The 57,671-nt window shown below is 66.5% G+C and carries 46 protein-coding genes (1 of these 46 running past the window's edge); 21 read left to right on the top strand and 25 right to left on the bottom strand.

Annotation, left to right across the window (positions count from 1 at the left end; genetic code table 11):
* From AC6EUL_RS15095 to coxB, 12 genes are all read right to left on the bottom strand, one after another.
* Positions 1–1,506 carry the 5' portion of an EAL domain-containing protein gene (locus AC6EUL_RS15095; RefSeq protein ID WP_499871018.1) on the bottom strand. It extends 1,380 nt beyond the left edge of the window, so 1,506 of the gene's 2,886 nt are visible here — the first part of the coding sequence; it begins with the start codon at positions 1,504–1,506; its stop codon lies beyond the left edge, outside the window.
* Between the two features lie 208 nt (positions 1,507–1,714).
* Positions 1,715–3,010: a M16 family metallopeptidase gene (locus AC6EUL_RS15090; protein WP_499871017.1), complete on the bottom strand. Its 1,296-nt coding sequence runs from the start codon at positions 3,008–3,010 to the stop codon at positions 1,715–1,717.
* A 6-nt stretch (positions 3,011–3,016) separates the two neighbouring features.
* Complete coding sequence (gene thrC / locus AC6EUL_RS15085) at positions 3,017–4,429, bottom strand: threonine synthase (RefSeq protein WP_499871015.1); 1,413 nt, start codon at positions 4,427–4,429, stop codon at positions 3,017–3,019.
* A 66-nt stretch (positions 4,430–4,495) separates the two neighbouring features.
* A complete protein-coding gene (locus AC6EUL_RS15080; protein WP_056380094.1) occupies positions 4,496–4,912 on the bottom strand; it encodes a DUF4864 domain-containing protein in 417 nt (138 codons plus the stop codon).
* A gap of 86 nt (positions 4,913–4,998) precedes the next feature.
* Positions 4,999–5,760 carry an SURF1 family protein gene (locus tag AC6EUL_RS15075; protein WP_499871012.1) on the bottom strand — a complete coding sequence of 254 codons (762 nt, stop codon included), beginning with the start codon at positions 5,758–5,760 and terminating at the stop codon, positions 4,999–5,001.
* A gap of 2 nt (positions 5,761–5,762) precedes the next feature.
* Positions 5,763–6,131, bottom strand: coding sequence for a DUF983 domain-containing protein (locus tag AC6EUL_RS15070; protein ID WP_056217306.1), 369 nt, complete (start codon positions 6,129–6,131; stop codon positions 5,763–5,765).
* Between the two features lie 134 nt (positions 6,132–6,265).
* Positions 6,266–7,123 carry a cytochrome c oxidase subunit 3 gene (locus AC6EUL_RS15065; protein WP_056217308.1) on the bottom strand — a complete coding sequence of 286 codons (858 nt, stop codon included), beginning with the start codon at positions 7,121–7,123 and terminating at the stop codon, positions 6,266–6,268.
* Positions 7,124–7,260: 137 nt separating this feature from the next.
* Positions 7,261–7,875: a cytochrome c oxidase assembly protein gene (locus tag AC6EUL_RS15060; RefSeq protein WP_499871009.1), complete on the bottom strand. Its 615-nt coding sequence runs from the start codon at positions 7,873–7,875 to the stop codon at positions 7,261–7,263.
* Between the two features lie 28 nt (positions 7,876–7,903).
* The gene (locus tag AC6EUL_RS15055) at positions 7,904–8,077 is read right to left on the bottom strand and encodes a cytochrome c oxidase system small membrane protein (RefSeq protein ID WP_499871007.1); all 174 of its coding nucleotides are present in this window, start codon (positions 8,075–8,077) and stop codon (positions 7,904–7,906) included.
* Positions 8,074–9,024: a heme o synthase gene (locus AC6EUL_RS15050; protein WP_056217316.1), complete on the bottom strand. Its 951-nt coding sequence runs from the start codon at positions 9,022–9,024 to the stop codon at positions 8,074–8,076. Before AC6EUL_RS15050 ends, AC6EUL_RS15055 begins: the two co-directional genes overlap by 4 nt.
* A gap of 177 nt (positions 9,025–9,201) precedes the next feature.
* Complete coding sequence (gene ctaD / locus AC6EUL_RS15045; RefSeq protein ID WP_056269564.1) at positions 9,202–10,833, bottom strand: cytochrome c oxidase subunit I; 1,632 nt, start codon at positions 10,831–10,833, stop codon at positions 9,202–9,204.
* Between the two features lie 89 nt (positions 10,834–10,922).
* Positions 10,923–11,762 (bottom strand): cytochrome c oxidase subunit II, encoded by an 840-nt coding sequence (coxB, locus tag AC6EUL_RS15040; protein ID WP_499871004.1) that lies wholly within the window; start codon positions 11,760–11,762, stop codon positions 10,923–10,925.
* A 314-nt stretch (positions 11,763–12,076) separates the two neighbouring features.
* On the opposite strand from coxB, the gene AC6EUL_RS15035 reads away from it, so the two are divergent.
* The 6 genes from AC6EUL_RS15035 (at position 12,077) to AC6EUL_RS15010 (ending at position 19,245) form a co-directional block, all read left to right on the top strand.
* Positions 12,077–12,985, top strand: a complete 909-nt coding sequence (locus AC6EUL_RS15035) for a LysR family transcriptional regulator (RefSeq protein WP_499871002.1) — start codon at positions 12,077–12,079, stop codon at positions 12,983–12,985.
* A gap of 167 nt (positions 12,986–13,152) precedes the next feature.
* Positions 13,153–13,626, top strand: a complete 474-nt coding sequence (locus AC6EUL_RS15030) for a formate dehydrogenase subunit gamma (protein WP_056217326.1) — start codon at positions 13,153–13,155, stop codon at positions 13,624–13,626.
* Positions 13,623–15,182 (top strand): formate dehydrogenase beta subunit, encoded by a 1,560-nt coding sequence (locus tag AC6EUL_RS15025; RefSeq protein WP_056269561.1) that lies wholly within the window; start codon positions 13,623–13,625, stop codon positions 15,180–15,182. The genes AC6EUL_RS15030 and AC6EUL_RS15025 overlap by 4 nt, the downstream gene beginning before the upstream one ends.
* Before the next feature lie 13 nt (positions 15,183–15,195).
* Positions 15,196–18,057: a formate dehydrogenase subunit alpha gene (gene fdhF, locus AC6EUL_RS15020; RefSeq protein ID WP_056269558.1), complete on the top strand. Its 2,862-nt coding sequence runs from the start codon at positions 15,196–15,198 to the stop codon at positions 18,055–18,057.
* Positions 18,044–18,913, top strand: a complete 870-nt coding sequence (fdhD, locus tag AC6EUL_RS15015; RefSeq protein ID WP_499870999.1) for a formate dehydrogenase accessory sulfurtransferase FdhD — start codon at positions 18,044–18,046, stop codon at positions 18,911–18,913. Before fdhF ends, fdhD begins: the two co-directional genes overlap by 14 nt.
* A gap of 41 nt (positions 18,914–18,954) precedes the next feature.
* Positions 18,955–19,245 carry a formate dehydrogenase subunit delta gene (locus AC6EUL_RS15010; RefSeq protein WP_499870997.1) on the top strand — a complete coding sequence of 97 codons (291 nt, stop codon included), beginning with the start codon at positions 18,955–18,957 and terminating at the stop codon, positions 19,243–19,245.
* Positions 19,246–19,315: 70 nt separating this feature from the next.
* On the opposite strand, the gene AC6EUL_RS15005 is transcribed toward AC6EUL_RS15010, so the two are convergent.
* On the bottom strand, positions 19,316–20,230 hold the full coding sequence (locus AC6EUL_RS15005; RefSeq protein ID WP_499870995.1) for a hypothetical protein: 915 nt from the start codon (positions 20,228–20,230) through the stop codon (positions 19,316–19,318).
* 622 nt (positions 20,231–20,852) lie between these two features.
* On the opposite strand from AC6EUL_RS15005, the gene gltB reads away from it, so the two are divergent.
* From gltB to AC6EUL_RS14980, 5 genes are all read left to right on the top strand, one after another.
* Positions 20,853–25,568 (top strand): glutamate synthase large subunit, encoded by a 4,716-nt coding sequence (gene gltB, locus AC6EUL_RS15000; protein WP_499870994.1) that lies wholly within the window; start codon positions 20,853–20,855, stop codon positions 25,566–25,568.
* 196 nt (positions 25,569–25,764) lie between these two features.
* Positions 25,765–27,195 (top strand): glutamate synthase subunit beta, encoded by a 1,431-nt coding sequence (locus AC6EUL_RS14995; protein ID WP_499870992.1) that lies wholly within the window; start codon positions 25,765–25,767, stop codon positions 27,193–27,195.
* Positions 27,196–27,310: 115 nt separating this feature from the next.
* Positions 27,311–29,614 (top strand): FdhF/YdeP family oxidoreductase, encoded by a 2,304-nt coding sequence (locus AC6EUL_RS14990; protein WP_499871071.1) that lies wholly within the window; start codon positions 27,311–27,313, stop codon positions 29,612–29,614.
* Positions 29,615–29,679: 65 nt separating this feature from the next.
* Positions 29,680–29,985: an RNA polymerase sigma factor region1.1 domain-containing protein gene (locus tag AC6EUL_RS14985; RefSeq protein WP_056269539.1), complete on the top strand. Its 306-nt coding sequence runs from the start codon at positions 29,680–29,682 to the stop codon at positions 29,983–29,985.
* Positions 29,986–30,167: 182 nt separating this feature from the next.
* Positions 30,168–31,550, top strand: a complete 1,383-nt coding sequence (locus tag AC6EUL_RS14980; protein WP_499870990.1) for a class II 3-deoxy-7-phosphoheptulonate synthase — start codon at positions 30,168–30,170, stop codon at positions 31,548–31,550.
* A gap of 58 nt (positions 31,551–31,608) precedes the next feature.
* On the opposite strand, the gene AC6EUL_RS14975 is transcribed toward AC6EUL_RS14980, so the two are convergent.
* Positions 31,609–32,676, bottom strand: a complete 1,068-nt coding sequence (locus AC6EUL_RS14975; protein ID WP_499870988.1) for an HD-GYP domain-containing protein — start codon at positions 32,674–32,676, stop codon at positions 31,609–31,611.
* 1,012 nt (positions 32,677–33,688) lie between these two features.
* Between AC6EUL_RS14975 and AC6EUL_RS14970 the strand changes: the two genes are divergently transcribed.
* From AC6EUL_RS14970 to AC6EUL_RS14960, 3 genes are read left to right on the top strand one after another with little or no spacing between them, the layout of a single operon-like run.
* A complete protein-coding gene (locus tag AC6EUL_RS14970) occupies positions 33,689–34,771 on the top strand; it encodes a glycosyltransferase family 4 protein (RefSeq protein ID WP_499871069.1) in 1,083 nt (360 codons plus the stop codon).
* Complete coding sequence (locus AC6EUL_RS14965) at positions 34,764–35,876, top strand: glycosyltransferase family 2 protein (RefSeq protein WP_499870986.1); 1,113 nt, start codon at positions 34,764–34,766, stop codon at positions 35,874–35,876. Before AC6EUL_RS14970 ends, AC6EUL_RS14965 begins: the two co-directional genes overlap by 8 nt.
* Positions 35,873–36,934 carry a glycosyltransferase gene (locus tag AC6EUL_RS14960; protein ID WP_499870984.1) on the top strand — a complete coding sequence of 354 codons (1,062 nt, stop codon included), beginning with the start codon at positions 35,873–35,875 and terminating at the stop codon, positions 36,932–36,934. The genes AC6EUL_RS14965 and AC6EUL_RS14960 overlap by 4 nt, the downstream gene beginning before the upstream one ends.
* A gap of 12 nt (positions 36,935–36,946) precedes the next feature.
* Here AC6EUL_RS14960 and AC6EUL_RS14955 read toward each other — a convergent pair whose 3' ends face one another.
* The 9 genes from AC6EUL_RS14955 to AC6EUL_RS14915 form a co-directional block, all read right to left on the bottom strand.
* Complete coding sequence (locus AC6EUL_RS14955; protein WP_499871067.1) at positions 36,947–37,798, bottom strand: glycosyltransferase family 2 protein; 852 nt, start codon at positions 37,796–37,798, stop codon at positions 36,947–36,949.
* The gene (locus tag AC6EUL_RS14950) at positions 37,798–38,544 is read right to left on the bottom strand and encodes a PIG-L deacetylase family protein (protein WP_499870982.1); all 747 of its coding nucleotides are present in this window, start codon (positions 38,542–38,544) and stop codon (positions 37,798–37,800) included. Before AC6EUL_RS14950 ends, AC6EUL_RS14955 begins: the two co-directional genes overlap by 1 nt.
* 92 nt (positions 38,545–38,636) lie before the next feature.
* Complete coding sequence (locus tag AC6EUL_RS14945) at positions 38,637–39,530, bottom strand: polysaccharide deacetylase family protein (protein ID WP_056269517.1); 894 nt, start codon at positions 39,528–39,530, stop codon at positions 38,637–38,639.
* A 31-nt stretch (positions 39,531–39,561) separates the two neighbouring features.
* Positions 39,562–41,055 (bottom strand): amidase, encoded by a 1,494-nt coding sequence (locus AC6EUL_RS14940; protein ID WP_056491148.1) that lies wholly within the window; start codon positions 41,053–41,055, stop codon positions 39,562–39,564.
* A gap of 39 nt (positions 41,056–41,094) precedes the next feature.
* Positions 41,095–42,114, bottom strand: coding sequence for an ABC transporter ATP-binding protein (locus AC6EUL_RS14935; protein ID WP_056269968.1), 1,020 nt, complete (start codon positions 42,112–42,114; stop codon positions 41,095–41,097).
* A gap of 11 nt (positions 42,115–42,125) precedes the next feature.
* Entirely contained in the window at positions 42,126–43,109 is a 984-nt protein-coding gene (locus tag AC6EUL_RS14930) for an ABC transporter ATP-binding protein (protein WP_056217362.1), read from the bottom strand.
* Positions 43,110–43,133: 24 nt separating this feature from the next.
* Entirely contained in the window at positions 43,134–44,096 is a 963-nt protein-coding gene (locus tag AC6EUL_RS14925; protein WP_499870979.1) for an ABC transporter permease, read from the bottom strand.
* A complete protein-coding gene (locus AC6EUL_RS14920) occupies positions 44,093–45,073 on the bottom strand; it encodes an ABC transporter permease (protein ID WP_056217371.1) in 981 nt (326 codons plus the stop codon). The genes AC6EUL_RS14925 and AC6EUL_RS14920 overlap by 4 nt, the downstream gene beginning before the upstream one ends.
* 292 nt (positions 45,074–45,365) lie before the next feature.
* Positions 45,366–46,973, bottom strand: a complete 1,608-nt coding sequence (locus AC6EUL_RS14915) for an ABC transporter substrate-binding protein (RefSeq protein ID WP_499870976.1) — start codon at positions 46,971–46,973, stop codon at positions 45,366–45,368.
* A 403-nt stretch (positions 46,974–47,376) separates the two neighbouring features.
* Between AC6EUL_RS14915 and AC6EUL_RS14910 the strand changes: the two genes are divergently transcribed.
* Together AC6EUL_RS14910 and AC6EUL_RS14905 are read left to right on the top strand one after the other, a co-directional pair.
* Positions 47,377–47,628 (top strand): hypothetical protein, encoded by a 252-nt coding sequence (locus tag AC6EUL_RS14910; RefSeq protein WP_056269502.1) that lies wholly within the window; start codon positions 47,377–47,379, stop codon positions 47,626–47,628.
* A 17-nt stretch (positions 47,629–47,645) separates the two neighbouring features.
* Positions 47,646–48,431, top strand: a complete 786-nt coding sequence (locus AC6EUL_RS14905) for an endonuclease/exonuclease/phosphatase family protein (RefSeq protein WP_499870974.1) — start codon at positions 47,646–47,648, stop codon at positions 48,429–48,431.
* Here the strand turns inward: AC6EUL_RS14905 and AC6EUL_RS14900 are convergent.
* On the bottom strand, positions 48,398–50,629 hold the full coding sequence (locus AC6EUL_RS14900; RefSeq protein WP_499870972.1) for a VTT domain-containing protein: 2,232 nt from the start codon (positions 50,627–50,629) through the stop codon (positions 48,398–48,400). The genes AC6EUL_RS14905 and AC6EUL_RS14900 overlap by 34 nt on opposite strands.
* 838 nt (positions 50,630–51,467) lie before the next feature.
* On the opposite strand from AC6EUL_RS14900, the gene AC6EUL_RS14895 reads away from it, so the two are divergent.
* The 3 genes from AC6EUL_RS14895 (at position 51,468) to AC6EUL_RS14885 (ending at position 54,805) form a co-directional block, all read left to right on the top strand.
* On the top strand, positions 51,468–51,722 hold the full coding sequence (locus AC6EUL_RS14895) for a hypothetical protein (RefSeq protein WP_499870970.1): 255 nt from the start codon (positions 51,468–51,470) through the stop codon (positions 51,720–51,722).
* A gap of 466 nt (positions 51,723–52,188) precedes the next feature.
* Complete coding sequence (locus tag AC6EUL_RS14890) at positions 52,189–53,913, top strand: putative bifunctional diguanylate cyclase/phosphodiesterase (protein WP_499871064.1); 1,725 nt, start codon at positions 52,189–52,191, stop codon at positions 53,911–53,913.
* 43 nt (positions 53,914–53,956) lie between these two features.
* Positions 53,957–54,805 carry a BLUF domain-containing protein gene (locus AC6EUL_RS14885; RefSeq protein WP_499870968.1) on the top strand — a complete coding sequence of 283 codons (849 nt, stop codon included), beginning with the start codon at positions 53,957–53,959 and terminating at the stop codon, positions 54,803–54,805.
* Positions 54,806–55,203: 398 nt separating this feature from the next.
* Here AC6EUL_RS14885 and AC6EUL_RS14880 read toward each other — a convergent pair whose 3' ends face one another.
* On the bottom strand, positions 55,204–55,494 hold the full coding sequence (locus AC6EUL_RS14880; RefSeq protein ID WP_499870966.1) for a hypothetical protein: 291 nt from the start codon (positions 55,492–55,494) through the stop codon (positions 55,204–55,206).
* A 136-nt stretch (positions 55,495–55,630) separates the two neighbouring features.
* Between AC6EUL_RS14880 and AC6EUL_RS14875 the strand changes: the two genes are divergently transcribed.
* Together AC6EUL_RS14875 and AC6EUL_RS14870 are read left to right on the top strand one after the other, a co-directional pair.
* Positions 55,631–56,464: a DUF6502 family protein gene (locus AC6EUL_RS14875; RefSeq protein ID WP_499870964.1), complete on the top strand. Its 834-nt coding sequence runs from the start codon at positions 55,631–55,633 to the stop codon at positions 56,462–56,464.
* Between the two features lie 11 nt (positions 56,465–56,475).
* Positions 56,476–57,671, top strand: a 1,196-nt coding sequence (locus tag AC6EUL_RS14870; RefSeq protein ID WP_499870962.1) for a DUF5666 domain-containing protein, incomplete at its 3' end; no start/stop codon positions are given.

Raw genomic sequence — 57,671 nt, 5'->3', positions numbered from 1 at the left:
GGAACCGATCACAGGTCGCGCCTTCAGGCGATACCAATAGTACGGGCCGGCAGTGGAGCGCAGGCGAAAATCGTGCACGATGCGGCCACGGCGCTCCTCGATGACCGTGTCGAGGGCCGCCGAGTAGCGCTCGACGTCGAAGGGGTGGACCAGGCTGAGCCAGTTGGCCGCCGGGCCTTCGAGGGCACCGCGTTTCAGACCGAGCTGTCCCTCGATCTCCTGACCAGCGAAGACCCGGTCACCCGGTACGTCCCAGTCGAACACCACGTCCCCTGCGCCCGTGAGGGCCAATGCGCGCCGCTCTGTGTCGGAGACGAGAGCATGGGTCAGGCCACCGCCCGCGAAGGCGTGCTGCATCACGGTAAAACCGATCAGCATGACGATCAGCACGAGCCCGCCGATGAGGGCGGGCTGCACCAGATCGCTGCTGATCTGCCCCGTGATCGCGAACCCGGCAGCCACCACCCAGACGAGAAGCAGGCACCAGGTGGGCACCAGCAGGATGGCGCGGTCATAACCGTTATGCGCCGCGAGATAGACGATCAGCAGCAGGCCGACGCCGGCCACCGCCGCGATGGAGATGCGGGCGACGCCGGCCGCCACGGGCGGATCGAACACCGCGAGGCCCACTAGGCACGCCAGGAACAGGAGCCAGATGATCGCCACGTGGCTATAGCGCACGTGCCACCGGCTGAGGTTGAGATAGGCAAACAGGAAGACCAGGAGCGTCGCGCCGAGAACCGCCTCCGTCGAGGCGCGATAGACACGCTCGGCAACTTCGGTGATGGGAAACACACGCTGCAGGAAGCCGAAATCAATCGAGGCATAGGCCAGCACGGCCCATGCCAGGGACGCGGCGGCGGGAAAGATGATCGCGCCCTTCACGACGAAGATGATCGTCAAGAACAGGGCGAGGAGACCCGCAATGCCGATGATGATACCCTTGTACAGGGTCAGGCCGTTGGCCTTCTTGCGGTAAGCTTCCTGATCCCAGAGGTACACTTGCGGGATGTTCGGCCCTCGCAACTCGGCCACATAGGTTACGGTCGCCCCGGGATCGAGGGTGATGACGAACTGATCGGCTTCCGGGTTTTCGTCGCGCTCCGGTCGAATACCCTGGCTCGCGGTGATGGCGGCGATGCGCGAGCCTCCGAGATCCGGCCAGACAACACCCGAGCCCACGAGGCGGAAATGCGGGGCGACGAGGACCCGGTCCACCTGCTCGTCGGTGTCGTTGGTGAGGGCGAACACCATCCAGTCTGGACGGGCGCCGGTCTCACGGGCCTTAACCACGATGCGGCGGACGATCCCGTCCTTCCCCGGGGCGGTGGAGATCTGGATCAGGTCGCCATCGGAGCGATAGCGTTCGATCATCGGCGTCAGATCGATGACGGGCGCGTCGAGAGTGACGCGGACCGCCTCGACGGCCTGCGCCGGTCCTCCGACGATCAGGGCACTGAGCAGTGCCGCAGCGAGGGCGGCCAGGACGGGGGCGAATCTACGCAACGGGCGAGTGTTCCGGCCGGGCGAGGCATGATCGATGGAAACAGGCGACGGGAGACGGCTCAGCTGTGCATCCAGTCGTATCGGTGGGGGCCTCGACGAGCAAGGCGAACGGTCGCCTTGCGCGACGGCGTTCACCGTTTGTGAACCGTGGCGCCGATGAATTTCGATCGCCTGCCTTTGCGGCCAAAACAAGCCGCGTCGGCCAAGCTCATGCCGCCTGCAGCGCCGCCGCGATGCGATCGAGGGTCGGAAGCTTCTTGATCGGACCGATGGCGGCCAGGGTCGGAGCGCCCTTCAGCAGGCGGCGACCAGCCTGGCGGACGTCCTCGACCGTCACCGCATCCACCTTGGCGATCACCTCGCTGGCCGGGATGACGCGGCCCCAGGCCAGGATCTGTCGGGCATTGCGCTCGATCCGGCCGCCGGGCGTCTCCAGGGCGGAGAGCAGCGCGACCTTGAGCTGCGCCTTTGCCCGAGCGACTTCGATCGTGTCGGCATCCGCCGCGGCGCGGATCGTTGCGTCCAGCGTCACGTCCATCAGCTCGGCGAGGTCACCCCCCGATGTGCCGGCACCGATGCCGAACAGGCCGCAATCGTAGAATGCCCAATGGAAGGACTGGATTTCGTAGGCAAGGCCACGCGTCTCGCGCACCTCGTGCCACAGCCGCGAGGTCAGGCCGCCGCCCAGCACCTGCGCGAAGATGTGGAGCGCGTAGTAATCGTCGTCGCGAAACGACAGGCCCGGCAGGCCGAGGACGACGTTGGCCTGCTCGAGTTTCTTCGGCAGCCGCTTCTCGCCGCCGCCATAGATCCCCGGCACCGTCTCGGGCGCCTGCATCGGCTTCAAGTCGCCGAAATAGCGCGATGCCGATTCGACGATCTGGTCATGTCCGATGGCGCCCGCCGCAGCCAGGACGATGCGATCGGGCGTGTATTCCCGGGCGATGTAGGCTTCGATCGCGTCTCGGTCGAAGCTGTTGATCGTCTCGGGCGTGCCGATGATCGGACGGCCCATTGGCTGGTTCGGAAATGCCGCCTCGGTGAAGGCCTCGTAGACGACGTCGTCTGGTGTATCCTCGATCGCCGCATATTCCTGCAAGATCACGCTCTTCTCGCGGGCAAGCTCGCCGGCATCGAAGACCGAACCCGTGAGGATGTCTCCGATCACGTCGAGGGCGACGCTCGCATCCTCGCCAAGCACGCGTGCGGTGTAACTCGTTCCCTCGGCACTCGTCGCGGCGTTGATGTCGCCGCCCACATTCTCGATATCCTCGGCGATGCGGCGAGCGGACCGGGTCTTGGTGCCCTTGAAAGCCATATGTTCGATGAGGTGGCTTAGACCGCCCTCGTCGGTGCGCTCATGACGCGAGCCGGCACCGACCCAGACGCCGAGCGTCGCCGTCGCGACGCCCGGCATCGCCTCGGTGACGACGGTGACCCCATTGTCGAGCTTGGTGATCTTGAGATCGGGCGATGCACCGTGCGTGGCGAAATGCTGGTTCATGAGCCGTTACGCTCCCTTGGTGATGCGGGCGCGCTCGCGGATGAAGGTCTCGACCGCCGCCTGATCGTTGGCAACGCGCGAGAAGGTCTCCTTACGGTCCATCAAGTCGGCGAGGTGCGGCGGAAGCTCAGGACGCCGCCCGCCGATCGCCTTCGCGACGGCGTCGGGGAACTTGGCGGCGTGCGCGGTGGCGAGCGCGACGACCGGCGTGCGCGGATCCTGGCGCAAGAGCTTGCGTGCCGCATGCACACCGATGGCGCTGTGGGGATCGATGACGTGTCCGGTCTCCGCATGGGTGCGGGCGATCTCAGCCATGACTTCCGGCTCGGCGACGGCGGTGGCGTCGAACTCGCTGCGCACGGTCTTCAGAACCGACGGATCGAGGTGAAAGCCGCCCGACTGCTTCAGCCCGGCCATCAGCCGGCCGAGGCTCGTGGAATCGCGCCCCAGAGCTTCGAACAGCAGGCGCTCGAAGTTCGACGAGATCTGGATGTCCATCGAGGGCGAGGTGGTCGGCTGCACGCCGCGGACCTCGTAAGCACCATGCTCGAGTGTCCGGGCCAGGATGTCGTTGGCATTGGTTCCGATCATCAGGCGCTCGATCGGCAGTCCCATGCGCTTGGCGACCCAGCCGGCGAGAATGTCTCCGAAATTTCCGGTTGGAACTGCGAAGGAGATCGGCCGATGGGGGGCGCCCAGGGCCACGGCCGAGGTGAAGTAGTAGACCGCCTGCGCGGCGACCCGGGCCCAATTGATTGAATTGACGCCCGAGAGCCGAACGTCGTCGGCGAAATCAGCGTGCTGAAACAGGGCTTTGACGATGTTCTGACAATCGTCGAAGTTGCCGTCGATGGCGATGGCGTGAACGTTGTGTGCCCCCACCGACGTCATCTGCCGGCGCTGGACTTCGGACACGCGCCCTTCTGGGAACAGGATGAAGATGTCGACCTGATCGAGACCGCGAAAGGCCTCCACCGCGGCGCTGCCGGTATCGCCCGACGTCGCGCCCACGATGGTAGCCCTTGCATCGCGGGCGCGCAGGACATGGTCCATCAGGCGCCCAAGGAGTTGCATCGCCACGTCCTTGAACGCGAGCGTCGGGCCGTGGAAGAGTTCCAGCAGGAACAGGTTGTCGTCGAGCTGGGTAAGGGGGCAGACCGCCGGGTGACGGAAGGTGGCGTAGGCCTCCTCGATCATGCGATCGAGGTCCACGTCCGCGATCTCCCCGTCGATGAGCGGGCGTAGAACGGTCTTGGCGGCATCGGCATAGCGCAGGCCTGCTAGACCGGCGATCGCCGGTCTGGTGATCTGCGGCCAGCTTTCGGGCACGTAGAGCCCGCCGTCGCGCGCAAGGCCGGCGAGAAGGGCGTCGGAAAAGCTGAGGGGCGCCGCGGCGCCGCGGGTCGAGACGTGAAGCAAGGGGGCCTCCAGGAAGGCGCTCCGTCTACACGATGTCGGCGGGCGTGTCGAAAGTCTTGGACGTCGTCAGGCGTTGCTGCCCGGGGCCCTCGTCAGGCGGCATCCCGTGATCCGCCAAGCGCCGTCCGGCTGCTTCTCCAGGCTGTAGAGAGCAGCCCAATCGGCCCCGTCCTCATCCTGCAAGGTGACGCCGAGGGCCACGCCGTCGTCCCCGGCATCCTCGATGCGATCCACGCTGTAGCGCCGATTTCGGTAGACGGCGCCGTAGCCCTGTCGGACCATTGCGATGAAGGTCTCGGGAGAGGGAAAGAGTCCCTGGATCGCGGGCGCGGCCTGGGCGTAGGCCGTAGCCGCATCGTCTCGACGGAATGCTTCGATCTGGCGTTCCACCGTGGCCTTCGCGGCATCCCGGGCGGCTGCGTCCACCGCGAAGGCTGTCGAAGGAATCCACATCGTTATCAGGATCAGGAGGATGGTGCGCATGGGGCCCACTCCGTAACGTAACCGCTCGTTCGAAGATAAGCTGGAACACATGCGCGGACGAAGCAAGTTTTCGGCCGCACGCGTCACTATTGCGCGGGGGGCTGATCCTCGTGGAGCCGGCGCCAAGCGAAGACCCCGAACACGCCGACGAGGCACGCCGCGATCCCGAACCACGTGAAGGCGTATTGCAAGTGGTTGTTCGGCAGATCGACCCGGAGCTGACCACCCTTCGGCCAGCCGCCCGGGTTCGGCGTCGCATCCGCCTCGACGAGGTAGGGCCGGGGATCGGGGAGGCCGCGTGAAGCGCTGATGCCGGCGATGTCGCGGTTAAACCATTCGTTCCGTGCCGGGTCCGGCGCTGGCACGAACATCGTTCGTGGTTCGGACCCCCGGAGTATGCCGGTAACGGTGGTGACGCCCTCGACCTGCCCGGCCGCGCGGTTTGCGGGCGCCTTCAACTCGGTGGGCACGAAGCCGCGGTTGATAAGGATGGTGCCACCATCCTTGAGCAGGAAGGGCGTTAGGAGGTAATAGCCCTGAAGGGCTCGCCCCGGAACCTCGCCCGCGGCGAGACCGTGGACCAGCGTCTCGGCTTCGTGCCGAAACCGGCCGGTGATGCGGACACGCCGGAACTCGTCCCGGGCTGGATCCCAACCCTGCGGCAATGGAAGCGCGGCTGGCGGCTCGACCTTCGATCGCGCCAGGATGCGCGTGATTAGGGCTTCCTTCTCGCCCTTGCGCGCGAGCTGCCAGACTCCGAGGCCGAGAAGAATCGCGAGGCAGATCAGTGAAACGAGGCTGGGCATCAAAATGCTGCGCCAAGCGCCGGGACGGAGGGGCGAAGCCATGGTTAACGGAAGCGTCCTTGCTCGGCCTTGTTGGTGAATTGCAGGGCCGCGAGGACGCCCTTCAGCGGCCGCACCAGGAGAAGGCTGAGGCCGATCGACAGGGTGCCGGCCACCAGGGCATGAACCCAGATCGGCGGCTCGTAGGTGATCTCCATCCAGAGAGCCAGCCCGACGACGATGATGCCGACGATCGACATGACGAAGAAAGCAGGGCCGTCTCCGGAATTGAAACTGCCATAGTCGAGGTCGCAGACCTCGCAGGAGGGGCGGAATGTGAGGAATCCGTCGAACATATGCCCCTCGCCACAACGGGGACAACGGCCGCGCAAGCCGGCGGAGACGGGGGAAGGCTTCGGCCGCGATGCGTCCAAGATGGAGAACTCCTCGTACGGCGCTGCGCCGTATCAATTCATATGGGCATGGAAGGTGCGCGCTTCAGGCACGAGCATGAAAAAGGGCGGCTCGCGCCGCCCTCTTCAACACTGGCATGCGGTGCAAGCCGGGCTCAATGAGCCGCGTGACCGACGCCGGCGCCCCAGACGTAGATCGAGGCGAACAGGAACAGCCAGACCACATCGACGAAGTGCCAGTACCAGGCAGCGAATTCGAAGCCGAGATGCTGTCGGGTGGTGAACTGACCGAGATAGGCGCGGTAGAGGCAGATCGCGAGGAAGATCGTGCCGATGATGACGTGGAAGCCGTGGAAGCCCGTCGCCATGAAGAAGGTTGACGAGTAAATGCTGCCGGAGAAGCCGAAATGGGCGTGTGCGTACTCGTAGGCTTGGCAAGCGGAGAACAGAACGCCCAGGATGATCGTCAGCCAGAGGCCGTACTTCAGGCCCTTCCGATCATCGTGCAGCAATGCGTGGTGCGCCCAGGTGATCGTCGTACCGGAGGTGAGCAGGATCAGGGTATTGAGAAGGGGCAGATGCCACGGGTCGAACGCCTCGATGCCCTTCGGCGGCCAGGTGCCGCCCGTGAAGTCGACGCGCGAGGCCTGGATCGGATCGGCGGTGTAGAGCGCCGCTTCGAAATAGGCCCAGAACCACGCGACGAAGAACATCACCTCGGAGGCGATGAACATGATCATACCGTAGCGGTGGTGCAGCTGCACGACACGGGTGTGATCGCCCGTGTTGGCCTCGTGCACGACGTCCTTCCACCAGGCAAACATGGTGTAGAGAACGCCGAGCGTTCCTGCGCCGAAGATGTAGGGGCCCGGGGTCAGGGTGCCAATCTGAAGGCTCTTCATCCAGAACACGGCGCCGAACGCCATCAGGAAGCCCGAGAACGCGCCGATCAGCGGCCAGGGACTCGGGGCCAGAATGTGGAAGTCGTGATTTTTGGCGTGCGCCTCGGCCATTGAACTCTTCTCCTACCCCCGACCTCCGGACCGTCGCCGGCCCTCGATCCACTGAATGCATCGTCCTGACCGGGTTGCCCCGGATTGTTGTGGCAAACCCTTACCCAGGGTCGCGCACTGTTGTCACGCTTGCGCCGTCAAAAATTCGACTTCGTCCCCGTGCCGCCCGTTGTCGCAAGCGCGGCCGTGGGCTGCCCGTTCTTCGAAGCGAAGTAGGTATAGGAGAGCGTCATCTCCGACAGATGTGCGGTGTTCGAGTCCTTGCGGACCTCGGGGTCGATGTAGAACACCACCGGGAAATCCATCGTCTCGCCTGGCTGCAGGGTCTGCTCGTTGAAGCAGAAGCACTGCACCTTGACGAAGAAGCTGCCCATCAGACCCGGCTGAACGTTGAAGGTCGCTATGCCGGTGGAAGGCGTGCTGCCGGTGTTCTTCACGCGGAAAAAGACGGTCTTGGTCTCGCCGAGCCGGGCCTCAACCTTCGGCGACTCGGCCTGGAAGCGCCAGGGCAGGGCCGACGACACATTGGTGTCGAAGTGGACCACCATGCTGTCGTCGATCGCCGCAGCGGTCGGGGCTAGGCCCGTACGCGGCGTCCCGTCGTAGCCGGTCGCCTTGCAGAACATGTCGTAGAGCGGCACCGACGCGAAGGCGAGGCCGATCATCCCGAAGGCGAGGCCTGCGCAGGCCAAGGCCGTCACACCGGCCTTGCGGCCGGTTCCACGCGGTGGCGCATGTCTGGGGTCGGCCATCAGAAGCGTACTCCGTTGTCCGGCGCGATCAGATCGGACGGTTGAGGACCTGCGGCCCGAGCTTCGCGATTGTGAGCACGTAAAAGATGGTCACCAGGGCGAACAGGACCGCCGCGATGGCGATGGAGCGCTTGCGCCGGCGCCGCGACTCCTCGGGCGTCAGCGGGCGGGGCGTCCCCGGCGGCCCGGTGCGATCGCTCACAGGTTCACCGCGCGGAAAAGGCCGAGGCTCTGCTCGGCGAGCAAGGCCGCAAACATCAGGAAGAGGTGCAGAATCGAGAACCCGAACATGCCCATCGCCGCCTTGCGCTCCGGCTCGCCCTCACGATTGCGAAACACGTGGACGCTGAAGGCCAGCATCCCGAGACCGCCCAGCAACGCAGTGACCGCGTAGAGCCACCCACCGAAACCAAGGGCGACGGGCGCGAGGCCCAGGGGGAAAAGCAGGATCGAGTAGGCGATGATCTGGCGACGAGTTGAATCCGGCCCGGCAACGTTCGGCATCATCGGGATGCCCGCCTTGGCATAGTCGGCGGACTTGATGAGGGCCAGGGCCCAGAAATGCGGGGGCGTCCAGATGAAGATGATCATGAACAACACCAACGACTCGACGCCGACGGTTCCGGTGACGGCCGCCTGGCCGACCATCGGGGGGAGGGCGCCGGCGGCGCCGCCGATGACGATGTTCTGCGGCGTCGCGCGCTTGAGCCACATCGAATAGACGACGGCGTAGAAGACGATCGTGAAGGCGAGGAGTCCGGCGGCCAGCCAGTTGGAGGCAAGGCCAAGGACAAGCACCGAGCCCACCGACAGGACGATGCCGAAGGCCAGCGCCTCATCCGGGCGGATACGACCATCCGGGATCGGACGCTTGGCGGTCCGGGTCATCACGGCGTCGATGTCGGCATCCCACCACATGTTCAGGCAGCCTGAGGCGCCTGCGCCTACGGCGATCATCAGTAGCGAGATGGAGCCGACGACCGGTTGGATATGGACGTTCGAGACCAGCATGCCGACTAGGGCGGTGAAGATGACCAGCACCATCACCCGCGGCTTCAGCAGGGCGAAGAAGTCCGACACCTCGCCGCCGACCGGCGACAGAACTTGCGGCTCGGCGCCAGCGGATAGGCTGTTCGACAGGCTCGTCATGGGGTCCCGATACGGTTTTGTGTTTGGTGGGGCTTCGGATCGCGCCGCGCGGCGCCGCCCTTTGCGGGAGGCCTCGGGCAAACACGCAGAGTGAACTCCGAGAGCTTGACCGGGGCCTCCTGGAAAGAGCGAGGACCGCTCGCGCGGTCCTCGCAATCCTCGAAGCTTAAAGCAGCTTCAGTGGTGGCCCGGCTCGTCGATGATCCGAGGCAGGGTCTCGAACTGGTGGAAGGGCGGGGGAGAGGACAGGGTCCACTCCAGTGTCGTCGCACCCTCACCCCACGGATTGTCGGCGGCGCGCCGGCTGGAGCGGAAGGCCAGGACGACGCCGATGAAGAACACCACCATGCCGAGGGCGAAGATGTGTCCACCCCAGGTGGAGACCTTGTGCCAGCCCGCGAAGGCCTCCGGGTAGTCGGCGTAGCGGCGCGGCATGCCGGCGAGGCCGAGGAAGTGCATCGGGAAGAACAGGACGTTCGCCCCGATGAAGGCGAGCCAGAAGTGCAGCTTGCCGGCCCATTCGGGGATGATGTGACCGGTCATCTTCGGGAACCAGTAGTAGACGCCGGCGAAGATGATGAACACCGCACCGAGCGAGAGCACGTAATGGAAGTGCGCCACGACGTAGTAGGTGTCGTGCAGGTACTTATCGACCGCTGAGTTCGCGAGGACGACGCCGGTGACGCCGCCGACCGTGAACAGGAAGATGAAGCCGACCGCCCAGTGCATGGCAGCGGTGAAGCGGATCGAACCACCCCACATCGTCGCGATCCAGGAGAAGATTTTCACCCCCGTGGGCACCGCGATGACCATCGTGGCGAAGACGAAGTAGGACTGCGTCTGAAGCGACAGGCCGACGGTGTACATGTGGTGCGCCCACACGACGAAGCCGACGACGCCGATGGCAACCATGGCGTAGGCCATGGCAAGGTAGCCGAAGACGGGCTTGCGCGAGAAGGTCGAGATGATGTGCGAGACGATGCCGAAGGCCGGCAGGATCATGATGTAGACTTCGGGGTGACCGAAGAACCAGAACAGGTGCTGGTAGAGCACCGGATCGCCGCCGCCGGCCGGGTCGAAGAAGGTCGTGCCGAAGTTGCGGTCGGTAAGGAGCATCGTGATCGCACCGGCGAGCACCGGCAGCGACAGGAGGAGTAGGAACGCGGTCACGAGCATCGACCAGGCGAACAGTGGCATCTTGTGCAGGGTCATGCCCGGCGCGCGCATGTTCAGGATGGTGGTGATGAAGTTGATCGCGCCAAGGATCGAGCCGGCGCCGGAAAGGTGAAGGGCGAAGATCGCGAAATCCACGGCCGGTCCCGGGTGGCCGGAGCTCGACAGGGGCGGGTAGACGGTCCAGCCGGTGCCGGCGCCGGAGGAGCCGGGGGCGCCTTCCACGAACAGCGAACAGACGAGGCTGAGGAAGCCTGCGACCGTGAGCCAGAACGAGACATTGTTCATGCGCGGGAACGCCATGTCGGGCGCGCCGATCATGAGGGGCACGAACCAGTTGCCGAAGCCGCCGATCAGGGCGGGCATCACCATGAAGAACACCATGATGAGGCCGTGGCCGGTCACGAACACGTTGTAGGTGCCGGGATTGGCGAAGTACTGGAGGCCGGGCTCTTCCATCTCCATGCGGATGCCGAAGGAGAGGAACGCACCCATGATGCCCGCGCAGAATGCGAACAACAGGTAGAGGGTGCCGATGTCCTTATGGTTCGTGGACAGGAACCAGCGGGAGAAGAAGGAGGGCATGTGGTGGTCGTGGGCGTCGTGATGCCCCGTATGTGCAGCGGCGTTCGCCATGGATGCAGACCTTAGTCCAGGTTTCTCGTGATCATCTCGATGGGTGGATCCGGGCGCCGCTCGAGGGCCCGGGTCCGGGATCCGCGCCCCTACCGGGCGTCGGCGAACTTCGACGGGTCGTTGATGCGGGCGAACTTGGTCTTACCCTCGGCGAGCCACTTGGCGTAGGCCTCCTCGCTCACGACCTGAACCGTGATCGGCATATAGGCATGTCGGGCGCCGCAGAGCTCGGAGCACTGGCCGTGGTAGGTGCCCTCACGCTCCGCCTTGAACCAGAACTGGTTCAGGCGGCCCGGAACGGCGTCGATCTTGAAGCCGAAGGACGGCATCGCCCAGGAGTGCATCACGTCGGCGGCGGTGACCTGGATCTTCACGATCTTGTTCACCGGTACGACCATGTCGTTGTCGGTGCCCAGCAGCTTGGGCTGCTTGTCCTCGTCGAGGTTGGCATCGAAGGTGAAGCCGCCCCCGTTTTCCACAGCCGGGTACTCGTAGGACCAGTACCACGCATGGCCGATGACCTTCACGAGGACGTCGGCCTTGGGATCGGAGAGCTGCGTGCGCAGCAGGCGGAACGACGGGATCGCGACGGCGACCAGGATCAGCACCGGGACGATGGTCCAGGCCACCTCGATCATGGTGTTGTGCGTGGTCTTCGAAGGCGTCGGGTTCGCCTTCTCGCTGAAGCGGAAGACGCAATAGAGGATCAGGCCGAGCACGAACAGCGAGATGCCAAACGACAGCCAATGCATCCCGTGCTCGAACGAGTGGATATCCCGGGCGTTCTCCGTGACGGCGACCTGACGGTCCATCTGCCACGGCACGGGCTGGCCGATGCCGGCCGCGAGAGCCGATGACGAAGAAACGAGGAACGCGCCGAGCGCGGCAAGCCCCCATGATGACCGGTGTTGCGCCTGCGTCGTCCGCATGTGCCTCTCGTGGCTCCCCGTGATTGTGATCGTCGATGCCGCGCGTCTTGCTGGGTTTGTTCTAAATCGCAAGTGCATTTCGCGGATCGCGGGCCGTTTGCGGGTAAGAACCCACGTCGGGCCGATTGGCGTGTCAGACCACAAGGGCGTGAGGCGCGCAACCGCAACAGCGTCGCATCAGACCGCTCGAAGGTCTCGACTCAGGCTGTTCACCGTCTATCGAAATGTCGCAGCCTCGGTAACGTGTCCTCCGGTATTCATCATGCCAGGTGAGGAAGCGTCGCCCGGCTTCGAGGCCGGCTGTGGGGTCGCGCGTGATCGATCGACTGGAATTCATCCTGGCTCTCGCCCGCGAGCGTCACTTCGGCCGGGCTGCCCAGGTCTGCAACGTCTCTCAGCAGACCCTCTCAGCGGGCGTGAAGCAGTTGGAAGAACGGCTCGGTGTGCTTCTCGTGCAACGGGGCTCGCGTTTCCAGGGGTTCACTCCGGAAGGCGAGCGCGTTCTCGAATGGGCGCGCCGCATCGTCGGAGATGCGCGGGCGCTGCGAGAGGAGGTTGCGAGTCTGCGGCGCGGTCTTTCGGGAACGCTTCGACTCGCGGCAATCCCGACGGCGACTCCGATCGTCGCCGCGCTCACGACGCCGTTCCGGGCGCGCCACCCGAACGTCCGCTTTTCTGTCCAATCGACGACCTCCGGGGAAATCGGGCGCCTGATCGCCGATCTCGAGATCGATGCCGGCATCACCTATCTCGAGAACGAGCCCCTCGGCCGTTTGACCGCCGTGCCGCTCTATCGGGAGCGCTACCGCCTGCTGACCGCGATCGACGGGGTGTTCGGCGAACGGGAATCGGTGACGTGGGACGAGGTGGCGAGCCTGCCTCTGTGTCTGTTGACCCCGGATATGCAGAACCGGCGGATCATCGACCGGCAGCTTCTCAACGCGGGAACGGAATCCGCACCGCTTCTCGAGTCCAACTCGATGATCGTTCTCCTGACCCACGTTCGCACAGCCAAATGGGCGAGCATCATGCCGGCGGTTCTCGCCGACACGTTCCGTCTGAATGACCGCGTCAGAGCCGTGCCGATCATCGATCCGGATCTCAGCCACGTTGTCGGTCTCGTGGTGCCGGAACGCGAACCGATGACGCCCCTCTGCGCGGGGCTGATCGTGGAAGCGCGGGCCGTTGCTTCGTCCATTACCCAAATGATCGACGCGCTGTGAGAAAAGCTTGACGACTCGGCATGAGGGACCGGGGTTGCGATGCCTTTTCGCGTCGCAGAATTCGTTTCCGACAAAAATCCGTTGTCGATCCACCGATCAGTGCGATTGATCGGGGGTTGGCGATATACCACCTTGGAACGAGAACAATCTCAGTCCGGGTAGGAATAATGGTGCCGAACGAACCCTGGAACGAGCCGCGGGCCGCCAGGATCATCGCCGAACATATCCACCTGGAGGGGGCGACGCTCCCGATCCTCCATGCGCTGCAGGAGACCTTTGGCTACGTCGACGAAGGTGCTGTGCCGCTGATTGCCGACGCGCTGAACCTATCGCGTGCCGAGGTGCATGGATGCATCACCTTCTATCACGATTTCCGGCGCGCGCCGGTGGGGCGCCACCAGGTGAAACTCTGCCGCGCCGAGGCCTGTCAGGCCATGGGCTCGGACGCGCTGCACGCCCAGATTCTGTCGCGTTTCGGGGTCGACTGGCACGGGACGACCGCCGACGGCCAGGTCACGGTCGAGCCTGTCTACTGCCTCGGTCTCTGCGCAAACGGTCCCGGAGCCCTCGTGGACGACGAGCCTTTGGCCCGGCTCACCGCCGATTCCCTCGAAGCCGCCCTGACGGAGATGACATCGTGAGCATCACGATCACCGTTCCGCGCGATGCCGTGGCCCTCGGGCTCGGCGCCAATCGCGTGGCCCGCGCGCTGTTCGCCGGCGCTGAGCGCCGTGGCCTCGACATCACGATCGTCCGCACCGGGTCCCGGGGCCTCTTGTGGCTCGAGCCGATGATCGAGGTCGCAACGCCGGGGGGCCGTATCGCTTATGGACCGGTGACACCTGCCGACATCGACAGCCTCCTCGATGCGGGCCTCGTCGAGGGCGGTGCCCATCCCCTCCGCCTCGGGCGACCGGAGGAGATCCCCTATCTCGCGCGTCAGCATCGGCTCACCTTTCAACGCTGCGGCGTGGTCGATCCGGTCTCGGTCGAGGATTACCGAGCGCATGGCGGCTACCGGGGCCTCGAAGCTGCCTTGAAGCTCGACGCGGCCGGCATCGTCGCGGAAGTGCGTGAATCCGGTCTTCGTGGCCGCGGTGGCGCCGGGTTCCCTGCCGGGATTAAGTGGAACACGGTGATGCTCGCTCAGGCAGAGCAGAAATACGTAATTTGCAATGCCGATGAGGGGGATTCTGGAACCTTCGCCGATCGCATGATGATGGAGGGCGACCCCTTCAACCTTATCGAGGGTATGACCATCGCGGGTCTCGCCACGGATGCAACCCGCGGCTACATTTACCTGCGCTCCGAGTATCCTCAGGCCTTCGCGACCCTCAAGGAGGCGATCGCCAACGGCATCAGGGCCGGCGTCCTCGGCGAGAACGTACTGAACTCCGGCAAGGCCTTTCATCTGGAAGTTCGCCTCGGCGCCGGCGCCTACATCTGCGGCGAGGAAACGTCCCTGCTCGAGAGCCTGGAGGGCCGCCGCGGCATCGTGCGCGCCAAGCCGCCGATTCCGGCCCTGAAGGGCTTTCTCGGCCAGCCGACGCTCGTCAATAACGTGATGACCTTCACGGCCGTGCCCTACATCCTACAGCATGGCGCCAAGGCCTATGCCGAGTACGGCATGGATCGCTCGCTCGGTACCCTCGCGATCCAGCTCGCCGGCAACATCAAGCACGGCGGACTGATCGAGTACGCCTTCGGCATCACATTGCGCGAGATCATCGAGGATTTTGGCGGCGGCACGCAGAGCGGGCGTCCGGTTCGCGCGGTCCAGGTGGGTGGCCCTCTGGGCGCCTACTTCCCCGACCACCTCCTCGACACGCCGCTCGATTACGAAGCGATGGCGGCCAACAAGGGTCTCGTCGGCCACGGCGGTATCGTCGTCTTCGACGACACCGTCGACATGGCCAAGCAGGCGCGCTTCGCGTTCGAGTTCTGCGCCGTGGAATCCTGTGGCAAGTGCACACCCTGTCGCATTGGCGCAACCCGCGGCGTCGAGACCATGGACAAGGTCATCGCCGGGATCCGGCCGACCGAAAATCTCGCCGTGGTCGCCGACCTCTGCGACGTGATGACCGACGGTTCGCTGTGCGCCATGGGCGGTCTGACGCCGATGCCCGTCATGAGCGCCATCACCCACTTCCCCGAAGATTTCCAGCAGCGCGGACCGATGTCCGTCGCAGCTGAATAAGGAGGCGCGATCCATGGCCCTCATCAAAGAGATCGACTACGGCACCCCGATCCGCGTGAACGAGCAGACGGTCACGCTTACCATCGACGGCATGAACGTGACGGTGCCCGCGGGCACGTCGGTGATGGCCGCCGCCATGCATGCCGGCACGCAGATCCCCAAGCTCTGCGCCACAGACTCGCTGGAGGCTTTCGGTTCCTGCCGTCTCTGCCTCGTTGAGATCGAGGGACGTCGCGGCACGCCCGCTTCCTGCACGACGCCTGCCGAGAACGGCATGGTCGTCTCGACCCAGACGGACAAGCTCGCGAAGCTCCGCAAGGGCGTGATGGAGCTCTACATCTCCGATCACCCCCTCGACTGCCTGACCTGCGCCGCCAACGGCGACTGCGAGTTGCAGGACATGGCGGGCGCGGTGGGCCTGCGCGACGTACGCTACGGCTATGACGGCGCCAATCACGTCAAGCCGACCTCCGAGCAGTACCTGCCGAAGGACGCGTCGAACCCGTACTTCACCTACGATCCGTCGAAGTGCATCGTCTGCAATCGCTGCGTCCGCGCCTGCGAGGAGACGCAGGGGACCTTCGCGCTGACCATCTCCGGTCGAGGGTTCGACAGCCGCGTCGCTGCCGGCCCGACCGACTTCTTCAACTCCGAGTGCGTGTCGTGCGGCGCCTGCGTCCAGGCCTGCCCGACCGCGACCCTGCAGGAAAAGTCGATCATCGAGCACGGTCAGCCGGACCATTCGGCGATCACCACCTGTGCCTATTGTGGCGTCGGCTGCTCGTTCAAGGCCGAGATGCAAGGCACCCGGATCGTCCGCATGGTGCCCTACAAGGGTGGCAAGGCGAATGAGGGCCATTCCTGCGTGAAGGGCCGGTTCGCTTACGGCTACGCCACCCACAAGGACCGCATCACCAAACCGATGATCCGCGACAAGATCACGGACCCCTGGCAGGAAGTCTCCTGGGAGGTCGCGATCGACCGCGCCGCGTCAGAATTCAAGCGCATCCAGGCCAAGTATGGCAAGGATTCGGTCGGCGGCATCACGTCGTCCCGGTGCACCAACGAAGAGGCTTACCTAGTCCAGAAGCTCGTGCGCGCCGCCTTCGGCAACAACAACGTCGACACCTGCGCCCGCGTCTGCCACTCGCCGACCGGCTACGGGCTGATGTCGACGCTCGGCACCTCGGCCGGCACGCAGGACTTCGCGTCCGTGGCGCATTCCGACGTGATCCTGGTCATCGGCGCGAACCCAACGGATGGCCACCCCGTCTTCGCGTCCCGCATGAAGAAGCGCCTGCGCGAAGGCGCGAAGCTCATCGTCGCCGATCCGCGCAAGATCGACCTCGTGAAGTCGCCCCACATCCAGGCCGACCATCATCTGCCGTTGAAGCCGGGTTCGAACGTCGCCTTCATCAATTCGATGGCGCATGTCATCGTCACGGAAGGCCTCGTCGACGAAGCTTATGTCCGCGAGCGTTGTGACCTCGGCGACTTCGAAGCCTGGGCGCGCTTCGTTGCCGACGAGCGCCATTCTCCCGAGGCGCAGGCGACCTACACGGGCATCGACCCGACCGAGCTGCGTGCCGCTGCACGGCTCTACGCCAAGGGCGGTGCCGCCGGCATCTATTACGGCCTCGGTGTTACCGAGCACAGCCAGGGCTCGACCATGGTCATGGGCATGGCCAACCTCGCTATGGTCACCGGCAACATTGGCATGCTGGGCGCTGGCGTGAACCCGCTGCGCGGTCAGAACAACGTCCAGGGCTCCTGCGACATGGGCTCGTTCCCGCACGAGTTGCCTGGCTACCGCCACGTCTCCGACGACGCCACCCGCGAGACCTTCGAGTCGCTCTGGGGCGTGTCGTTGGACCAGAACCCGGGCCTGCGCATCACCAATATGCTCGACGAGGCCGTCGATGGTGCTTTCAAGGGCATGTACATCCAGGGCGAGGACATCGCCCAATCGGATCCTGATACGCACCACGTGACCGCCGGGCTGATGGCGATGGAATGCATCGTCATCCAGGACATCTTCCTCAACGAGACAGCGAAGTACGCTCACGTCTTCCTGCCCGGCGCTTCTTTCCTCGAGAAAGACGGCACCTTCACCAATGCCGAGCGCCGCATCTCCCGCGTGCGCAAGGTGATGCCGCCGCTCTCCGGCGTCGGCGACTGGGAGGGCACGATGCTGCTGTCCAACGCCCTCGGCTATCCCATGCACTACAGCCATCCCAGCGAGATCATGGACGAGATCGCATCCCTGACGCCAAGTTTCTCCGGCGTGAGCTTCGCCAAGCTCGACGAACTCGGCTCGATCCAGTGGCCGTGCAACGAGGCCGCCCCGAAGGGCACGCCGATGATGCACGTGGACCGCTTCGTGCGCGGTCTCGGAAAGTTCATGATCACCGAGTACGTGCCCACCGAGGAGCGTACGGGCCCGCGCTTCCCGCTCATCCTGACCACGGGCCGCATCCTGTCGCAGTACAACGTCGGCGCGCAGACCCGTCGTACGGAGAACTCGCGCTGGCACGAGGAAGACGTGCTCGAGATCCACCCCTTCGACGCGGAGGTGCGCGGGATCGTCGACGGAGACCTCGTTGCGCTGGAAAGTCGCTCCGGCGACATTGCCCTGAAGGCCATCGTGTCCGAGCGCATGCAGCCCGGCGTGGTGTATACGACCTTCCACCACGCCAAGACCGGCGCCAACGTGATCACCACCGACTACTCGGACTGGGCCACCAACTGCCCCGAGTACAAGGTCACGGCGGTGCAGATCCGGCGAACGAACCGCCCCTCCGACTGGCAGGCGCGGTTCTTCGAGGAGGATTTCTCGTTGACCCGGATTGCGACACAGTTGAATGCGGCCGAGTGACCAGACCAGCCTGACGGCGAACGAGGATCATCCGGCGGTCGAGACCGCTCGGCGCGTCCCGACCCTGGTCGTCGCCTACGATGACCAGGAGCCACGGAGCGGCACCCGGCCCCTTGCGGTCGAGATGCCGGTCAACCTGATCTACGGCGCGGTGCCTTACGCCGTGATGATGACGACGCCGGCAGATCTCGTGGACTTCGCCTACGGGTTCAGCTTGACGGAGGGCATCATCGCCACCGCCGACGAGATCCGGTCGGTTCAGGTCGAGGCGGATACGACGGCGGGCGGCATGCGCCTTCTCGTCGATCTCGTGCCGGGGCGCCTGCGGGAACACCTCTCGCGCAAGCGCGCCATGTCGGGGCGTACCGGCTGCGGCGTCTGCGGAATCGACGATCTCGCGTCACTGCCGAAGACCGACGCGCCTCTGCACGGCGCCAGCCGGGTCACCATCGCGGCGATCCAGCGGGCTCTGATGGCCATGGGCGACGCGCAAGTGTTGAACGCCGAGACGCGGGCGGTCCATGCCGCGGCCTGGGCGAATCTCGATGGAAGCTTAGGGGCGCTGCGCGAGGATGTCGGGCGGCACAACGGCCTCGACAAGCTGATCGGCGCCTTGATCCAGCGCAAGACCGACCCGGCCGATGGATTCGTCGTCATCACCAGCCGCTGCTCCTTCGAGATGGTCGAGAAGGCGGCGAGCCTCGGCGCGACGGTGCTGGTGGCAATCTCTGCCCCGACTTCGCTGGCGATCGACCGGGCGCGTCTTCACGGTATGACGCTCTGCGCCATCGCCCGCTCAGATACCCTGACGGTCTTCACTGGACGCGAACGTCTCGACTTGCCCGCGCAGCCCTGACGCCACGCGATTCCCGTTCCCTCGACAGAGTTTTCGTACCGATGAGCGCCCTGACGTCCGACGAAAAACTGGTCCGCATGGCCAATCAGATCGCCACCTTCTTCCGGTCCTATCCGGACGAGGAGGCCGTGGCCGGCATTCACAAACACATCGTGGCGTTCTGGACGCCGAAGATGCGCAGAGCCCTCGAGGCCCGTGGACTCGATCCGGACAGTGGCCTCGATCCCCTCGCGCTCAGGGCCCTTCAGGACACCCCGGCTGCCGATAGCCCCGTTCGTGCCGCCACCCGCGACCCGCATTTGCAGGGTGCAGGGGCCAGCGACGCCGGCTGATCCAATTCCGGAATCGTCAAACCCGAAGGACCACGCGGTCCTTCGCATCTCATTACCTGCAGCGCTGACTTCAGTCCTTCTCCGGTTCCTTCGTGGTACCTGGCACGATCGTCGCGCCACCGATCACCCGGACCGGTCGCTTGGCGTCCGCCGGCACGTCCTTCCAGTTCTGTGCCGCCGGCTTCGGCACCGGAGGCGGCTGCACCGAGGCCGGCGTCATGGCGGCGGCCGGTCCATCGACCTTCGGAGATGAGACCGCGGCGTTTACGGCGGCGGGGGCAGCGTCGGCCTTTGATCCGGCAGGGGGCACATCGGACAGCTTCGGTGCCCCGGGTGTGACAACAGGCGAACCCGCTTTGATCGTTGGGGTGAGGCGGACGACTTTTCGAGGTGTCTCGGACTTCGGCTTTGCGTCTGCCCCGCGAGCATCGGGGTTCAGGCCCATGGGATTCCGATCGGCAGGTCCGGGCGGCGCCGGCTGAACGGTCCGCGATCCGGTTTCCGATCGATTCGCAAGGTCCGTAAGGCCCGCCGGAGCGGGGCGCGCACGGCGAGCCTGATCCTGCGGGAAGGGGATGTCCGCGGGCGGTATGATTCTTTCGGCTTGCCGGATCGGCTGACGGATCGCCTCGTCGTCTTCGGTCCAGCCATAGCCGGGTGAACGGCGCATGATCCGCGGAGGTGCGTAGGGCGCTACGTCCAGCCGATGGCGTCCAATGATTCGACCGTCGCGCGCATCGACGAAGAGCCGGAGGCGATCACCATAAGGATTCGATGCCTCTAGGATATACGCCTGCCCATCGAAGCGTGGACGCGTGACGTCGGTGAATCCGCGGTCATTCAGCCGCCACACGACGGCACGGGGCGGTAGAAGGAGGTCAGGCTCGTAGGCGTATTGCGCCTGGGCAGCAGGCACGGCTGAAAGCGTCATGACACCGGCCAGGATGCCGGCCGACAAGGCGCGGGATGAGGGGGATGCACGCATGGGCTTCCTGCGAGACGAAAACATCGCTGTGAGATCCAGAGAGATGTCGGTGCGGAGGCCTGCTGTTGTCGCAGGTCCTCCGCTCCAAGGTCCGCCGGGATTCGAGACAATCCCCGCACGCCGCTTGTGCTCGGCACACCGTGTAAACAGGCCGAATGGGGCGAGATTGCGAGGCTGCCACCGTGGGTTCGGGGTCAACGGATCTGGCTCGTTCCGATCACCCGTGGGCCTGCGGCGAGAAAGCTCGCGGCGGGAGGGAACCATGCGCCGGAAAACCGCAGTGAGTCACCGGACACGCCCTTGCTGGAGCGGTTAAAATCTGTCACTTTCCACCGGTAGGACAGTAACGCTGTCCCATTCCCGGCAGGGTATCTGTCCGGATGGCTGTGAGGATCTCGCTCAGGTGACGTTGCCGGCGACCAAACGAGATTCGAAGCCGGTCGCCATCGCGGCGATCCGGGCCCGCACGGCTTGAAACCAAGCCGGCGTCGAGCCCGCGAGTTGCGGGCGCTTCCTGACCGAAGAACCCGCCCAGAGCCGACGCTGTCGAGAGACAAACCCGGAAGCCCCTCGGGCTCTGGGCATGAAACATGCTCGCTTGCGGGCAGGTCGGAGGCGAGAGATGGTGGACGTGGTCGCATCTTCTGAGTTCGGGGCGCTGCAGGCGTCGGTTCCCGCCACCCGCGACGGGACCGCGCCGCTGATCGTGCGCGACCGGGCTCTGCCGAAAGCTCAGGGGCTTTACGACCCGGCTCGCGAGAGCGACGCCTGCGGCGTGGGCTTCGTCGCCGACATGCACGACCGGCGGACGCATGCCATCGTCCAGCAAGGCCTCCAAATCCTGAAGAACCTTGATCATCGGGGTGCCGTAGGCGCCGATCCGAAGATGGGCGACGGGTGCGGTATACTGGTTCAGATTCCGCACGCATTCTTCAAGGCTGAGTGCGAGGCACTCGGTATCACCCTACCCGAGCCCGGACATTACGGGGTCGGCCAGTTCTTCATGCCGAAGGATTCCGACGCCCGTCGCCTCGTCGAGGAGATCGTCGAGAAGGCCCTGGCCGATGAGGGACTGCCCTTCCTCGGATGGCGCGATGTGCCGGTCGATCCGAGCGACCTCGGCGTGACGGTCAAGGAGACAGAGCCCTGCCACCGGCAGATCTTCATCGGCCGTCCTGCCACGGTGTCCGACGAGGACGCTTTCGAGCGTCGACTGTTCACCGCTCGCAAGGTGATTTCGAACAAGGTCTATGGCCTGAAGGACGAGCGTGCGAGCACCTACTATCCCGTGTCCCTCTCGACCCGTACCATTGTCTACAAGGGCATGGTTCTGGTCGATCAGCTCGGCGAATACTATCGCGACCTGCAGGACGAGCGCTTCGTTTCTGGCCTCGCTCTGGTGCACCAGCGGTTCGCCACCAACACATTTCCGACTTGGCGCCTGTCGCACCCCTACCGGATGGTCGCCCATAACGGCGAGATCAACACACTGCGCGGCAACGTCAATTGGATGGCGGCGCGCCAAGCGAGCGTCGATTCGGAGCTGTTCGGCAACGACATCTCGAAGCTCTGGCCGATCTCCTATGAGGGCCAGTCCGACACCGCGTGCTTCGACAACGCTCTCGAATTCCTCGTCCAGGGTGGGTATTCGCTGGCCCACGCGATGATGATGCTCATCCCGGAAGCCTGGGCCGGCAATCCGCTGATGAGCGAGGAACGCCGTGCATTCTACGAGTATCACGCCGCCCTGATGGAGCCGTGGGACGGTCCGGCTGCCGTCTGCTTCACCGATGGCCGCCAGATCGGCGCGACCCTCGATCGCAATGGCCTTCGACCCGCGCGCTACCTCGTCACCGACGACGGCCTCGTGGTGCTAGCGTCTGAGATGGGCGTGCTCCCGATCCCGGATGAGAAGATCGTCGAATCCTGGCGCCTGCAGCCCGGGCGGATGCTACTCATCGACCTGGAGAAGGGCCGCATCGTCTCCGATGAGGAGATCAAGAGCGAGCTCGCCGCCGCGCATCCCTACGCCGAGTGGGTCAAGAACACCCAAATCGTCCTTGAGGACCTGAAGCCCGTGATCCCGCGGGCTTCGCGTTCGGACGTGTCGCTCCTCGATCGCCAGCAGGCCTTCGGCTACAGCCAGGAAGACCTCAAGCTTCTCATGGCGCCCATGGCTGTCACCGGCCAGGAGGCCGTCGGCTCCATGGGCACCGATACGCCGCTCTCGGCGCTGTCCGACAAGCCGAAGTCGCTCTATTCCTATTTTAAGCAAAACTTCGCGCAGGTGACGAACCCGCCGATCGACCCGATCCGCGAGGAAGCGGTGATGAGCCTCGTCTCGTTCATCGGCCCGCGCCCGAACCTGCTCGACATGGAGGGCGCCTCCCGCAAGAAGCGTCTTGAGGTTCGTCAGCCGATCCTGACCAACGGCGACCTCGAGAAGATCCGCTCGATCTCCCATTTCGAGGACCGGTTCGACACCAAGACCCTGGACATGACCTTCCCGGCCGAAACCGGTGCGGCGGCCATGGAGGGCGCGGTCGATCGCCTTTGCGATCGGGCCGAGGTCGCGGTGCGCGGCGGCTACAACATCATCATCCTGTCGGACCGGGGCGTCGGGCCGGATCGCATCGCGATTCCGGCACTCCTCGCGACTGCCGCCGTGCACAATTACTTGATCCGCAAGGGACTGCGTACTTCTGTCGGCCTCGTGGTCGAGTCGGGGGAGCCACGCGAGGTACATCACTTTGCTTGCCTCGCCGGTTACGGCGCCGAGGCGATCAACCCCTATCTCGCCTTCGAGACGTTGATCGCGATGAAGGACGAGTTCCCGCCGGACCTGACGCCGGACGAGATCGTCTACCGCTACATCAAGTCGATCGATAAGGGCCTGCTCAAGGTCATGTCCAAGATGGGCATCTCGACCTATCAGTCCTATTGCGGTGCGCAGATCTTTGACGCGATCGGTCTGAATTCCGCTTTCGTCGAGCGGGACTTCTTCGGAACCGCGACGACGATCGAGGGCATCGGTATGGCCGAGGTTGCACAGGAGACCGCGCGGCGTCACGCCGATGCTTTCGGCGACTCCCCGATCTATCGGACTACCCTCGATGTCGGTGGTGAATACGCCTATCGCCTGCGCGGTGAGAGCCACACCTGGACGCCCGATTCGGTCGCGACGCTGCAGCATGCCGTGCGCCTCGGCCTGCCGGAGCGCTACCGGGAATATGCGCGGCTGGTGAACGAGCAGGAGAACCATCTCAAGACGATCCGCGGGCTGTTCCGCATCAAGCAGGCGGCCGAGATCGGCCGGGCGCCGGTCGACATCGATCAGGTCGAGCCCGCGGCCGATATCGTCAAGCGGTTCGCGACAGGCGCCATGTCCTACGGCTCGATCTCGAAGGAGGCGCATGAGACATTGGCAATCGCGGTGAACTCGTTCGGCGGTCGCTCGAATTCGGGCGAGGGCGGCGAGGAGGTCGAGCGCTTCAAGCCGATGGCGGACGGGCGCTCGCGCCGCTCGGCCATCAAGCAGGTCGCTTCCGGGCGCTTTGGCGTCACGACGGAATATCTCGTCAATTCCGACATGATGCAGATCAAGGTTGCACAGGGTGCCAAGCCGGGCGAGGGCGGCCAGCTGCCCGGCCACAAGGTCGATGCCAAGATTGCCAAGGTCCGCTACGCCACCCCCGGCGTCGGCCTGATCTCGCCGCCTCCGCATCACGACATCTATTCGATCGAAGATCTGGCGCAGTTGATCTTCGACCTGAAGAACGTGAATCCCGAGGCCGACGTCTCGGTGAAGCTCGTCTCCGAGGTCGGCGTCGGAACAGTCGCGACCGGCGTTGCCAAGGCGCGCGCCGATCACATCACGATCTCGGGCTTCGACGGCGGCACTGGTGCGGCCCCGCTGACCTCGATCAAGCACGCGGGCGGCCCCTGGGAAACGGGTCTGGCCGAGACCCAGCAGACCCTGGTGCTGAGCCACCTGCGCGGGCGCGTCGTCCTTCAGGCCGACGGTGGCATCCGCACGGGCCGCGACGTCTTGGTCGCGGCCCTGCTCGGGGCCGACCAGTTCGGTTTCTCGACCGCGCCGCTGATCGCGGCCGGCTGCATCATGATGCGCAAGTGCCACCTGAACACCTGCCCGGTGGGAGTGGCAACGCAGGATCCCGTTCTGCGCAAGCGCTTCAAGGGGACACCCGAACACGTGATCAACTACTTCTTCTTCGTGGCCGAGGAGTTGCGGGAGTTGATGGCGTCCATGGGCTTCACCAAGATCGAGGACTTGATCGGCCGGGCCGACCTCCTCGACACGCTGGAGGTGATCAATCACTGGAAGGCGCGCGGTCTCGACTTCTCGAAGCTGTTCCACCGCCCGGAAGTGCCCGAGCACGTCGCGATCCGGCACACGGAGAAGCAGAAGCATCCGATCGATACGGTGCTCGACCGACGCCTGATCGCCGGCGCGCAATCGGCCCTTGACGGCGGCGAGCCTGTAGTGGTGCGGGAGGAGATCAAAAACTCGGATCGTACGGCCGGCGCCATGCTTTCCGGAGTCGTGGCCAAGCGGTACGGCCACGAGGGTCTGCCCGACGACACCATCCGGTTGGAGCTGTCCGGAACAGCCGGCCAGAGCTTCGGCGCCTGGCTCGCGGCGGGTGTCACGTTGGTACTCACCGGCCACGCGAACGACTACGTCGGCAAGGGCCTGTCCGGTGGCAAGCTGATCATCCGCCCCTCCGACGCCCTGCGGGCGCCGGGCTCGCACACCATCATGGCCGGCAACACGGTCCTTTACGGGGCGATCGCGGGCGAGGCCTACATTCGCGGTTCGGCCGGTGAGCGCTTCGCCGTCCGCAATTCGGGCGCCATCGCGGTGGTCGAGGGCATGGGCGACCACGGCTGCGAGTACATGACCGGCGGCGTGGTGGTGTCGATCGGCGAAACCGGACGCAACTTCGCGGCGGGCATGTCGGGTGGCATTGCCTACGTCCTTGACGAGGACGGCTCGTTCTCGGCCCGTTGCAACCTGTCTATGGTCGATCTCGAACCCGTCGAGGAGGAGGACGACCTCATGCGTCGATTCCACCAGGACGGCGACTTGGAAACGAAGGGCCGTGTCGACATCCTGGCCGATATGTCGGGCCACGACGAGGAACGCCTGTCTCAACTCATCACCAATCACCTGAAGTACACGGGCTCCCCGCGTGCCAAGGCGATCCTCGATGACTGGGCCGGCTACCGCACCAAGTTCGTCAAGGTGATGCCGGTGGAGTACCGGCGAGCCCTGCGCGAAATGGAAATGGCGCGGATGCCGGTGGCGGCCGAGTAGGCGCTGCACGACCGAAATTCTATCGAGACGGTTCCCAGTTCGTGACGAACTGGGAACCGCACGGGTCAGCACCTTGAGATGGCTGACGCATGAGGCAGGGCGGTGAGAGGCCGATCTGCCGGGTGAAAGCGGAATAGGCCGTCGAGGCCGCCTTCCGCGCGACGGATTAGACAGACTCGCGAAAGACGGTCAGACGATGGGCAAGGTCACGGGTTTCCTCGAATTCGACCGGCAGGAGCAGAAGTATCAGCTCGCCGCCGATCGCGTGCGCCACTTCCGCGAGTTCACGCTGCCGCTCGACGAGCACGATCTCAAGAAGCAGGCGGCTCGTTGCATGGATTGCGGCATCCCGTTCTGCCACGGGCCGACGGGTTGCCCGGTTCATAATCAGATCCCGGACTGGAACGAGCTCGTCTACCAGTCCGACTGGGAAGAAGCGGCACGCAACCTCCATTCAACCAACAACTTTCCAGAATTTACCGGCAGGATCTGCCCAGCGCCCTGCGAGGAGGCGTGCACGCTGAACCTCGAGAATCAGCCGGTGGCGATCAAGACCATCGAGCAGGCGATCGCGGACCGCGCCTGGAACAACGGATGGGTCAAGCCTGAGCCCGCCGATCATCAGACCGGAAAGAAAGTCGCGATCATCGGCTCCGGCCCTGCAGGGCTCGCAGCTGCGCAGCAACTCGCCCGTGTCGGGCACGAGGTCCACGTCTTCGAGCGCGAGCCCAAGGCCGGTGGCCTGCTCCGCTACGGCATCCCCGACTTCAAGATGGAGAAGCGCCACATCGACCGGCGCGTGAAGCAGATGGAGGGTGAGGGCGTTCACTTCCATTACGGCGTCAATGTTGGAATCAACAAGCAGCTCGATGAACTCACCGCTGAATTCGACGCAGTGCTGTTCGCCGCTGGTGCCGAGAACCCGCGTGATCCGCAATTGCCCGGCCAGGATTTGGAGGGCGTCCACTACGCCATGCCATTCCTGGTGCAGTCCAACCGCCGCGTCGGTGCCGAGCCGATGCCGGGGAACGGCGAGGCTCCCATCCTCGCCACCGCCAAGAACGTCGTCGTCATCGGTGGTGGCGACACCGCTTCGGATTGCGTCGGCACCTCGTTCCGTCAGGGCGCCTTGTCGGTGACGCAGCTCGATATCCGGCCTCGCCCACCGGAGCGCGAGGACAAGCTCTCGGTCTGGCCGTACTGGCCGACCAAGATGCGGACCTCTTCCAGCCAGGCCGAGGGCGCCGAGCGCGAGTTCCAGGCCGCGACGCTCCGGTTGGAGGGCAAGAAGGGCAAGCTCACCGGCGTCGTCTGCACCCGCGTTGATGAGAAGCGTCAGCCGATCCCGGGCGGTGAGTTCACGCTACCCGCCGACCTCGTGTTCCTGGCGATCGGCTTTGCCGGCTCGGTCCGGAAGGGCTTGCTGGAAGAGTCCGGCGTCGTCATGGACAAGCGTGGGAACGTGACGGCGAACGAGCTCGACTACCGGACGTCGAACGAGAAGATCTACACAGCGGGCGATATGCGCCGCGGTCAGTCCCTCGTGGTCTGGGCCATCCGCGAGGGGCGTCAGGCGGCGCGTTCCATCGACGAGGCCCTGATGGGCGCGAGCATCCTGCCGCGCTAAAGATGATGTCGGACTGGATTGCGACGTCTCGCCGTCGCAGTCCGGAACACGCCGGGTCTACGCATCATTGCTGTCCTGACACCCAAGATGTCGGGATACGCGCATGACCGAACCGATGGCCGAACCCAAGATCGAACCGTATGACGGGCCTGCGGGAGGCTGGGGTTCTGCGGGCTCCCTCGCGGAGATCCTGACGCGGGAACAGATCCCAGTCTCCGGCGCGGCGCTGCTGATGAAGCAGAACAAGCCGGACGGCTTCATGTGCGTCTCGTGTGCCTGGTCGAAGCCGGCCAAGCCCAACACCTTCGAGTACTGTGAGAACGGGGCAAAGGCCACGGTCTGGGAGCAGACCGCCAAGCGGATCGGACCCGACTTCTTCCAGCGCCACACCGTGAAGGAACTGCTGAGCTGGACGGACTACGCCCTCGAGGAAAAGGGACGCCTGACCCATCCGCTCCGCTATGACCCCGGCAGCGACCGGTACGTGACGGTGTCGTGGGAAGAGGCTTTCGCGGAGATCGGACGCGAGCTGCGCGCCCTCGATCCGAACGCCGCGGTCTACTACACCTCTGGCCGCGCTTCGCTAGAGACCTCATACATGTACGCGCTGATGGCGCGGATGCATGGCACCAACAACCTGCCCGACTCTTCGAATATGTGCCATGAGCCGACCTCGGTCGGACTCAAATCATCGATCGGATCTCCTGTCGGGACCACGATCCTGGAAGATTTCGAATCGACCGATCTGATCCTGTTCTTCGGACAGAACGTCGGTTCGAATGCCCCCCGCATGCTCCACCCTCTCCAAGAGGCACGAAAGCGGCGCGTTCCGATCGTCACATTTAACCCACTGCGGGAGCGCGGCCTGGAGCGCTTCACGAACCCGCAATCGCCGACCGAGATGCTGACGCGCAGCTCCACCGAAATCTCGACGCAGTACCATCAGGTGAGGGCGGGCGGAGACCTCGCGGCGATCACCGGCATGTGCAAGGTCTTGATTGCCGCCGACCGCGAGGCGATGGAGGTCGGCCGCCCGCGTATCCTCGACGTCGATTTCATCGCTGAGCACACCCACGGCTTCCGGGAGTTCGTCGCATTCTGCGATTCGCAGTCATGGGCGGACATCGAGACGCGCTCAGGGCTCGCCCGCGAGGCGCTGGAGGCGGCGGCGACGGTCTATGGGCGGGCCCGTTCGGTCGTTGCGGTCTACGGCATGGGCCTTACCCAGCACCGCCGTGGGACCGAGGGCGTACAGATGCTCGTGAATCTCATGCTTCTGCGCGGCAATGTCGGTCGCCCCGGGGCCGGGCTCTGTCCGGTCCGTGGGCATTCCAACGTCCAGGGTCAGCGAACCGTCGGCATCACGGAGAAGCCGGAGCTGGCACCCCTCGACAAACTCAAGGAACTCTACGACTTCGAGCCGCCGCGGGAAAAGGGTTGCAACACCGTCGAGGCGTGCGAGGGTATCATTGCCGGTGAGGTGAAGGCCTTCATCGGCCTTGGCGGCAACTTCATCCGCGCCGTGCCCGATACCGTCCGGATGGAGAAAGCTTGGCGCGCGCTGCGCCTGTCGGTGCAGATCTCGACCAAACTGAATCGCTCGCACCTGGTTCATGGTGCCGTGTCCTACATCTTGCCCTGCCTCGGCCGCATCGAGGTCGACGAGCAGGCCAGCGGCCAACAGGCGGTCTCGATGGAGGATTCGACCTCCTGCTTCCATGGTTCCCGCGGACAAACCAAGCCGGTCAGCGATCAGGTGCGCTCCGAGCCGTGGATCGTTGCTGAGATGGCGAAGGCATTGCTGCCGCCGAACCCGAGGGTTGATTGGGACGGTTGGGTCGGTGACTACGCCAGGGTTCGGGATGCGATCGAAGCGACTTATCCGGATGTCTTCCACGACCTGAACGGCCGGATGTTTCAGCCCGGAGGCCTCCACAAGCCCGTCGCGGCGCGTGATCGCAAGTGGGAGACCGAAACCGGCAAGGCCAACTTCACCGTTCCGGGCGGCCTGGAGGCCGACCCTGACATGCGCAGCAACCGCCGCGACGTGCTCGATCTGATCACCCTTCGCTCGAACGATCAGTTCAACACGACGATCTACGGCTATGACGACCGCTTCCGTGGTGTGAAGGGCACTCGGATGGTGCTGTTCATGAACGACAAAGACATCGAGCGCCTCGGACTCGCCGACGGCGAAATGGTGGATCTTTCGGCTGACGCCGATGATGAGTTCCTGCGCGAGGTCAACGGCCTGCGGGTGATCAAGTACGGCATCCCGGAGGGTAACGTCGGTGGCTATTACCCGGAGCTCAACGCCCTCATTCCACTCTGGCACTACGACCAGCAGGCGAAAACGCCGGCCGCGAAGGCGATCCCGGTGCGGATTCGGAAAGGGGCGCCGATCGCCGTCGCGGATTGACGCAAAGTTGACTTTCAGCCGCTGGTCCACTCGACGACCGGCGCAACAGACCCATAATCGACTTCATGGACCGCTCCGACGACGCCCATGACCGCCGCCAGACCATCATCGACCGGATGCTTGCCCAGGCGTTGGATCCGGCTTCGAATGAGCGGAGCCCAAGTCATGACGGACTGCCGAAGGACATGCGGGCAGTGGTCGATGTGCTCCTGGCCAAGGCCGAGGCACTGCGCCAGCGTCGCCTGACCTATGCCGACTTGGAGGCTGCGTTGCCGCCGCGGGATGTCACGGCGGAAGACCTGGAAGCGATCTTCTGGATCCTGTCCGAGCACGGAATCGCCATCGAAGACGGCGATTCGGGTGGAGACTGATTGGACGTGATTTCAATCGAAATCGGCGATTGCTCTTTTCAATCCAGACGCGCGCGCGTTGGGTGAATAGCAGCTAAGGCTCGGCATCTCTCGCCTCCGCAGAAGAACCGCTTTATAAGCCGCGCTTCTCCGCGGGGCCCTCCGCCGCGCGGAGCCGACCGAAAGGCGGAACGGAGACGATTATGGCCGAGCGTTGGACACCGAAGACCTGGCGAAACCTGCCGATCCAGCAGGTACCTGCCTATCCGGATGCCACCGCCCTGGAATCGGTCGAGTCACAGCTCGCAAGCTTCCCCCCCCTGGTGTTTGCAGGTGAGGCGCGGAAGCTTAAGTCGGCCTTGGCTCGAGTCTCGACTGGCGAGGCGTTCCTGCTCCAAGGGGGAGATTGCGCCGAGAGCTTCGACGAGCATTCGGCCGATAACATCCGCGACTTCTTCCGGGTATTCCTGCAGATGGCTCTCGTACTCACCTTCGCGGGCGGCTCGCCCGTGGTGAAGGTGGGGCGGATCGCCGGTCAATTCGCGAAGCCTCGTTCCTCACCGAATGAGACGATGAACGGCGTGACCCTGCCGAGCTACCGTGGCGACATCGTCAATGGTCTGACTTTCACGGAGGAGGCCCGCGTGCCCGACCCGCGCCGTCAGCTCGAAGCGTATCGCCAGTCGGCGGCAACGCTCAACCTGCTGCGTGCCTTCGCGACTGGTGGCTATGCCAATTTGGAGAACTCGCACCGGTGGATGCTCGGCTTCGTGAAGGATTCTCCGCAATCCTCGCGCTACGCCGATTGCGCTGAGCGGATGACCGAGACCCTCGACTTCATGCGGGCCATCGGCATCAATCCGGAGACGCACCAAGAGGTTCGCACCACGGATTTCTACACCAGCCACGAAGCCTTGCTCCTGGGCTACGAAGAGGCACTTACACGTGTCGATTCGACGAGCGGCGACTGGTACGCCACGTCAGGCCACATGCTCTGGATCGGTGACCGGACCCGGCAGCCGGATCACGCGCACATTGAATACGCGCGCGGCATTAAGAATCCGATCGGCCTCAAGTGTGGTCCGTCGATGACGGCCGAGGGTTTGCTCCAACTCGTGGATCAGCTGAACCCGGCCAACGAGGCTGGGCGCCTGACGCTGATCTGTCGCTTCGGAGCCGATAAGGTCGGAGACCACCTTCCCGGCCTAATCCGGGCTATCGCGCGCGAGGGCCGCAAGGTGGTGTGGGTCTGCGATCCGATGCATGGCAACACCATTTCGGCCGGAGGTTTCAAGACGCGTCCGTTCGAACGGGTGATGAAGGAAATCGAGGGCTTTTTCGGCGTCCACCGTGCCGAAGGGACCATCGCTGGCGGCATCCACCTCGAGATGACTGGCAAGGATGTGACCGAGTGTACCGGCGGCGCCCGTGCGTTGACGGCTGAAGACCTGCGCGATCGCTATCACACCTACTGCGATCCACGCCTGAACGCCGAGCAGGCCTTGGAAGTGGCGTTCCTCACCGCGGAACTCGTGAAGCGAGAGCGCTCGGCGATCGAACGTCCTCGCCTCGACGCTGCTGAGTAGCGCTCCGCTCACCGGGCGATGTCGGAAGAGCCTTGCAGCTCGTTCCGACGTTGCGTTCTCAAGACTGGGAACCCGGGTCCAGCATCGCGTTCCCAAAATGCTGCACCAGGCTCATCTCGAGTTTTCCGTTCATCCCTGAGAGGATCGCCAGTGCGTCTCGCGGCGGCATCGGCTTCTTATAAGAGCGGCGCTCCGTCAGAGCTGCGTAAATGTCGCAGATGGTCAGCAACCGGACGGTGTCGCTGATTTTCGATCCCACAAGACCATCCGGATAGCCGGATCCGTCCAGCATCTCATGATGATGGCGGACGGCGCCGAGGGTAGCCGCGTCACACCCGCTCTGGCGTAGGATGTCGTAACCGATCACCGGATGACGGCGCATGATAACCATCTCGTCGGCATCGAGGCGCCCGGGCTTGTTCAGAATCTCCAGCGGGATTTGCGCCTTGCCGACATCGTGCAGAAGGGCGGCCCGCACGAAATGTTCGCGATCCTCGGTGCGAAAGCCGAGATGCAACACGAACTGAGCCGCAACACCGGCAACGAGGAGACAGTGCTGGTACGTGGCATCGTCATGCGTCCAGACGGTCTCCAGCCAACGTGTTAGGCCGCCTTCCTTTACTGCAGCGAGGATTGGATCCAGCCCGGCATCGACCTGCGCCAGAGAGATTGGGCCGCCCCCACGGACGCCGTCGAAAAGGCCGCTCAGAATTTCCTTGGCGCGTGACACATTCTGAAGGACAGGCTGTATGCAGAGATCCGGCTCTGCTGTCTTCATCTCCGCCTGAAGTGCCTGCACGACGAGGTGCGGCGCGGTATAAGCGGGAAAGCAGATCGTTGCGCCGAGGTTGCGAGCCTGACGCAGATCGGTGTCGGTTGTCGATCGAAGGAGACAGATGACCGGTATATCGGTCGCCTTGCCGTGGTGCAGAAAACTACGGAGACGGCTCACCGACTCGCGTCGGCCCAAGGTCAGATCGGATACGATTGCGCGCGGCTGGACGTTCGACGGATGATCGTCGCCGGCAGCGATGACCTCGCAAGGTCCGATCGTTCTGATGAGTTTTTCCAAGGCCGCGCTCCGATCTGGACGATCAGTGAGCAGGTAAATGGCTCCTTGCGCCATGACGTGCGGGCTTCCTCCAACGACCTTGATTGCGTATCCCGACGGCGAATGGGATATTGGTGATATAGTTTGCCTTCGGATGGCTTCTTTTTGCTGATCGCGTATTCGACAAATTTTTTAAGCACGATATCAATGTTGGTTGAGTCAGTGCAATCTGTGACACCCGCGCCGGAAATGCTCCGCACTTGTAAATTGTCATATTATACGACTTAACGATAATAGCACGGTACGATAATGGTCAGTAAGTGTTCTCAAGCCGTAAATTGCTGACGAGAAACGATGCGGGGACAGATCAATTCGATAGGCGAACAACGTGGAGGGCATGAAGGGAGACTTAACAACCTTAGGTTCGATAAGCATGCTTTCGCATAGCATTTTTTCAGTCGTCATAATTCCATTAAGTCGTCATTAAGTTATCTTCAAAGTTTTAAAGGTATCAACTTTTATTTATATATTGTGTTATAAAACAATTAATTGAAAAATCTCAATCGTGCTAGAATGAGTGAAATTCTGACTTTAATAATTCGTAATTTTTTAATTCAATATAATCCAAGTATTTGTATCGCAATTTAGAGATGTTATATTTTCGAAAGAAATTATAAGATTTTATTTTACTGGTAGCTCAGAGATTTATAGAATTATATATGAATGATCGCGCAATTTTGACGGACGAAATTCAATCTATGCGCCGAAGGATCTTGCGCGCGCATCGACGGTTTGTGTTCCTCACCTGGGCTCAGATGACGCACTATTGGCGCCTACTATTTATAAGGAGGGGCCGAACGGGCCGCACAGGAAGCGACACAGTCCCCGGAAATCCGGTCATTAGATTTGCTGCCGCCCGTCCGGTAACGTGGTGGTGCACCAAATATGAATCTCCCCGTTGTTCACGCTACGTTGGGGTTCGTCATGGCCATGTATCCCGAGCTCGCATCCCCGTGGTGCGGGAACCTAGGGCGTGGATGATGTCAATCCGACGCTTCGGCTCCTCGAACATCGTGTCCTGCATCCTGTGAAGATCGCCATCATCGCGCATCTGAAATTCCCGATCGCACAGCCGTTCTCGGGAGGGTTGGAGATGCACACGCATCTACTTGCGTCAGCACTCCAGGCCCGTGGCCACGATGTCACGCTCTATGCTTCGGAAGGGTCGCGGGGCGATTTCCGGCTGGTTGCCATCTGCCCTCCCACCGGAAGCGCGTTCGATGATGTTTCGGAGGCGCGGATCGATGCCGCGGAACATTCTGCCTATGCCAGGATCATGGATGCGGTCGTGTCCGGTGGGTACGATATCGTCCACAACAACAGCCTCCACTTCCTCCCCCTGCTTCGCGCCGGTGAACTTTCCGTTCCGATGGTGACGGCCCTGCATACGCCGCCCTTCGAGCCTTTCGTCCGTGGCGTGCGAGCACGGGCGCGCGATATGACTTTCGCGGCCGTTTCTCCGTCCCTCGCTCGAGAATGGCATGACCTGATCGGCAATCCGCAAGTCATCGGCAATGGCATCGATCTCACGGCTTTTGCCTATGCCGCGAAGCCGGCGGGCGAGCCGCACGCGATTTGGATGGGTCGGCTCGTTCCCGAGAAGGGGCCGCATCTGGCCATCGACGCGGCACGCGCCGCCGGCCTGCCCCTGAAGTTTGCTGGGCCACGCTCCAATCCGGCCTATTGGGACAATGAAATTGCTCCACGCTTGGGCGACGACGTGACCTACCTCGGGCATCTCGGACACGACGCGCTCGCGGCTCAGGTCGCGAAAGCCCATGTGGCTCTCTGTACGCCGCGGTGGGAAGAGCCGTTCGGGCTTGTGCTCGCCGAATTCTTGGCCTGCGGGACACCCGTGGCTGCCTTCCGGCGTGGCGCGATCCCGGACATCCTCGATGCCTCCTGCGGGGTCCTGGCCGCGGCGGACGATGTCGCCGATCTCGGTCGGGCTGTGACGCAGGCCATCACTCTCTCCCGAGCTGATTGCCGCCGTCGGGCGGAGCAATTGTTCGATGCCGACACCATGACCGATCAGTACGAGGCCCTCTACGCACTCGAGCTCCAGCGAGTGGCCAGCACTGCGATCACTGCCCGTGCCAGCAATGCCTGAGCAGGATCTTTCCCTCGGGCGCGCTGTCGTTTGTGTGCCTGCCCGGAACGAGGCGAATGCGCTGCCGCGTCTGATACGGTCTCTCGATCGGCAGTACGGCACCGGGGATGGCGCGCGTCTGCGCGTCGTGGTTCTCGCCAACAACTGCACCGATGACACCGTTGCGATGTTGCACGGACTGGAACGAAACGCAGAGATTCCGCACCTCGCCCTACGGATTCTCGAGGCGACGATTGCGTCACCCCATGCCCATGTCGGCACCGCGCGGCGTCGTGCCCTCGATGCCGGCGCTGCTTGGTTGGAGCAGGAAGGCGTGACCGAGGGCGTCCTCCTTAGTACCGACGCGGACGCGGTTGCGCCCGCGGACTGGGTGATGGCAAATCTGCGAGCGTTGCGAAACGCCGAGGTCGTGGGTGGACGCCTCGTGCTTCATGGCGAGACGCCGGCGGCCGACCCCCGTCTTGCCGCGCTCCATGCGCGGATCGAGGAATACTGGGTGGCTGTGCGGCACCTCGAGGAGGTCTTCGACCCGCCCGCCCACGATCCAGCCCCCCGCCATGGCGATCATGTCGCCGCCAGCCTTGCCCTGCGCGCCGACCTCTATCGTCGCGTAGGTGGGTTGCCGATGCTCCCCTGCGGCGAAGACAATGCCTTGGTTGCGCGGGTGCGCTGGCATGGCGGGCGCGTCCGGCATTGCCCGGGGGTATCGATCGCAGTCTCCGATCGGAGAAGCGGCCGGGTGACGGGCGGAATGGCGACCGAGATGCTCCGCCGAACCCGTGTCGTGCAGGGGCTTGAAACCTATAGCCTTCCCTCGGCGGCTCACTGGCGCGCTCTGATCGCGCGACGCCATAGGCTGGCGCGATGCTTCACGGACCCCGCCGGGACCGCCGCGGCCCTGCGCGCCCTCGGCATGACCGAAGCCGATCTTGCCACCATCGATTGGGAGACCTGCCCGAACGGAATCGCACTGGTCGAGCGGATCGAGGCGCGCCTGGGGGAGGGCATCCCCGAGGCGGTCCCGGTTCCTCTCGATGAGGCCCTGGCAGGCCTTCAAGCGATGCTGGTCGAGTCACAACCCGCTTGTGCCGCACAGGTCGCATGAGCCGGCGTCCTGTCGGCTACTACGTTCACCACCAGGGCGCTGGTCATTGGCAGCGTGCCTGCCTGATCGCGCGGGCGCTCGATCGCCCAATGACGCTGATCGGAACGTTTTCCGATCTCGACACCGCCACCGCAACGGGATCGCTCCTCGATCTCCCCGACGATCGGGTTGGCCGCGAGTTCGACGGGAGGGACGGATCGGCCGAGCGGCCGCATGGCCTGCATTACGCGCCCGTCGGTGCCGACAACGTCCGCGCACGAATGGGCCGGCTCGCAGCGTGGATCGCCTCCGCAGATCCTGCGCTGGTCGTTGTGGACGTGTCCGTGGAAATTGCGCTGTTCGCACGCCTGATGTCCGTGCCGACCTTGGTCGTCCGGCTTGCCGGCACGCGCACGGATACCCCGCATCTCGAGGCCTTCCGCAGCGCTGAGCGTCTGCTCGCGTTCTTCCCGCCGGAACTCGACTCGGCCGAGATGCCGGAATGGGTTCGCGCCAAGACGTTCTACGCCGGATTGCTCTCCGGTGAGCCTGCATCGAACCGAGTGACGGATCCGGATGGATCGATCCTCGTCATCTATGGGCGCGGCGGGACCGGCGGTCGGCGCGCGGATCTCGCTGCGGCCGCGACGGCCGTACCGGATCGGCATTGGCACGTTCTCGGCCCCGTCGACGGGGCGGGGCTGCCTATGCCGGCAAACCTGCACCTCCACGGTTGGGTCGCCGATCCGGCCACCTACATCGCCCGAGCGGACCTGGTGGTCGGCGGCGGCGGCGACGGAGTTGTCTCGGCGGTCTCGGCGGCGGGAAAGCGCTTCATCTGCCTTCCCGAACCGCGCGCTTTCGACGAGCAGATCGAGAAGTCCCGGGCCCTCGCCGCGATGGGCGCGGCACTGCATTGCGCGTTCTGGCCCGAGCCTGCGGCGTGGCCGGAGATCATCGCGGCCGCGGAACGGCTCGATCCGCGGGTGATCGGCGGCCTGTCGCGTCCGGGCGTGATCGACCGCACCGGTGCCTTCATCGGCGACCTCGCGGATCGCCTCGACGCTCGGCGCCGTTAGGCGCCGAGCCCGTCAGAAGGGACGGTCCGCGGGAAGCCGCGTGGCGGCGATCTCGTCGGCGCCGGGTTGGCGCAGAACGACGAGGTCGTCGCGCCACTGCGTGTCGATGAGTCCGCGCTCGGCGAAGGCATCGAGCCATCCGTCCATCGGCCAGAGGCCGTGTCGCGCCCGAAAGCGCTGCGCGTTCCGAACGATGTCGGCGAAGTGCTGAAGCGGCGGATCACAGGCGACGTGGTGCTGGTGAAAGGCTTGCCCGCCTGCGCTGAACAGCACCGGTATCCCGAGGGCATCGGCGCGGAAGGCGAGGTCGGTATCCTCCGCGCCGTAGCCGTCGAAGCACTCGTCGAAGCCGCCGAGGCGGTCGAAGGTGGTGGCCCTGACGCCGAAAGCGAGCGACCAGAACAATCCGGGGTTGTCACTGCGCGCCAATCCCTGTTCGGGAAAGCGGCGGACGGGATGGGGATGTCCTGCGGCCCGAAGCCCGGCTTCGGTCCAGCCGTCCGTGACGGCTCCGGCCGGTAAGTATCGGATTTCGCAGCAGATGAGGCCTTCGGCCTCCGCCAGATCGGCGCTGAGGCGCGGTACAAGATCGGCCGAGGGAATGCAGTCCACATCGAGGAAGACCAGCCGTCCGGTCTCGGCCGCGCGACGTCCAGCATTTCGGGCGCGGGCCAGCGGCAGACCGGGGCTGTCGAGGACGATGCGGCGGATCGGGAAGCCGTAATCCGGTAGGGGGGCGGGCTCGGCACCCATTTCGACGACGACGCAGGCCTGCGGATGCGGACCCCGCGCGACGCCCTCGAGCAGGCGGGCGAGATGGGCGTCGCGACCCTTGTTCAGGGTGATGAGGGTGGTGTCGGCGATCACGGGGTGGGCGCGTCCATGGCGACGAAGATCTCGTAGGGGCCGGTGAAGCGATCGACCATGGCCGGCTCCAGGCGAAAGCCCGTCGGGTCGTCGGAGATGAGGTCGGTGGTTTGGGAGCGGTGGGCGCCGATCGCGGCGGTCTTCGCGACGCGGTGAGTACCGATGTCGAAGCGCAGGCCGGTCGGGGCGGGGCCGACCTCGGTACCCTCGGGCAGGGTCCAACCCCAGACGGGATAAGCGAAAATTCGGATCGGGCCGAGATGGGCCTGCGCGAGGCGGACGATGGCGGCGGCGGCCTGGTGGTCGCAGTGGGGATCGTGGCCCCAGGTGACGCAGACGGCTCCGGCATCGGCCTCATGGGCGATGGCGGCGATCCGGGCGGCGGCGGCCTCGGCGGTTGGGCCGGCGCTCGGGACGCCGGCATCGGGCAGGCGGAGGAAGGTCACGGCCTCCGGCGGGACGCCCAGTATACCAACGGCGTATACCGTCTCCGTTTCGCGCAGGTCACGCAGTTTTGCCGGCGGATAGAGTGTCGAGTGCGTGTGCGAGCCACAGCCGTCACTGACGATGACGACGCGGACCTCGCGACCCCGCGCCCGGGCCTCGGCCATGAGGCCGCCGCAACCGAGGCTCTCGTCGTCGGGGTGAGGCGCCACCACGACGACGCCCTTGCCGCCGGTCAGGGCGTCGAGGTCGGCGACGGGCAGGCGTTCGGCGGCGGCGAGGAAAGCGTCGGCATGCATGAGTGGACTCGGGGCAGGCGTCGGGGACGCGAGCGGCCTGTCTAAACGGTCCAGTCTGATCGATGTCTGAACAGTCGGCCGACGCCGACCCGCTACCGGGCGGTACCGCTCTCCGCCGCGAAGGCCGCGATGCCGCCGGCAGTGGTCAGCCAGATCTCATCGCGGCGGGCGGCGATATGGGCGAGGGCGCGGCGCAGGGGGCGGAGGCGATGCGGCTGGCCGACGATGTAGGGATGCAGCGCGATGCCCATGACCAGGGGGGCGGTGCGCGCCTGCTCCAGCATCTCGTCGAAGGCCTCCACGAGGGCGTCGGCGAATTGCTGGCCGGTTTCCTTGCGGGCGACGATGGCGGGGATGTCGTTGAGTTCCTGGGGGTAGGGCACCGCCAGGATGCGGCCGCCGTCGCGGGTGGAAAACCAGGTGGGCTGGTCGTCGTGGCACCAGTCGAGGAGGTAGCTGTAGCCCGCTTCCGCCAGGAGGTCCGGCGTCCGATGGCTCTGCGAGATCCAGGGCCCGAGCCAGCCCTTCGGCGGCTTGCCTTCCTGGGCGGTCAGGACAGCGGTGGCCTCGGCGATGAGAGCGCGCTCCTCGGCCTCCTCCCGGTCGCCCTGGCGCTCGGCGTTGGTGCGGCCGTGGCCGACGATCTCGTCGCCGCGCGCCCGGAAAGCTTCGATCAGGCCGGGACAATCGGCGTAGAGGCGGCTGTTGACGAGGACGCTCGCGGGCATCTCCAGCGCGTCGAGGGTGTCCTTGATCCGCCAGGCGCCGACGCGGTTGCCCCAGTCGCGCCAGGCGTAGTTAAGCACGTCCGGCTGTGGACCGCCGGGGGCCAGTTCCGCGCCGAGGCCCCGGCCGAAATCGAAGCCCTCGAGGTTGAGCGCGAGATAGACCGCGAGGCGCTTGCCCCCGGGCCAGTCGTAGACCGGCCGGTCGGGTAGGGCGCTGTAGGCGTAGCGGCCGTGATGCGGCGCGGGCGTGTCGGTCATCGGGGGTCTCGAAGGAGGAGCGCGAAGGAAATCAGGAGGGATTCAGCAGCGCGGGCCTGCGCCGGGTCACCCATCGGGTCTCGGCATCGTAGGCGGCCCCGAGCTGGAGGCAGGCGCGCTCGCCGTTGTTGGGGCCGACGATCTGGATGCCGGAGGGGCGCCCGGCGGGGTCGAAGCCGGCCGGCACGTTGAGGGCGGGCAGGCCGCTCATGGTGACGGGGATCGTCGCCTCCATCCAGCGATGGTAGGTGTCCATGGTCCGGCCGCCGACGGACTTGGGCCAGCGCTCCTCGACGTCGAACGGGAACACCTGGGTCGAGGGCATCAGCAGGAAGTCGTAGCGCTCCTGGAACCGCCGCACGGCCTCGTACCACGCGGTGCGGCCCTCCTGCGCGGCGGTGACCTGATCGGCCGAGAGCGCCAGGCCGCGCTCGACCTCCCAGACCGCCTCCGGCTTGAGCAGCGCCCGGTAGGCCGGCTCATCGTAGAGGGGACGCAGGTTGGAGGCGGTCATCCAGGCGCGCAGGGTGAGCCAGTCACGCCAGACCTTGGCCATGTCGAAGCGCGGACGATCCCATTCGACCTTGGCGCCGAGGGACTCGAAGGCGGCGAGCGCGCTGCGGTCGAGGTCGAGCACGCCGGGCTCGAAGGGCAGGTAGCCGCCGAAATCGTCGAACCACGCGATGCGGGCGTTCGTGAAGTCCCGCTTCAGGTCCTCGGCGAAGATCGCGGGGTCCTGCGTGTTCGCGAAGGGCACCCGCGCGTCGTAGCCGGCCTGGACCGAGAGCAGCAGGCCAATGTCGGCGGGCGAGCGCCCGATGCCGCCCGAGACGCCGAGGCCGGGGGTGAAGGCGTCCTTGGTCTCGATGGGAATGCGGCCGTAGCCCGTGCGCAGGCCGAACAGATTGTTGAAGGCGGGGGGATTGCGCAGGGAGCCGGCATGGTCGCTGCCGTCGGCGACGGGCTGCATGTGGAGCGCCACCGCCACCGCCGCGCCCCCGCTGGAGCCCCCGGAGGTCTTGGTTGGATCGTAGGCGTTGCGGGTGGCGCCGTAGACCGGGTTGAAGGTCTGCGAGCCGAGGCCGAATTCCGGCATGTTGGTCCGGCCGGTGAAGATCGCGCCGGCCCTGCGCAGGCGCTTCACCATGATCGAATCGGCCGCCGCGATCCGGTCCCGGAAGATCGGCGACCCTTGCGTGAAGGGCAGGCCCTTCACCGCGTCGATGTCCTTCACCGCGTGGGGAAACCCGTGCAGCGGCCCGAGAAATTCGCCGCGCGCGGCCTGGGCATCGCGCTCCCCGGCGGCGGCGATCAGCTCCGCCCGGTCGCGCAGGGCCACGATGGCGTTGACGGTCGGGTTCACCCGGTCGATCTGGTCGAGACAGGCGGTCATGACCTCGACGCAGGAGACGCGCCGGGCGCGGATCGCGGCCGCGAGGTCGACGGCGCCGAGGCCGAGGATATCGTCGTCCGAAGCCGTGCCGGAGGCCGGTTCGGTGGCGGCGATGGAGGGGGCTGTGCTCATGATCTGGCTCTGGAACGCGCCCGCATGGACCACCGACTCTCAGGCCGGCAGCCGCCGCTCCTGGAAGGCGTGGCAGGCCACACCCTCGACCAGGGCCGGGACCTCGATGCGACAGCGCTCGTTCGCGAAGGGGCAGCGCGGGTTGAAGGCGCAGCCCGAGGGGGGATCGATGGGGTTCGGGATTTCGCCGGAGACGGGGATGCGCTTGCGCCCGGTGAGCCCGATATCCGGTACCGCGTCGAGCAGCATGCGCGTGTAGGGATGTTTCGGAGCACGGAAGAGTTCCCGTCCGTCTGCGATCTCGACCACGCGCCCCAGATACATCACGCCGATCCGGTTCGCCATGTGGCGCACGACGGCGAGGTTGTGGCTGATGAAGAGGTAGGTGAGTCCGAGACGGTCCTGCAGGTCGCGCATCAGGTTGAGGATCTGGGCCTGGACCGAGACGTCGAGGGCCGAGGTCGGCTCGTCGCCCACCAGGAACTCCGCCTCGGAGGCCAGCGCCCGCGCGATGGCGATGCGCTGGCGCTGGCCGCCGGAGAATTCGTGCGGATACTTCACCCCGTCATCGGGATGCAGGCCGACGAGGCCGAGGAGGTCCCCGACGCGGCGCCCGATCGCGACCTCGCCCTGCAGCAGGTTGAAGGCCCGGATCGGCTCGGCGACGATCTTTCGGACCCGCCAGCGCGGATTCATCGAGGCGTAGGGGTCCTGGAAGATCATCTGGATGCGGCGGCGCAGGCGCCGACGGGCGGCGGCCTCGCGCGGATCGGTCATCGAGACGCCGGTGATGCGGACGTCCCCGGCGCTCGGCGGCAGCAGGCCCACCACCATGCGGGCCACCGTCGACTTGCCCGAGCCGGATTCGCCGACGAGCGCGAAGGTCTCGCCGCGCCGGATCTCGAAGCTGACGCCGTCGACGGCGCGGAGGATCTGCCTGGGCTGGCGCTCGATGACCCGGGCGAGCCAGGGACGGGACACGTCGAAGGTGCGGCGCAGGCCCTCGATGGCGACGTAGGGGGCCTCCGGGGCGCGGGCGCCCGTCCGGGGCGGAGGCATGACGGGCGCGTTCATGCGGCGGAGGCCTCCGACCGGTCGTAGAGGTGGCAGGCGACCCGATGGGCGCCAACCGGGATCGGGTCCGGCCGCTCCACGCGGCAGCGCCCGAAGACGGAGGGACAGCGGGGGTTGAAGGCGCAGCCCGGCGGAATGTCGGACAGGCGCGGCATCGATCCGGGGATTTGGGCGAGGCGGTCGGTCTCCTGGGCCAGGGTCGGAATCGCCCCCATCAGGCCCTTGGCGTAGGGGTGGAGCGGGTTCTGCACCACGTCGCGCACGGGGCCGATCTCGGCGATCCGGCCGGAATACATCACCGCCACCCGGTCGGCCGCCTCCGCGATCACGCCCATGTCGTGGGTCACCAGCATGACGGCGGTACCCCGCTCGCTGCCGAGGCGCTTCAGGAGCGCGATGATCTGGGCCTGGACCGAGACGTCGAGGGCCGTGGTCGGCTCGTCGGCGATGATGAGCTCCGGTTCGGCGGCGAGCGCCAGGGCGATCACCACGCGCTGGCGCATCCCGCCGGAGAACTCGTGCGGGTAGCCGTCGATCCGCCGCTCCGGGGCCGGGATGCCGACCTCGGCCAGGAGGTCGATGGCGCGCGTCCGCGCCGCCTTCTCGGACAGGTCGGTGTGGGTGCGGATGGTCTCCACGATCTGCCGGCCGACCCGGTAGAGCGGGTTCAGGCTGGTGAGCGGGTCCTGGAAGATCATGCCGATGCGCCGGCCCCGGATGCGCCGCAGGGCCTCCGGCGGCAGGTTGTCGATGCGCTCCCCCTTGAGCAGGACCTGACCGCCGACGATGCCGCCGGGCGGGTCGATGAGGCCGATGACGGCCGAGCCGGTGACAGACTTGCCGGCCCCGGACTCGCCGACGACGCCGAGGATCTCGCCCCGCGCGATGTCGAAGGAGACGTCGTCTATGGCCGTGAGGGTGCCGCGCCGGCCCGCGAAGGCGACGCGCAGGTTGCGGACCGAGAGGACGGGCTCTGTCATGGCAGCTGTGTCATGCCGGCGCGATCACTGGAGTTTCGGGTTCAGGGCGTCGCGCAGCCAGTCGCCCAGCAGGTTGATCGCCAGGACGAGCCCGGCGAGCGCCAGGCCCGGGAAGGCGACGATCCACCACTCGCCGGAGAACAGGAAGCGGTTGCCGGTGCGGATCAGGGTGCCGAGGGAGGGCATCGAATCGGGCAGGCCGGTGCCCAGGAAGGACAGGGTCGCCTCGGTGATGATGGCGAGTGCGAGGTTGATGGTGGCGATGACGAAGACCGGGCCGAGGACGTTGGGCAGGACGTGCCGCACCATGATCACCGGCGAGGACAGGCCGATCAGCCGTCCAGCCTGGACGTAGTCCTTGTTCTTCTCCACCAGCACCGAGGAGCGGACGGTGCGGGCGTACTGCACCCAGAACGACAGCCCGATCGACAGCACGATGAGCCCGATGGCGGCGTTCGTGTCCATCTGGCTGCCGACGGCGGCCTTGGCGACGCCGTCCACCACCAAGGCGATGAGGATGGCCGGGAAGGTGAGCTGCACGTCGGCGATGCGCATGATGAGGGTGTCGACGAAGCCGCCGAAATAGCCCGCCACCAGCCCGAGCACGATGCCGAGGAATCCGGAGACGACGACGCCGAGCAGCCCGACGATGAGGGAGAGGCGGAGGCCGTAGAACACCGCCGAGAGCACGTCGCGGCCCTGGTCGTCGGTGCCGAGGGTGAAGGGCGCGACGCCGTCGGCGTACCAGAGCGGGGGCAGGTTCGAGTTGATCAGCTCGAGCTGGGCCGGATCGTACGGGTTCTGCGGCGAGATCACGGGGGCGGCGAGCGCCAGGAGGACCAGGACGAGGGTGACCGCGAAGGCCCCCATCGCCAGCTTCGAGCGGCGGAAGCTGGCATAGACGTCGGACTCGCGGAAGCGGGCCAGCGCCGAGCGCTGCACCGGTGCTGGCGGGAGTAGGGGGGTGTCCTGCACGGAGGCGCTCATGAGGCCCGTCCCGTGGACAGCCGCAGGCGGGGATCGACGATGGTGTAGAGCACGTCCACCACGAGGTTGATGACGACGAAGATGGCGGCGACCAGCAGCAGGTAGGCCGCCATGATGGGGATATCGACGTTCTGCACCGCCTGGACGAAGAGCAGGCCCATGCCGGGCCACTGAAACACCGTCTCGGTGATGATCGAGAAGGCGATGACCGAGCCGAGCTGCAGCCCCGCGATGGTGATGACCGGCACCAGGGTGTTCTTCAGGGCGTGACCAAGGTGGATCGAGCGGGTGGTGAGCCCCCGCGCCCGGGCGAAGCGGATGTAGTCGGTGCGCAGCACCTCCAGCATCTCGGCCCGCACCAGCCGCATGATCAGGGTCATCTGGAACAGCCCCAGGGTCACCGAGGGCAGAATCAGGGCGCGCAGGCCCGAGGCGGTGAGGAACCCGGTCGTCCACCAGCCCAGCCGCACGGTGTCGCCGCGCCCGAACGAGGGCAGCCAGCCCAGCGTCACCGAGAACAGGAAGATCAGCAGGATGCCGATGAGGAAGGTCGGCAGGCTGATGCCGATGAGCGAGATGGCCAGAAAGACCTTGGCGAGCCAGGTGTCCCGCCGCAGGGCGCAGTAGACCCCCATGAGGATGCCGACGGTGAGGGCGAACAGCGTGGCACAGAGCGCGAGTTCGAGGGTGGCGGGCATGCGCTCGGCCAGCAGCGCCGAGACCGGCTGGCGGAACTGGTACGAGGTGCCGAACTCGCCCCGGGCGACGTTCCCGGCGTAGCGCAGGAACTGCACCGCCACCGGATCGTCGAGCCCGAGATCCTTCCGGATGGCGACGCGCTCGGCATAGGGCGTGTCGACGCCCACGATCTGGTTCACCGGGTCGCCGGCGAAGCGGAACATCGAGAACGCGATCAGGCCGACGGCGAACAGCACCGCGACCGACTGGAGCAGGCGCTGCAGGATGAAGGCGATCATGGGCGGGCGATCCCGTCGTGCACATCGCCAAGACCGGCACGCCGAGCGATCGCAGACCGAAGCGCGACGTCATTCCGGGGCGCCGCAGGCGAGCCCGGAATCCAGGACCGCCGACGGTGTGACGTCCTGCACCACCTTCGTTTCTGGATTCCGGGCTCCGCTGCGCGGCCCCGGAATGACGGGGTGCTCCACGCGCCATCCCGGCGGACACGCCAGCGGATGCGATCGCCCTGTCCCCGCCGGGCGGAGACGCGGGTCGGTGCCAGATCCTGAAACAGATCGGTCATGGGTGTCACGGCTGCTTCGAGACCCAGTAGAGCATCAGCATGTTGTCCGGCCGCTGGACCAGGGTGACCTTCTTGGAGACGCCCCAGGCGAGGGCCTGCTGGTGCAGGGGGATGAAGCCCCAATCGGCCTGGATGGTGTCGAACCCCTCCTTGATCTCGGCGTTGCGCTTGGTCTGGTCGCTCTCGGCCTCGACGGAATCGGCGAGCGCGTCGACCTTCGGGTTGCAGTAATTGCCGAGGTTCCAGTTGCCGCGGCCGGGCTTGGAGCCGTTTCGGCAGCCGGCGATCTCGAACAGGATGTTGTGCGAATCCTGGGAGGAGGGGGTCCAGCCGACGAGGTAGAACGAGGTGTCGTAGGCCGGCGCCAGGACCTTGGCGAAGTACTTGGCCTTGGGCTGCGCGTTGAGGTTCACCTTCACGCCGACCCGGGCCAGCATCGAGACCACGGCCTGACAGATCGCCTCGTCGTTGACGTAGCGGTCGTTCGGGCAATCCATGCCCAACGAGAAGCCGTCCGGGTAGCCGGCCTCGGTGAGGAGCTGCTTGGCGCGCTTCGGGTCGTAGTCCGGCCGCTTGAACTCGGAGGCGCGGGGGAACAGCACCGGCGCGATCAGCAGGGCGGAGGGCGCCGCCTGCCCGCGCATGACGCGCTTGGCGATCGTCTCCTCGTCGATGGCCCGGTAGAAGGCCTCGCGCACGCGCACGTCCTTGAACGGGTTCTTGCCCTTGACGTTCGAGTCCTTCAGTTCGTCGCGGGACTGGTCCATGCCGAGGAAGATCGTGCGCAGCTCCGGCCCGGCCATCACCGTGGCGGTGCCGCTCCCGTTGACGCGCTGGGCGTCCTGCAGGGGCACGGGGTCGATCCAGTCGACCTCGCCGGAGATCAGGGCGGCGACGCGGGTGGCGTCGTTCTGGATGGTGGTGAAGACCGCCTCGTCGAGGTTCGACTCCACCTTGCCCCAGTAGTTCGGGTTCTTCTTGAACACCGTGCGCACGCCGGGCTGGTGCTCGGCGATGATGAACGGCCCGGTGCCGTTCTCGTGCAGGGCGGCGTAGCTGGTGGAGGTGGCGCTCGGCAGGGTCGGCGCGACGGCGCCGTTCTTCTCGGCCCAGGACTTCGACATGATATACCAGGTCGAGAACTGGTACAGGGCGATGGGGTTGGGGCTCTTCAACTTCATGTCGACGGTATGGTCGTCGATCTTCACCCACTCGGCGTCGGACGGCACGTTGGTGGTGAAGTTCGAGCCCGGCGCCCGCACGCGGGTGGCCGAGAAGATCACGTCGTCAGCGGTGAAGTCCGAGCCGTCATGGAACTTCACGCCCTTGCGCAGGTGGAAACGCCAGCGCGTCGGCTCCGGATTCTCCCAGGATTCCGCCAGCATGGGCGCGAGCTTCAGGTCCTTGTCGCGCGTGATGAGCGAGTCGAAGACCGCCCCGTGCATGCCGATGGTGAAGCTTTCCTTCAGGGAGTAGGGGTCGAGGGACTTGATGTCGCCCTGGAAGGCGAAGCGGAAGACGTTCGCGGCGGCGGCCGGGGCGGTGGCGGACAGGCCCAGCACGGCGGCGAGGGCGGTGGCCGAGACGAACGCTTTGACCGTGGACTTCAACAAGGCACCCATCCTCTTCGAGTCTGCTTCCCACGCGACTGCCGACACCTTGGCATGGATCGGGCCAAGCCCGAACCGGGTTCTCCGCGCCGTCCACGCCGAAGCCGCGGACCCGCCACCGCCCATCGACCGGGCCATTTCATGCCCAAAAATCGGTCAATAGCCACGAATCGGTCAAGTCCCAACCCAACGTGGTCGAAACGCAGCGGCGGGTGCATCCGGATGACACGGTTCGGATGCTCGTGTCGGGCCCGGGGGACGCTCCCCGAGCGCGGGCGCCGCTCCATATGATTTACGATCAGGCACTCGACGGAGCCGGCGCGCCGGTGCTTGGGCTCGGCGCGGGGCGTGCACCACGCCCGGTTCGTGCTGGGCCGATCGTCACCGAGGACCCAGGGAGTTCGACATGGCCGATCTCGACCACACGCTGCAGCGCTTCCAAGGCCTCCTGCTGGCCGAACAGCCCGTCGCGATCGGCGAGGCCGAGGACGCGATCTGGGCGTATCTCTCCCAGGCCCAGGGCCTGTCCGCCCAGATCGAGGCCCTGGAGCGGCTGCAGGAGGCGGTGAGGCCGTGGGACAGCCACTCGCCGTTCCTGCCGCAATTGCGGGCCGCCCTCGACCGGCATCGCACCCGCCTGGCCGAGCCCTCGGCCTGACGGAGGTCGCCCCGCCCTTGCGCCTCCTCAGCTACAACATCCGCCATGGCCGCGGCACCGACGGGCGCGTCGACCTGGAGCGCGTCGCCCGTGCCATCCGGTCGAGCCACGCCGACATCGTCGCGCTGCAGGAGGTCGATCTCGGCCGTGCCCGGACCGGCGGCGTCGACCAGGCCCAGGCCCTCGCCCGGCAGCTCGGCCTGCGGGCGCATTTCCACGCCGCGCTCCAGGTCGAGACGGAGCGTTACGGCGACGCGATCCTCACGCGGCATCCCTCCCGCCTCATCAGGGCCGGGGGCCTGCCGGGGCTCGCCGGTCGGCCCGGTCTCGAGCCGAGGGGCGCCCTGTGGGTGGAGGTCGCGTGCGACGGACACCGCCTTCAGGTCCTCAACACCCATCTCGGCCTCGTTGCGGCGGAGCAGAAAGGGCAGCTGGCGGCGCTGCTCGGTCCCGACTGGCTCGCGGCGGCATCGGCGGCGGGACCGGTGGTCCTGGCGGGCGACTTCAACGCAACGCCGTGGTCGCGGGCCTACCGCCAACTGACCGCGCGGCTCAGCGACGCCCGCGCAATCGCGCGCAGCCGGGCGGGGCGCGCGACCTTCCCCAGTCGCTGTCCGGTGCTGCGCCTCGACCACGTCTTCGTCGGCCCCGGCCTCCGGGTGGACCACGTGGCGGTGCTGCGCGACGGTGACGCGCGTCGCGCGTCCGATCATCTCCCGCTCCTGGCCACGCTGGATTTCGCCGCGCCGCCGCGGGCGGTGCGGCGGCCTCAGGACACGCCGGCCGCCGCCCCCGAGGCCTGAGTCGCGGGGGCCTCTGCGGGGTGCTCGCCCCGCCGGACCTGGTCCAGGGCGCCGGTCCGGCGCCAGGGCCGCCAGGCGTCGCGCACGCTCGCGGGGTCGCCGAGATGCCAAGACTCCACCACGCGCGCCAGGGCGCCGCGGGGTGAGGGCACCACCGGGCAGAGCCGGCGGGGCGCCACCAGGGCGGGGTCGTCGAGCACTGCGCGCAGGGAGCCGCGCCGGCGCACGGCCTCCTCGAAGATATCGCGCGGGCAGCCCGCATGGTGCGCGAGCAGGCCGTCCCGCAGCCGCAGGATGGCGGATCGCAGGAGGGGCGCGTCCTCGGCCGGCAGGACCTCGAGGGCGAGGTCGCACTCGCTGTCGTAGCCGAGGGAGCGGTTGTTGAGATTGGTCGACCCGACGCGCACCAGGCGATCGTCGAAGATGCCGACCTTGGAATGCACGAGGATCGGGCGTCCCTCCGGCGTATGCGGCGCCAGGATGCGGAGGCGGTCGTGGCGGTCGGCCGCCCGAAGCTTGTGGATCAGTCCCCGCCGGGCGCTGTCCATGGTCAGCCGGTCGAAGGCGTTCGGGCTGCGCTCGGCCACCACGATGATGATTTCCGGTCCCTCGGCCTCGCCGAGGCGCTCCATCAGCGCGTCGCCGATCAGGGGCGATGTGAGGTACTGGTTCTCCAGGTAGATGACGCGGGCGGCGCCCCGGATGGCGGCAGCGTACAACGCGGCGTTCTCTTGCAGAGCCACGCGCTTCCGGCCGGCGGGCCGGGTGCGCGACAGGGCGACCGACATGTCCCTGAGGAGCGGTGTCACGGAGGCCGGCCAGGGCGTGCCGTCCCGCGCGGGCGGGGGCGTCAGCCGCTCGCCGGTTGCATCGAGCCAGCGTTGGCGCGCAAGGTCCCCCAGGGCGGCCGCCGCCGGACCGTCGACCGCCATCATGATGTCGTGGCGCGGCGGATAGGCCTCGCCGTTCGGGAGGCGCCGGCGCGGATCGCCGTCCCGGTGGGCCGGCGTGTCCCAGCGATTGGCCTCGAAGTCGCCGCCGCCGCAAAAGGCCATCGCATCGTCGACGACGAGGATCTTCTGGTGCTGGCAGGCGCCGAAGGGCAGCGTCGCATCGACCCGGTACGTGATGCCGGGACCGAGCAGGGCGCGGACCGCCGCGGGCGTCAGGTCCCGTCCGGCAGAGAGCGGCCACGGCATGTCCCAGATCAGAAGATGGATCGCGAGGTCCGGCCGGCAGGCGCGCAGGCTCTGGAGGAGGTCCGCCAGGGTTTCCCCCTCCGGGGCATGGCTGCCATCCGGCGCGAGGCGCAGGCGCGGGTCGAAACTCCAGCCGATCAGCAGGACGGAGTGGCGCGCCGCCAGCATGGCGCTGCGGGCGGCCGCGAAATACGCGGCGCCGTCATGGAGCACGGCGACCCGATGGGCCTGCTCGATGCGCCAGCAGGTCTGGCCCGGCCGCAGCCAGCGCCCCTCGGGGCGGGGTGGCCCCGGCGCGGGGGGGCCGGGCGCCCGGGAGGCTCGCGAAGCCGGATGCAGTCCGCGCGCGGCGAGCTTCGCCTGCACCCGGCGACGCGTCACCGCGACGGCGGCGAGGGTCGCGGCCAGGCCGAGCCCCAGCGGAATCCAGTGGGCGGCCGAGTCGGCCGCCGTCCGGCCGATCACGCCGAGATACACGCAGAGAATCGTCCCGGGGATCATGCCGAGGAGGGTCGAGACGAGGAAGTCCCGCATGCGGACGCGCGTCAGGCCGAGGATGTAGTTCTGCGCATTGAAGGGCACGAAGGGACTGACCCGCATCAGGGTCAGCAACTGCCATCCGCCGTCGCCCACCGCCTCCATCGTGGCAACCATCGCGGGACGCCGGGCGATGACGCGCTCGACGCGCTGCCTCAGGACGGATCGCGCCGCGAGAAAGGCCAGGACCGAGCCGATCGTCGCCGCTGCGAGGACGATCGGCAGGGACCACCATCCAAAGGCCAGTGCGCCGGCGATCGTCAGCGGCGTGCCCGGGATCACCAGCAGCGTGGCCAGGATGAAGAGGGCCGCGAAGGCGACGGGACCGAGGGGGCCGAGTCCTGCCGTCCAGGCGCCGAAGGCCTGGAGCCAGTCCTGAACCGGCAGGAGGAACCAGACGGCAGCCGTTGCCGCCAGACCGAGCAGGATGAGAAGCCAGGAGCGCATAACGGTTGATGTCAAACGGCCGCGCTCGCGTCACGCCGAAAATCGATGAACGCTCCGCTTCTCCGGCTTCGTCTCACCGCGTCTCCCGTTCCCCCGGCTGTTCCGGCACGGTCACACAGAATGCTTCGCGCGTCGAAGCGATGCGCTGCAGCATCCACCTTTGCACCCTCGCGGCGCATCCGCTATCGCTCGCGCAACCCAGCCCACCGGCTGGCCGGACGATCAGGCCATGCGCCGCGAGCCCGGCGATGGGGCGCGACAACGCAGGATTCAAAAGCCATTCCCCAGGATGCCGAGATCACCTTCCGCGGCCGTGGGCGCGGCGTCCTCTGCGACGCGGGACTTCGGCTCGAGGTCTGCCCGCTCTGCTCCCAGGCGAACACCCCGCGCGGGGCAGAGGCCGGCCGATGCGCCTGGTGCGCCTACGTCCCCTCCCTCGACGACGTGGAGCCTGCGCGCGCGAAGGATCCGTCGCACGCCGCCGATTAGGCCCGGGCGCGCGGCGCATCCGCCCGCCTCGACCGGGCGCCGATCGGCCGCCTCGGCCAGCATCACCCAGCAGCGCTGAGCGCTCCGCATCGCCGCCAGGGTCTCGTGGCTTTGGGGGAGGCCGTCGCCTGCGACACGGTCGAGACACATGGGAAGTCAGCGGTCGAGCCCCCGGTCAGCCGAATGATCCCGCCGATCCCGTCGGCCTCTCGAATGTGCACGTGGGTCGTGCGCTTCAGGAACTCGGGCGCCGAGGCGTGATTGAACACAAGGGTGGGACGCGGAAGCTCCGCAATCGTCAGCCTCTGAAATCGATCGCGGAATCCAATCCGAAGTCCCTGTACCTGGGAACGCTGGCCACGGCATGACCATGAAACTCCAGCCCGTTCAGATCGCGACGGGCAGCAATGACCGCGAGAGCCGGTTGGTTTTCGAGGATGGGATTCTCGTCGCCGTGCTCGTCCAACTCTCCAGCGAGCATGACTCCGAGGCGGGACATTGGTTTCTGGAGGCGGGCTTCGGGTGCGTGGAGGATCCGCGTGCGCCGATCTTCGCGGATCTCGACGAAGCGCAGGCTTGGATTGCCCGGCAATTGTCGGAGGGCCGGTCCTTCGGCTGAGACGGCCCGCGTTCGCGCGTCGTCTCGATCACACCGCGTTGCGGATCGCGACGCAAAGGTCTTCGTGCGTGGCAATCCTCCATGGCGTTGATGTGTGTGAATGTGTAGTCCGCAATCGTCGGACATGGTCTCCCCGTCGCGCCGTCTTCGGATCGACCGGGTCTCACCGATGCCTTGCCCCCCGATCGTGTCGGCGAGACCATTCAAACGCTGAAGCACAGAGAACGATAAAGTGTAGAATCGTTACCTTCAGACAGATGACGATAGTCTGTAATACTCGCTTCCATCGCCGCTGATCCTGCGGGATCGGGTGGGGTCTGGACAGCGTAATGCTGTACGACAGCCTCCTTCCTCGGCGATGATTTTCGGATCTGAAAATCCGTGGTGCAAGAACCTATAATTTACTTTCAGGGCTCTATTCTCTCCGTGCTGGCGCACCCCGGATGCGCACCGGAGCGGCGACGTGATGCAGGCAGTCCAGGTTCTGGCGAGACCGGAGACGATTCCAGGGCAGGCTGAGGCCGCCCTCGGTCTGGCGCCGTATCTCGATGTGGTGCGACAGGGGTTCATCGTGTTCGAGCGGGGCCGGCTGGTCCTCTGCACCGGGCCGGCGCGGGAGCTTGTGGGTGGGTTCGGCCTGCCCGATCGTCCCAGTCTCCGTCAGGCCCTGCACACCCTCTGCCGCCTCCTGCCCCTCCGCAGGAACGCCTTGTTCGCCCAGGTGCGGCGCGCCCTGGAGCGCTGCGAGGGCCTTGCCTTCGAGATCCTGCGCGCGGGGTTGACGCTCGAGATCGGCATCCAGCCCTTCGGCCCCTCCCGCGGGGCCTGCCAGGGTTGGACCATCACCGTCGAAGACGTCACCCTGCGCCGCGCCGCCGAGATTGCCGCCAGCGAGCGGGCGCGCCTCGACCCCCTGACCGGCCTGCCGAACCGCCTACACCTGCGCGAACGCCTTGAGGATGCGCTCGTCCAGGTGGAGACCTCCGACGGCACCTGCGCGGTGCTTCTGGTGGACCTGGACCGGTTCAAGCCCGTCAACGACACCCTGGGTCACGCCATCGGCGATGCGCTCCTCGCCAAGGTCGCCGACCGCCTCAGTGCCACGCTCCGTCCCAGCGACACGGTCGCCCGCATCGGGGGAGACGAGTTCGTCGTGGTTCAGCACGGCGTGACGGACCTCGAGGAGACGCGCGTCCTGGCGCGCCGCATCGTCGACCTGATCGGCCGCACCTACATGATCGAGGGGCAACTGCTCACCATCGGCGCCAGCGTCGGCGTGGCCGTGGCGCCCCGCGACGGGACCGACGCGGATCGTCTCCTGAAATGCGCCGATCTCGCCCTCTACCGGGCGAAGCTCGATGGGCGCGGGGCCTTCCGCTTCTTCGAGGCCGAGATGGACGCGCGCATGCAGGCGCGGCGTCGCCTCGAACTCGACATCCGCCAAGCCCTCGGCCGGCGCGAATTCTCACTCCATTACCAGCCGCAGCTGAATCTCCAGAACGATCGCGTGACCGGCTGCGAGGCGCTGCTGCGCTGGCATCACCCGGAGCGCGGCATGGTCCCCCCGGGAGAATTCATTCCCCTCGCCGAGGAGATCGGGCTGATCGTCCCGATCGGCGAATGGGTCATCCGCCAGGCCTGCCGCGATGCCGTGACGTGGCCCGCGGCGATCACCGTCGCGGTGAACGTGTCGCCCGCGCAGTTCAAGGGCGATCGTCTCGTCGAGGTCATCGTCTCCGCGCTGGCAGGTTCCGGACTCCCCGCGAGCCGCCTGGAGATCGAGATCACCGAGGGCGTGCTGCTCCAGGAGAACGAGCGCACCCTGCGGACCCTGCACCGGCTGCGGGCCCTCGGCATCCGCGTCTCCATGGACGATTTCGGGACCGGGTACTCCTCCCTGAGCTACCTGCGCTCGTTCCCCTTCGACAAGATCAAGATCGATCGTTCCTTCGTGGCCGACATCACCCAGAAGCCGGACGGAGACGCGGTGATCCGCGCGATCGCGGGTCTCGGGCGCAGCCTCGGCATGACCACCGTCGCCGAGGGCGTCGAGACCGAGGACCAGATGCGCCGCATCCGCGCCGAGGGCTGCACCGACGTCCAGGGCTACCTGGTGAGCCGTCCGATCCCGGCCGAGGCGCTCCTGGCCCTCTTCACCGACCTCGGCCCGCACGGCCTCGCCCAGGCGTGAGGCGGCCGCCCCCGACCCTGTTCCCCCTTTCCGGAGATCGGAAATGAGCGACCTCTACCGTCTCGTCTATGCCAGCAAGAACCTGCTTCAGGTGCCCGACGCCGAAGCGAGCCACGCGGTGGCGCAGATCCTCGAGACCTCGCAGCGGAACAACGCCGAGGTCGGCGTGACCGGCGCCCTGATGTTCAACGGCGGCGCCTTCGCGCAGGTGCTGGAAGGCCCGCGCCAGGGGGTGGAGCGGACCTTCGAGCGGATCCAGCGCGATCAGCGGCACGGTGACGTCACGGTTCTCGAATGCGGGCCGACCGAGGCGCGGGGCTTCGCGAACTGGTCCATGGCCTTCGTCGGTCAGGCCGAGACCGGACAGACGCTGTGGAGCGATCTCGCCCGCGAGAGCGGGTTCGACCTGTCCCGCCTCGACGGCGACGCCGTGTTCCGGATGCTCCACGGTCTGGTGATCGAGGAGGAGGGCATTCCCGCCTCCGCGCCGGTGCCCGTCGATCCGGGCACCGCGGACGCCCCCGCGGCGGCTCCGGCGCCCGACAGGACCGGTCTCGACGTCGACCGTCTCCGCGCGGAGGTGGCCGACCTGCGTCCGGTCAACCCGCCCGGTCCAGCCGGCCATCCCGCCGCGTCCGATCACGCCGCGCTGGTGGTGCTGCGGGAGGCGTTGGCTCAGGAGCGGCGCCGGACCACGGCGTTGCGCGAGGAGATCGACGACCTGCGCATCGCGCGGGCACAGGACAGCGCCGCGGTCGAGGCCCTCCGCCGGGAGCGCGACATCTGGGTGGAGCGCGCCCGCTGCCTGGCCTCGGCCCTGTGCCGCGAGGCCGAGGCGGTCCGCAGGTCGCCCGACGCGCCCGTCGTCGCGGCGTCCGTCCGAGCCGCGTGACGGGCCCGGGACGCAGGTCGAGCGTGTCAGGCGCGTCGATGCACTTCCGCCGGCCTGCCACCCGGCCGGCCGATGAGCGCGCGCCACCAGGCGGAGAAGGTTCGCGCATCGGCGAGCCGTGTCCGAAGAGGCCGGCGACGGGGTAGGCAGGCCTGCAGCGACGGGCTCAGGCGGGGATCGGCGCGATACATCGGGCGTGCTGCGATTCGTCTGTGATGGCGGTGGCCGGAGGGGGTGTCGGGATCGGGGCGCCGATGACCGTGAGACTCAGCCCTGGAGGCCGAGGATCAGCAGGACGACGGTGGCGACCGCCGGAACGGCGCAGAGGAGCAGGTCGACGATCAGGCGCGGTTGTCGAGGATCCGACCGGCTGGGGGAACGGCGCGCGACGCCGAACATCAGTTCGCCCGCGAAAGGTCGGACGCCGCAGCCATCCGACGGGGCGCAGCGAGGTGGATGGCGGCGACCCGCGGCATGTCCGTCGCCGCCGTCACGTCCTTTGCAGCCGATTGCGTCCGCTGGCCCGCGGATACGAGGACGAGGGTGCCCAGCGCCACGACCGCCAGGACGGCCAAGCCGCGCGCGAGGGGGGCCAGCGGCCGGGCCGCCGGACCTGCGGAGCGCATCGGCGCGCCCGCCCGCAGCGGCGGCAAGGCGTCCGTGGGATAAAGGGGCCTCAACTCGGCCATGGCGGAACTCCGACCTAAACTCACGACCTCGTTTTATGTGGGTAAATTTCCCACGTCAATCAGAGTCAGTGGAGATCGGGTGTCGGGACGCACGCCGTGGGATTGTCTCCCACAGCCCGGCGGCTATGGTGTGCGCATGGCCGATCCGACCGAGACACCTTCCGAGGGGGCGAACCTCCACGCCCCCGTCGCGCGTCTGCTCCGGCCGCTCGTGCGCCTCTTCGTGGCACGGGGCATCACCTTTCCGGCGCTCACCACGCTCCTGCGCGAACTCTACGTGAACGTCGCCGAGTACGACTTCGCGCTGCCGGGCAAGGAGCAGACCGACAGTCGGGTCAGCCTGCTGACCGGGATTCACCGCAAGGAGGTCAGCCGCCTGCGCGGCGCCGGCGCCCCCGTCAGCGCCGTGCCGTCCTCCCTGTCGCGGACCAGCCGGATCATCGCGCGCTGGCTCGCCGATCCCGCCTTTACGGACCCGGACGGCCAACCCCGGCCCCTGACGCGGGCGAGCGACGGGAAGGGCCCTTCCTTCGAGGATCTCGTCGCGGCCGTGACCCGCGATCTGCGCCCCCGCGCCGTTCTCGACGAGTGGCTCGACCGGGGACTCGTGGTCGCCGATGCCGACGGGCACATCGTCCTCGCGGAGGCGGCCTACGTGCCGAAGGGCGGTGGGGAGTCGCAGCTCTATTACTTCGGCCGCAACCTGCACGACCACATCGCCGCGAGCGTCGCCAACATCACTGCGCCGACCCCGCGCTTCCTCGAGCGCGCGGTTCATTACGACGGCCTGTCGAAGGAGCTGGCCGATCGCCTCGAGGCCCGCGCCCGCGAGATCGCCATGGAGGCGCTGCAGCAGGCCAACCGCGAGGCCCACGCGGCCTGTGAGACCGATGCCGGCGGCGCCCATCGCTGGAATTTCGGCGTCTACGTCTATGCCGAGGATGGGCCGGCCGCGGCGGCGAAGGCGTGAGAACAGCGTCCATGCGCGCACCGAACCGCCGCGACGCCCTGCGCCTGCTCGCCGTGGCGCCCCTCGCGCTTGCGGCCCGCGCCGACCCGCTCCCACCGATCCGCGACCAAGGCATCGGCGGCACCGGCGCGCGCCCGAGCCACCCGCCGGGTGACGGATCGGAGTCGGAGGGCGACCGCGGCCTGGGCGGCACGGGCGTGATCGGAACGATCCGCAAGTTCGGATCGATCATCGTCAACGACCTGCGCATCACCTATCCGCAGGACGTCCCCGTGCGGATCGACGGGCGACCGGCGGCGGTGAGCGACCTTCGGATCGGGCACGTGGTCCGCGTCGTCGCTCTCGAGACCGGCGGCATCCTCGCCACGGGCCGCATCGACGTCACGAGCGAGGTCGTCGGACCGGTCGAGGCGCTCCGGAAGGGCGGACTGACCGTCCTCAGCCAACGGGTCGCCCTGCCGACGACCCAGCGTGACGGATGGAGGGTCGGCGATCGCGTCGCGGTGAGCGGGCTGCGGCGCCCCGACGGCGTCGTCGTCGCCAGTCTGGTGGAACGGCGGTCGGAGGGAGCCGCGCGGGTGGCCGGTCCGGTCCGACGGGGGCCGGATGGCAGCCCGGCGATCGGCAATCTCCGCCTCGTCGGCGTCGATGCCGGGCAGATCGGACGGCGCGCCATCGTCACGGGCGTTCCGGCGGGGTCGAGCCTCACGGTGACGGGGTTCGAGGAATCGCGCGCCCTGTTCGTTCCGGGCCTGCGCCGCGTCTCCATCGAGGCCTATGTCGGCCGAAATGCCCGGGGTCTCCAGATCGGGTCCGGCCTCGACATCGCCGGTCGGCCCGATCCCGGATTGCCCCGCCGCGGCAGCGTCCGCGCGGTCGTCACCGCCGAGCCGGCCCGTGACGGCCGCCTCGCCGTCGAGAGCCTGCGCATCGACACGCGCGGCACCGAGCGCCCCGGCCCTCAGACGGGTCCCGATCGGGGATCGCTCCCGAGATCCGAGGGCCGTGGTTTCGAGGGGCGCGGCCTCGACGGACGCATGCCCGGGAGCCAGCCCGGCGGCCCACCGCGCTTCGATATCGATACCCGCTTGCCGTCGGGCGGCGAGCATGCACGCCCCGGGGGTGGGTTCGGGGGTGGACCGGGCGGCATCGAGCGCCCCGGCGGGTTCGAGCGCCCCGGCGGCTTCGGACGTGGTCCGGGGGGAGG

The organism is Methylobacterium sp. 001424705, assembly GCF_059816145.1.
The sequence above is the reverse complement of the archived record's forward strand: the minus strand, read 5'-3'. Positions and strand labels throughout refer to the sequence as shown.

Coding starts and splice junctions, on each gene's coding strand:
- AC6EUL_RS15090 (WP_499871017.1), bottom strand. CDS start 3,010: ATGAACCAGCATTTCGCCACGCACGGTGCATCGCCCGATCTCAAGATC.
- AC6EUL_RS15080 (WP_056380094.1), bottom strand. CDS start 4,912: ATGCGCACCATCCTCCTGATCCTGATAACGATGTGGATTCCTTCGACA.
- AC6EUL_RS15075 (WP_499871012.1), bottom strand. CDS start 5,760: ATGGCTTCGCCCCTCCGTCCCGGCGCTTGGCGCAGCATTTTGATGCCC.
- AC6EUL_RS15065 (WP_056217308.1), bottom strand. CDS start 7,123: ATGGCCGAGGCGCACGCCAAAAATCACGACTTCCACATTCTGGCCCCG.
- AC6EUL_RS15060 (WP_499871009.1), bottom strand. CDS start 7,875: ATGGCCGACCCCAGACATGCGCCACCGCGTGGAACCGGCCGCAAGGCC.
- AC6EUL_RS15050 (WP_056217316.1), bottom strand. CDS start 9,024: ATGACGAGCCTGTCGAACAGCCTATCCGCTGGCGCCGAGCCGCAAGTT.
- ctaD (WP_056269564.1), bottom strand. CDS start 10,833: ATGGCGAACGCCGCTGCACATACGGGGCATCACGACGCCCACGACCAC.
- coxB (WP_499871004.1), bottom strand. CDS start 11,762: ATGCGGACGACGCAGGCGCAACACCGGTCATCATGGGGGCTTGCCGCG.
- AC6EUL_RS15030 (WP_056217326.1), top strand. CDS start 13,153: ATGGTGCCGAACGAACCCTGGAACGAGCCGCGGGCCGCCAGGATCATC.
- fdhF (WP_056269558.1), top strand. CDS start 15,196: ATGGCCCTCATCAAAGAGATCGACTACGGCACCCCGATCCGCGTGAAC.
- fdhD (WP_499870999.1), top strand. CDS start 18,044: ATGCGGCCGAGTGACCAGACCAGCCTGACGGCGAACGAGGATCATCCG.
- AC6EUL_RS15010 (WP_499870997.1), top strand. CDS start 18,955: ATGAGCGCCCTGACGTCCGACGAAAAACTGGTCCGCATGGCCAATCAG.
- AC6EUL_RS15005 (WP_499870995.1), bottom strand. CDS start 20,230: ATGCGTGCATCCCCCTCATCCCGCGCCTTGTCGGCCGGCATCCTGGCC.
- gltB (WP_499870994.1), top strand. CDS start 20,853: ATGGTGGACGTGGTCGCATCTTCTGAGTTCGGGGCGCTGCAGGCGTCG.
- AC6EUL_RS14995 (WP_499870992.1), top strand. CDS start 25,765: ATGGGCAAGGTCACGGGTTTCCTCGAATTCGACCGGCAGGAGCAGAAG.
- AC6EUL_RS14990 (WP_499871071.1), top strand. CDS start 27,311: ATGGCCGAACCCAAGATCGAACCGTATGACGGGCCTGCGGGAGGCTGG.
- AC6EUL_RS14985 (WP_056269539.1), top strand. CDS start 29,680: ATGGACCGCTCCGACGACGCCCATGACCGCCGCCAGACCATCATCGAC.
- AC6EUL_RS14980 (WP_499870990.1), top strand. CDS start 30,168: ATGGCCGAGCGTTGGACACCGAAGACCTGGCGAAACCTGCCGATCCAG.
- AC6EUL_RS14975 (WP_499870988.1), bottom strand. CDS start 32,676: ATGGCGCAAGGAGCCATTTACCTGCTCACTGATCGTCCAGATCGGAGC.
- AC6EUL_RS14965 (WP_499870986.1), top strand. CDS start 34,764: ATGCCTGAGCAGGATCTTTCCCTCGGGCGCGCTGTCGTTTGTGTGCCT.
- AC6EUL_RS14960 (WP_499870984.1), top strand. CDS start 35,873: ATGAGCCGGCGTCCTGTCGGCTACTACGTTCACCACCAGGGCGCTGGT.
- AC6EUL_RS14950 (WP_499870982.1), bottom strand. CDS start 38,544: ATGCATGCCGACGCTTTCCTCGCCGCCGCCGAACGCCTGCCCGTCGCC.
- AC6EUL_RS14945 (WP_056269517.1), bottom strand. CDS start 39,530: ATGACCGACACGCCCGCGCCGCATCACGGCCGCTACGCCTACAGCGCC.
- AC6EUL_RS14940 (WP_056491148.1), bottom strand. CDS start 41,055: ATGAGCACAGCCCCCTCCATCGCCGCCACCGAACCGGCCTCCGGCACG.
- AC6EUL_RS14935 (WP_056269968.1), bottom strand. CDS start 42,114: ATGCCTCCGCCCCGGACGGGCGCCCGCGCCCCGGAGGCCCCCTACGTC.
- AC6EUL_RS14930 (WP_056217362.1), bottom strand. CDS start 43,109: ATGACAGAGCCCGTCCTCTCGGTCCGCAACCTGCGCGTCGCCTTCGCG.
- AC6EUL_RS14925 (WP_499870979.1), bottom strand. CDS start 44,096: ATGAGCGCCTCCGTGCAGGACACCCCCCTACTCCCGCCAGCACCGGTG.
- AC6EUL_RS14920 (WP_056217371.1), bottom strand. CDS start 45,073: ATGATCGCCTTCATCCTGCAGCGCCTGCTCCAGTCGGTCGCGGTGCTG.
- AC6EUL_RS14910 (WP_056269502.1), top strand. CDS start 47,377: ATGGCCGATCTCGACCACACGCTGCAGCGCTTCCAAGGCCTCCTGCTG.
- AC6EUL_RS14895 (WP_499870970.1), top strand. CDS start 51,468: ATGACCATGAAACTCCAGCCCGTTCAGATCGCGACGGGCAGCAATGAC.
- AC6EUL_RS14890 (WP_499871064.1), top strand. CDS start 52,189: ATGCAGGCAGTCCAGGTTCTGGCGAGACCGGAGACGATTCCAGGGCAG.
- AC6EUL_RS14885 (WP_499870968.1), top strand. CDS start 53,957: ATGAGCGACCTCTACCGTCTCGTCTATGCCAGCAAGAACCTGCTTCAG.
- AC6EUL_RS14880 (WP_499870966.1), bottom strand. CDS start 55,494: ATGGCCGAGTTGAGGCCCCTTTATCCCACGGACGCCTTGCCGCCGCTG.
- AC6EUL_RS14875 (WP_499870964.1), top strand. CDS start 55,631: ATGGCCGATCCGACCGAGACACCTTCCGAGGGGGCGAACCTCCACGCC.